This is a genomic window from Leifsonia sp. EB41, from assembly GCF_041262565.1.
Classification (GTDB): domain Bacteria; phylum Actinomycetota; class Actinomycetes; order Actinomycetales; family Microbacteriaceae; genus Leifsonia.
The window spans coordinates 3534752-3592119 of the sequence record NZ_JBGCCJ010000001.1; the positions used below are offsets into that span (position 1 = coordinate 3534752).

The 57368-nt window shown below is 70.6% G+C and carries 54 protein-coding genes, 1 tRNA gene and 1 pseudogene (1 of these 56 cut by a window edge); 37 read left to right on the forward strand and 19 right to left on the reverse strand.

Annotation, left to right across the window (positions count from 1 at the left end; genetic code table 11):
• The 10 genes from ABH923_RS17415 to ABH923_RS17460 all read right to left on the reverse strand — a co-directional run.
• Positions 1–94, reverse strand: the start of a protein-coding gene (locus ABH923_RS17415) for a DUF4176 domain-containing protein (RefSeq protein ID WP_370056652.1). The gene continues 362 nt to the left of window position 1, outside the view; only the first 94 of its 456 coding nucleotides appear in the window; its start codon is at positions 92–94; its stop codon lies beyond the left edge, outside the window.
• Between the two features lie 2 nt (positions 95–96).
• Entirely contained in the window at positions 97–1590 is a 1494-nt protein-coding gene (locus ABH923_RS17420) for an FtsK/SpoIIIE domain-containing protein (protein WP_370057387.1), read from the reverse strand.
• Between the two features lie 25 nt (positions 1591–1615).
• The gene (gene essC / locus ABH923_RS17425; protein ID WP_370056653.1) at positions 1616–4555 is read right to left on the reverse strand and encodes a type VII secretion protein EssC; all 2940 of its coding nucleotides are present in this window, start codon (positions 4553–4555) and stop codon (positions 1616–1618) included.
• Complete coding sequence (essB, locus tag ABH923_RS17430) at positions 4552–5691, reverse strand: type VII secretion protein EssB (protein WP_370056654.1); 1140 nt, start codon at positions 5689–5691, stop codon at positions 4552–4554. Before essB ends, essC begins: the two co-directional genes overlap by 4 nt.
• A 3-nt stretch (positions 5692–5694) precedes the next feature.
• Positions 5695–5934, reverse strand: a complete 240-nt coding sequence (locus ABH923_RS17435) for an EsaB/YukD family protein (RefSeq protein ID WP_370056655.1) — start codon at positions 5932–5934, stop codon at positions 5695–5697.
• Positions 5931–6365 (reverse strand): hypothetical protein, encoded by a 435-nt coding sequence (locus ABH923_RS17440; RefSeq protein WP_370056656.1) that lies wholly within the window; start codon positions 6363–6365, stop codon positions 5931–5933. Before ABH923_RS17440 ends, ABH923_RS17435 begins: the two co-directional genes overlap by 4 nt.
• A gap of 85 nt (positions 6366–6450) precedes the next feature.
• Positions 6451–6741, reverse strand: a complete 291-nt coding sequence (locus tag ABH923_RS17445; RefSeq protein WP_370056657.1) for a WXG100 family type VII secretion target — start codon at positions 6739–6741, stop codon at positions 6451–6453.
• Positions 6742–6875: 134 nt separating this feature from the next.
• Positions 6876–7652: a hypothetical protein gene (locus tag ABH923_RS17450; RefSeq protein WP_370056658.1), complete on the reverse strand. Its 777-nt coding sequence runs from the start codon at positions 7650–7652 to the stop codon at positions 6876–6878.
• A complete protein-coding gene (locus ABH923_RS17455; protein ID WP_370056659.1) occupies positions 7649–8566 on the reverse strand; it encodes an ABC transporter ATP-binding protein in 918 nt (305 codons plus the stop codon). Before ABH923_RS17455 ends, ABH923_RS17450 begins: the two co-directional genes overlap by 4 nt.
• Positions 8563–8925, reverse strand: a complete 363-nt coding sequence (locus tag ABH923_RS17460; RefSeq protein WP_370056660.1) for a GntR family transcriptional regulator — start codon at positions 8923–8925, stop codon at positions 8563–8565. Before ABH923_RS17460 ends, ABH923_RS17455 begins: the two co-directional genes overlap by 4 nt.
• Positions 8926–8969: 44 nt before the next feature.
• On the opposite strand from ABH923_RS17460, the gene ABH923_RS17465 reads away from it, so the two are divergent.
• A complete protein-coding gene (locus ABH923_RS17465) occupies positions 8970–10430 on the forward strand; it encodes an amidase (protein WP_370056661.1) in 1461 nt (486 codons plus the stop codon).
• A 139-nt stretch (positions 10431–10569) separates the two neighbouring features.
• The gene (locus ABH923_RS17470) at positions 10570–11940 is read left to right on the forward strand and encodes an aspartate aminotransferase family protein (protein ID WP_370056662.1); all 1371 of its coding nucleotides are present in this window, start codon (positions 10570–10572) and stop codon (positions 11938–11940) included.
• A gap of 6 nt (positions 11941–11946) precedes the next feature.
• Here the strand turns inward: ABH923_RS17470 and ABH923_RS17475 are convergent, their stop codons facing one another.
• Positions 11947–13743: a gamma-glutamyltransferase family protein gene (locus tag ABH923_RS17475; protein WP_370056663.1), complete on the reverse strand. Its 1797-nt coding sequence runs from the start codon at positions 13741–13743 to the stop codon at positions 11947–11949.
• Positions 13744–13798: 55 nt separating this feature from the next.
• On the opposite strand from ABH923_RS17475, the gene ABH923_RS17480 reads away from it, so the two are divergent.
• A complete protein-coding gene (locus tag ABH923_RS17480; protein WP_370056664.1) occupies positions 13799–14503 on the forward strand; it encodes a YoaK family protein in 705 nt (234 codons plus the stop codon).
• 210 nt (positions 14504–14713) lie between these two features.
• Here the strand turns inward: ABH923_RS17480 and ABH923_RS17485 are convergent, their stop codons facing one another.
• Positions 14714–15046 (reverse strand): hypothetical protein, encoded by a 333-nt coding sequence (locus ABH923_RS17485; RefSeq protein WP_370056665.1) that lies wholly within the window; start codon positions 15044–15046, stop codon positions 14714–14716.
• On the reverse strand, positions 15046–15420 hold the full coding sequence (locus ABH923_RS17490) for a DUF1844 domain-containing protein (RefSeq protein WP_370056666.1): 375 nt from the start codon (positions 15418–15420) through the stop codon (positions 15046–15048). Before ABH923_RS17490 ends, ABH923_RS17485 begins: the two co-directional genes overlap by 1 nt.
• Positions 15421–15685: 265 nt before the next feature.
• On the opposite strand from ABH923_RS17490, the gene infC reads away from it, so the two are divergent.
• The 15 genes from infC (at position 15686) to ABH923_RS17565 (ending at position 30795) form a co-directional block, all read left to right on the forward strand.
• Complete coding sequence (gene infC / locus ABH923_RS17495) at positions 15686–16342, forward strand: translation initiation factor IF-3 (RefSeq protein WP_370057388.1); 657 nt, start codon at positions 15686–15688, stop codon at positions 16340–16342.
• Positions 16342–16536 carry a 50S ribosomal protein L35 gene (gene rpmI / locus ABH923_RS17500; protein WP_370056667.1) on the forward strand — a complete coding sequence of 65 codons (195 nt, stop codon included), beginning with the start codon at positions 16342–16344 and terminating at the stop codon, positions 16534–16536. The genes infC and rpmI overlap by 1 nt, the downstream gene beginning before the upstream one ends.
• A gap of 37 nt (positions 16537–16573) precedes the next feature.
• Positions 16574–16960, forward strand: a complete 387-nt coding sequence (gene rplT / locus ABH923_RS17505) for a 50S ribosomal protein L20 (RefSeq protein WP_345836654.1) — start codon at positions 16574–16576, stop codon at positions 16958–16960.
• Between the two features lie 171 nt (positions 16961–17131).
• Positions 17132–17935 (forward strand): TrmH family RNA methyltransferase, encoded by an 804-nt coding sequence (locus ABH923_RS17510; protein WP_370056668.1) that lies wholly within the window; start codon positions 17132–17134, stop codon positions 17933–17935.
• Between the two features lie 47 nt (positions 17936–17982).
• Entirely contained in the window at positions 17983–18336 is a 354-nt protein-coding gene (locus ABH923_RS17515) for an ArsR/SmtB family transcription factor (protein WP_370056669.1), read from the forward strand.
• Positions 18333–19373 carry an SRPBCC domain-containing protein gene (locus ABH923_RS17520; protein ID WP_370056670.1) on the forward strand — a complete coding sequence of 347 codons (1041 nt, stop codon included), beginning with the start codon at positions 18333–18335 and terminating at the stop codon, positions 19371–19373. The genes ABH923_RS17515 and ABH923_RS17520 overlap by 4 nt, the downstream gene beginning before the upstream one ends.
• 32 nt (positions 19374–19405) lie before the next feature.
• On the forward strand, positions 19406–20446 hold the full coding sequence (pheS, locus tag ABH923_RS17525) for a phenylalanine--tRNA ligase subunit alpha (protein WP_370056671.1): 1041 nt from the start codon (positions 19406–19408) through the stop codon (positions 20444–20446).
• Positions 20446–22989: a phenylalanine--tRNA ligase subunit beta gene (pheT, locus tag ABH923_RS17530; protein ID WP_370056672.1), complete on the forward strand. Its 2544-nt coding sequence runs from the start codon at positions 20446–20448 to the stop codon at positions 22987–22989. Before pheS ends, pheT begins: the two co-directional genes overlap by 1 nt.
• Positions 22990–23254: 265 nt before the next feature.
• A complete protein-coding gene (gene argC, locus ABH923_RS17535) occupies positions 23255–24304 on the forward strand; it encodes an N-acetyl-gamma-glutamyl-phosphate reductase (protein ID WP_370056673.1) in 1050 nt (349 codons plus the stop codon).
• Positions 24301–25455 carry a bifunctional glutamate N-acetyltransferase/amino-acid acetyltransferase ArgJ gene (gene argJ / locus ABH923_RS17540; RefSeq protein WP_370056674.1) on the forward strand — a complete coding sequence of 385 codons (1155 nt, stop codon included), beginning with the start codon at positions 24301–24303 and terminating at the stop codon, positions 25453–25455. Before argC ends, argJ begins: the two co-directional genes overlap by 4 nt.
• Position 25456: 1 nt before the next feature.
• Positions 25457–26377, forward strand: coding sequence for an acetylglutamate kinase (gene argB, locus ABH923_RS17545; RefSeq protein ID WP_370056675.1), 921 nt, complete (start codon positions 25457–25459; stop codon positions 26375–26377).
• A complete protein-coding gene (locus ABH923_RS17550) occupies positions 26374–27603 on the forward strand; it encodes an acetylornithine transaminase (RefSeq protein WP_370056676.1) in 1230 nt (409 codons plus the stop codon). Before argB ends, ABH923_RS17550 begins: the two co-directional genes overlap by 4 nt.
• Before the next feature lie 52 nt (positions 27604–27655).
• Positions 27656–28594 (forward strand): ornithine carbamoyltransferase, encoded by a 939-nt coding sequence (gene argF / locus ABH923_RS17555; RefSeq protein ID WP_370056677.1) that lies wholly within the window; start codon positions 27656–27658, stop codon positions 28592–28594.
• Positions 28591–30048, forward strand: a complete 1458-nt coding sequence (argH, locus tag ABH923_RS17560; protein ID WP_370056678.1) for an argininosuccinate lyase — start codon at positions 28591–28593, stop codon at positions 30046–30048. Before argF ends, argH begins: the two co-directional genes overlap by 4 nt.
• Before the next feature lie 117 nt (positions 30049–30165).
• Positions 30166–30795: a DNA-3-methyladenine glycosylase gene (locus ABH923_RS17565; protein WP_370056679.1), complete on the forward strand. Its 630-nt coding sequence runs from the start codon at positions 30166–30168 to the stop codon at positions 30793–30795.
• Positions 30796–30896: 101 nt separating this feature from the next.
• Here the strand turns inward: ABH923_RS17565 and ABH923_RS17570 are convergent, their stop codons facing one another.
• On the reverse strand, positions 30897–31496 hold the full coding sequence (locus tag ABH923_RS17570) for a hypothetical protein (protein WP_370056680.1): 600 nt from the start codon (positions 31494–31496) through the stop codon (positions 30897–30899).
• On the reverse strand, positions 31493–32119 hold the full coding sequence (locus ABH923_RS17575; protein WP_370056681.1) for a DNA-binding protein: 627 nt from the start codon (positions 32117–32119) through the stop codon (positions 31493–31495). Before ABH923_RS17575 ends, ABH923_RS17570 begins: the two co-directional genes overlap by 4 nt.
• Positions 32120–32285: 166 nt before the next feature.
• On the opposite strand from ABH923_RS17575, the gene tyrS reads away from it, so the two are divergent.
• Positions 32286–33617 carry a tyrosine--tRNA ligase gene (gene tyrS / locus ABH923_RS17580; protein WP_370056682.1) on the forward strand — a complete coding sequence of 444 codons (1332 nt, stop codon included), beginning with the start codon at positions 32286–32288 and terminating at the stop codon, positions 33615–33617.
• Here tyrS and ABH923_RS17585 read toward each other — a convergent pair.
• Both ABH923_RS17585 and ABH923_RS17590 read right to left on the reverse strand, forming a co-directional pair.
• Positions 33595–34671 carry a glycosyltransferase gene (locus ABH923_RS17585; protein ID WP_370056683.1) on the reverse strand — a complete coding sequence of 359 codons (1077 nt, stop codon included), beginning with the start codon at positions 34669–34671 and terminating at the stop codon, positions 33595–33597. The genes tyrS and ABH923_RS17585 overlap by 23 nt on opposite strands.
• Positions 34672–34684: 13 nt before the next feature.
• Entirely contained in the window at positions 34685–35719 is a 1035-nt protein-coding gene (locus ABH923_RS17590; RefSeq protein WP_370056684.1) for a glycosyltransferase family 2 protein, read from the reverse strand.
• Between ABH923_RS17590 and ABH923_RS17595 the strand changes: the two genes are divergently transcribed.
• The 8 genes and pseudogenes from ABH923_RS17595 to xerD all read left to right on the forward strand — a co-directional run bounded on the left by ABH923_RS17595 (position 35703) and on the right by xerD (position 44348).
• A complete protein-coding gene (locus ABH923_RS17595) occupies positions 35703–37181 on the forward strand; it encodes a hypothetical protein (protein ID WP_370056685.1) in 1479 nt (492 codons plus the stop codon). The two genes, ABH923_RS17590 and ABH923_RS17595, sit on opposite strands and share 17 nt — an antisense overlap.
• Positions 37182–37190: 9 nt before the next feature.
• Positions 37191–37358 (forward strand): hypothetical protein, encoded by a 168-nt coding sequence (locus ABH923_RS17600; protein ID WP_370056687.1) that lies wholly within the window; start codon positions 37191–37193, stop codon positions 37356–37358.
• The gene (locus ABH923_RS17605; protein ID WP_370056688.1) at positions 37345–38142 is read left to right on the forward strand and encodes a TlyA family RNA methyltransferase; all 798 of its coding nucleotides are present in this window, start codon (positions 37345–37347) and stop codon (positions 38140–38142) included. Before ABH923_RS17600 ends, ABH923_RS17605 begins: the two co-directional genes overlap by 14 nt.
• Positions 38143–38244: 102 nt before the next feature.
• On the forward strand, positions 38245–39171 hold the full coding sequence (locus ABH923_RS17610) for an NAD kinase (protein ID WP_370056690.1): 927 nt from the start codon (positions 38245–38247) through the stop codon (positions 39169–39171).
• A 73-nt stretch (positions 39172–39244) separates the two neighbouring features.
• Entirely contained in the window at positions 39245–40963 is a 1719-nt protein-coding gene (gene recN / locus ABH923_RS17615) for a DNA repair protein RecN (RefSeq protein WP_370057389.1), read from the forward strand.
• Between the two features lie 52 nt (positions 40964–41015).
• Positions 41016–42776: a CTP synthase gene (locus tag ABH923_RS17620; protein ID WP_370057390.1), complete on the forward strand. Its 1761-nt coding sequence runs from the start codon at positions 41016–41018 to the stop codon at positions 42774–42776.
• The gene (locus ABH923_RS17625) at positions 42776–43444 is read left to right on the forward strand and encodes an NUDIX domain-containing protein (protein WP_370056691.1); all 669 of its coding nucleotides are present in this window, start codon (positions 42776–42778) and stop codon (positions 43442–43444) included. Before ABH923_RS17620 ends, ABH923_RS17625 begins: the two co-directional genes overlap by 1 nt.
• Positions 43441–44348: pseudogene (gene xerD, locus ABH923_RS17630) on the forward strand (site-specific tyrosine recombinase XerD). The gene ABH923_RS17625 and the pseudogene xerD overlap by 4 nt, the downstream one beginning before the upstream one ends.
• Here xerD and ABH923_RS17635 read toward each other — a convergent pair.
• Complete coding sequence (locus tag ABH923_RS17635) at positions 44330–44851, reverse strand: GNAT family N-acetyltransferase (protein WP_370056692.1); 522 nt, start codon at positions 44849–44851, stop codon at positions 44330–44332. The pseudogene xerD and the gene ABH923_RS17635 overlap by 19 nt on opposite strands.
• 136 nt (positions 44852–44987) lie before the next feature.
• Between ABH923_RS17635 and ABH923_RS17640 the strand changes: the two genes are divergently transcribed.
• The 10 genes from ABH923_RS17640 to ABH923_RS17685 all read left to right on the forward strand — a co-directional run bounded on the left by ABH923_RS17640 (position 44988) and on the right by ABH923_RS17685 (position 55792).
• Complete coding sequence (locus ABH923_RS17640) at positions 44988–45887, forward strand: ParA family protein (protein WP_370056693.1); 900 nt, start codon at positions 44988–44990, stop codon at positions 45885–45887.
• A complete protein-coding gene (locus ABH923_RS17645; protein WP_370056694.1) occupies positions 45871–46698 on the forward strand; it encodes a ScpA family protein in 828 nt (275 codons plus the stop codon). The genes ABH923_RS17640 and ABH923_RS17645 overlap by 17 nt, the downstream gene beginning before the upstream one ends.
• Positions 46688–47302: an SMC-Scp complex subunit ScpB gene (locus ABH923_RS17650; protein WP_370056695.1), complete on the forward strand. Its 615-nt coding sequence runs from the start codon at positions 46688–46690 to the stop codon at positions 47300–47302. The genes ABH923_RS17645 and ABH923_RS17650 overlap by 11 nt, the downstream gene beginning before the upstream one ends.
• Positions 47292–48038: a pseudouridine synthase gene (locus ABH923_RS17655; RefSeq protein ID WP_370056696.1), complete on the forward strand. Its 747-nt coding sequence runs from the start codon at positions 47292–47294 to the stop codon at positions 48036–48038. The genes ABH923_RS17650 and ABH923_RS17655 overlap by 11 nt, the downstream gene beginning before the upstream one ends.
• A 30-nt stretch (positions 48039–48068) precedes the next feature.
• Entirely contained in the window at positions 48069–49157 is a 1089-nt protein-coding gene (locus ABH923_RS17660; protein ID WP_370056697.1) for a prephenate dehydrogenase, read from the forward strand.
• The gene (gene cmk / locus ABH923_RS17665) at positions 49154–49831 is read left to right on the forward strand and encodes a (d)CMP kinase (RefSeq protein ID WP_370056698.1); all 678 of its coding nucleotides are present in this window, start codon (positions 49154–49156) and stop codon (positions 49829–49831) included. Before ABH923_RS17660 ends, cmk begins: the two co-directional genes overlap by 4 nt.
• The gene (gene der, locus ABH923_RS17670; protein ID WP_370056699.1) at positions 49824–51329 is read left to right on the forward strand and encodes a ribosome biogenesis GTPase Der; all 1506 of its coding nucleotides are present in this window, start codon (positions 49824–49826) and stop codon (positions 51327–51329) included. Before cmk ends, der begins: the two co-directional genes overlap by 8 nt.
• Positions 51330–51539: 210 nt before the next feature.
• The gene (locus ABH923_RS17675; RefSeq protein WP_370056700.1) at positions 51540–53861 is read left to right on the forward strand and encodes a glycosyltransferase family 2 protein; all 2322 of its coding nucleotides are present in this window, start codon (positions 51540–51542) and stop codon (positions 53859–53861) included.
• On the forward strand, positions 53861–55483 hold the full coding sequence (locus tag ABH923_RS17680; RefSeq protein WP_370056701.1) for a chitinase: 1623 nt from the start codon (positions 53861–53863) through the stop codon (positions 55481–55483). The genes ABH923_RS17675 and ABH923_RS17680 overlap by 1 nt, the downstream gene beginning before the upstream one ends.
• 235 nt (positions 55484–55718) lie before the next feature.
• Positions 55719–55792, forward strand: a tRNA-Pro gene (locus ABH923_RS17685).
• A 98-nt stretch (positions 55793–55890) separates the two neighbouring features.
• Here the strand turns inward: ABH923_RS17685 and ABH923_RS17690 are convergent.
• Positions 55891–56610 (reverse strand): tyrosine-type recombinase/integrase, encoded by a 720-nt coding sequence (locus tag ABH923_RS17690; protein ID WP_370056702.1) that lies wholly within the window; start codon positions 56608–56610, stop codon positions 55891–55893.
• Positions 56611–57368: the final 758 nt, after the last annotated feature.

Below are 57368 nucleotides of genomic sequence, written 5' to 3' on the forward strand. Positions count from 1 at the left end.
GCGCCAGAACGACGAACAAGCCGGAGTGGCTCTCGCTCTCGAGCCGGACGACGGATCCTAAGCCGAGCAACCTGCCGGCGAGTTCGAGCGTCATCGTCACTCTTCGCTTTCTGGGATGGTGGGGACGACGATCTGGACGAGTTCGTCATCCGTGAGGGAGTGCAGCACGTTCTTGCCGTGCGTCTCCCTCCTGACGTCCAGCGGCAGGTTGTCGACGAAGCGCTGCGTGCCCAGGTCGCCGCCGAACATGATCTGCTCGACGTTGTCTTTCAGCGGGCCGACCAGGCCGAAACCGCCGTTCACCCTGGACAGGAGATCCAGAACGATCACCTGGGTGGTGGCGCTCCCGGCGCTGAGGAGTTCCGCGACCCGATCAGTGGGGAGTAGGAGCCGCTCGAACACGTCCGTTATGCCGTTGATCAGGATGCACTGCCTCGACGGCGAGCCGTTCTCGATCAGCTCCGTGAGGGCCGTCTTCACCAGCTCGGCATTGCTCTTCAGCAGGGTCTTCCCGATGTACAGCGACGAAGCAGAGCTGAGGAGCGGCTTGAGCGTGTCATGCGCGTCGATCACGACGAGGTCCTCGTCAGCCACCGCGTCCACGACGCTGGCGATCAGGAAGGGATACAACAAAGCAGCCTGTCTCCCCGTCTCGGGGAAGATCGCGAGGGACTTGGCCCGGTACAGCTCAAAGCCTTCGGGTGTGGCGCTGCTCTTGTTCAAACCCAGCAACAGCGTGTCAGGCGTAGCCTCACGGGACCGGTGGCTTTGCAACGTCTGCGGCGTGAGCTCCCGCGGGACCATGGGGATCTTCTCCGGCCGCGCACCCGTCCAGTTCTCGTTCAGCGTTGCGATCTGCTGTTCGAGCGCTGCGAGCGTCTCGGAGCTGTCCTGACCGCGGGCGGGGAGGTAGAACTGGATCGCGGTGGGTGCGTCGAGGAGCACCTGGCCGCGGCCCGGGAGGTCGGCCTGCAGCAGCCGTTCGCGTCCCATGAGCTGTGCGAGCTCGCTCTCGTCGTTGAGGTAGAGGCACAGCTTCGTCGAGATGTTGCTCAGCATGTTCACGCGGACGCCGCCGACTCGGCTCGAGCTCATCACGAGGGTGATACCGAGCGCTGCGCCTTCGCGCAGCACCTGCAGCAGCAGGGAGTCGATCGTCTCTTTCCGGCGGTCGTTCGGAGTGAGGTTGTCGTACCCGTCGAGCACGTTCACCACCAGCGGCAGGGCGATTCCCGTCTTCGCCTGGTACTGCTCCAGGTTCCCGACGCCGGCCTCTTTGAACACGCTCTTGCGGGTCGCCAGAAGGTCGGCGATCGCCTCCAGCATCTTGCCGAGCTTTTCGGCCTCCTCGAGCGTGACGATGTCCGCGACATGCGGCAGGTCCGTGAGCGGCAGCAGCCCGTTGTTCCCGAAGTCGATGAGCTGCACGTGCACCTGTTCGGGAGTGCTGGTCTTCGCAAGGTTCATCACGAGGGTCTGGAGCACAGTCGATTTGCCGTATCCGGGGCTGCCGAACAGGGCTGTGTGCCCGGCCCGGGCGATGTCGAACCCGTAGTCCTCCTGCGCCTGCCGGGCCGGGAAGTCGAGCACGCCCAAGGGAACGCCCACGCCGCCGTCATCGCCCGGCTCGGGGGTTGCGATGCTCTCCGGCAGATTCGGGAGCCACGGCCGATCGGGGGTGGTCAGCGCGTCGTCGCTGTGGAAGATGTTCGCGATGGTCTCGATGATCGCTTCGAGCTGCGAGGGGAGATCGCTGGTGTCCTTTCCCCTGCTCGACGTCTTCGTCGGGATCATAGAACAGTTCGTACTGGCCGACGTCGTTGATCGTGTAGATGCGCTCATCGACCCGCTCCGACACCACCGCGTCGGGGTCGTAGGACACACCGGCGTAGCCGCTCTGGAAGAGTTCGTAGACCTCGTTCTGCCCGACCTTCAGGTAGCCGCGCCCCGGGTTGGTGATGTGAGCGGCATCGGTGGTCTTCAGCAACTCGTTCGAGTCCTGCTCGCCGGCCATCTTCAACGCGATCTTCGACGTCGAGTTGGCCTCGATCTGGTCGTTGACCACGCCGCTGGGCTTCTGCGTCGCAAGGATCAGGTGAACGCCGAGGCTTCGGCCGATCCGCGCCACCGAGGTGAGCTCGTCGAGGAACTCCGGCACATTCGCTTTGAGCTCCGCGAACTCGTCGGAGACGAGAACCAGGTGGGGCAACGGTTTCGTCGGGTAGGTGACCTCGGGCCTCGGGTCGTGGCGCTGTTTGTACAGGCTCATGTAGGCGTTGATGCTGTTCACGCCGTACACGGCGAACTCGCGCTGTCGCTTCGTGAGCTCCGCCTTGATGCTTGCGAGTGCACGCGCCGTGCCGGCGCCGTCGAGGTTCGTGATCGCGCCCATGAAGTGCGGCAGCCGGTCGAGCGTGTTGGCGATCCCGCCGCCCTTCCAGTCGATGATGAGCATGCCGACGTCTTCGGGGGAGAAGTTGATCGCGAGACCGATCAGGTAGGTGGTCAGGAACTCCGACTTCCCCGAACCCGTCGTGCCGCCCACGAGGGCGTGGGGGCCGTGGGCTCGCTCATGCAGATCCCAGTACACATGGTCGGCTTTGCCCCGCCACCCGATCAGCGAGGCGATGGACTTGTTCGGCTCGGCCCGGGCCCATCGTTCGGCGATCCGCAGGTCGTCGACGGTCGTCACCTCGTACTGTTCGAGCAGGCTCAGGGCCTCCGGCACCGCGTTCCTCTCGACCTCGAGGTGGTTCAGGTTCGACAGTCTCCGAAGCGAATGCTCCAGATCGCTCGGAAGAGGATGCGGAGCGAATGGCGTCGCGACGTAGACGTCGTTGTCCGTGACCAGCTCGCCTCGCACCAGGTGCGGCGCCTGGATGAGTGCTGTCACGGTCTCCGGCAGGAGTTTCGCGTCCTCGGTGCACCAGATCACGGTCACCCCGAGCGCACTCATGTCTTCGGCGAGGAGTTCGTTGATCCCGTGTCCGGCCAGAAAGCGATCATCGGAGATCGTGAACACGTAGTGCGGCGCGAACTGCGGCTTCTGCGTCCCGGCGTCCTTCAGAAGATGCCGGCGCTTCTGGAGGAGCTGATAGAAGCTGTTCAGCACGACGTCTCGAAGCTTCTCCGTATGGATCAGGCCGCGCATGTTGAGCTCGTGCAGTGTGAAGTGGGGCAACAGCCTCCATGAATTCCATGTCGTCGCATACGCTTCGCGGGAGAGCAGGCTTACGAAGTTCACATCGCGATAGGAGTGGAAGAACGCGGTCTGGAAGAGCAGGGACTGCACGTACTCGGTGACGATCTCAGGCGGCCCGACCAGCCCGATCGTCTGCCTCGAGACACTGATCGGGGTCGGTGCATCGCGCTGCGTCTGGAACCCTGCCGCGAGGTCCGACACATGCCGCCCCTGCGCGGTGGCGTCCTTCTCGCTCACATCCGAGGTCACCTTCAGTGCGGATGGGCGATCGGACAGGCCTAGCGAGACAGTCAGAAAGTCTCTGTTGAAACGCTGGCGCTCGTAGATTCTGGGGTCGTATCGCTCGACCATCTCAGCGAGCTGCCGAGGGTTCGGCTGCTGAAAGAACAGCACCCGGCGTTCGTCGTCGTGCGCGCGGGAGACCTCGGCCACCGCTCCGACCAGGTACCGGGCGTAGTCCTCCTCGGCCTGCGACGCCGAGGCTTCGGACTCCTTCTTCTCCGCGATGTACTGCGACACCGTGAACGAGGCGGTCAGCACGCTCGCGAGCCCCATCCCGATCAGCATCAGCGGGTTGTTGCCCATGATCATCGTGGTCGCGCCCATCGCCCCGACCATCGCGAGCGGCGGCGCCAGCATCCGCACGATGCGGTTCTTCGGCTTCGTGCCCGGTTTGTCGGGGCCGCGCAGTGTGAACTCGGCTGCGTCGACGTCGAGATTCATCTTCGGGGAACGCCGATAGTCCGGGAAATCCGGCGGGAACTCGCTCACCGGGTGCTGGGCCAGGGCTTTCGAGTGATCGAACTCGAGGTGGGAGCGAAAGTGCGTGATCTTGAACTGCGTCGGGCGTTTCTCGAGCAGGAAGCCTTCGGTCAGCACCACCGTCCCGTCGGTGAGCTCGAAGACCTGCCTGCCCACGACCGCCGCGTCGTCCACGTACACGAGCCGGTCCTGCGCGTCGACGATCACTGTGCGCTGACGCACGATCAGAAACGGTGAGCCCTCCACCCTGATCCCGGCGTAGGGCACATCGCCGATGACGAACTCCGCACCCTCGTCGATGGTGAAGAACTCGGTGCGGGCCTGTGAAGCGGAGATCACCAGGCAGGTGAGGTCGCCCACGGTGTGCAGGCCATCGCCGAGCCGGTCGCCGTCCGCGTACAGTGCGTCGTTGATCACGCTGAGCTTGTGACCGCCATGGTCGACGAACGGATGCGCGTCGGTGAGGGAGAGCCTGGTGGCTCGCCGGCCGTCGAGCGCATAGACGAGAAAGCGCAGCTGGCCCGCATCGAGCCGTGAATCGAGGGCGACCTGCCGAGCTGCTCCGGTCTGCTCCGTCTCGAACACGCTCATCCCTGCGCGGCCTCGCTGTCCGTACCCGCGAGCTGCGCCGTCAACTCGTCGATCGCTTCGGCGTACTTGTCGAGGAGGCCCTGCTTCTTATCGCCGGCCATCTGGGTGTTGAGCTTGGTCGCCTGGTACAGGTCGGTGTATGCCAGCAGCGTGAGCTGGTCGTCGCCGAGGTTCTGCGCGAAATCGAGCGCCTGCTCGAACTCCCCGCGGCCGATCGCGATCCAGTAGTTCAGAGTGACGTCGTCGGACTTCTCGGAGATATTGTTGAGGATCGCCTGCTTCTGCGTCGTCGTGAGGTCGTTGAGGTTGATGCTCGAAACGGCCAGCACGTACTTCGCGGACGCCGGCAGCGAGGCCGCGCCGAAGTCCTCCAGCTCGCCGAGCGTCCCCGCGTAGTCGGTCGCGAGGAAGCGCGCCTGTGCCGCGACGACGGCGGTCTGGAGGCGATTCCGGCCCTCGGCCTGCCACGCGAACCCCCCGGCGACCAGACCGGCGGTGACGCCCGCGACTCCTGCGATGCGGTACCAGGAATAGCGCCGTTTCGACACGCTCACCCTGGCGGCTGCGACCGCTGACTTCTCGGCCGTGAGCTGCGCGTCGATGAACGCGAAGAGCTGCTCGGTCGTGGTCGTCTGCCACACGGAGGTCGAGAACTGATCCCGAAGAGCCTTCGCCCCGTCGAGGATCTGCTCGATGGCCAGCTTCGGGCGGAAGACGTGCAGCACCATCGCCTGCAGCGACCGGAGGAACAGGTCCTCATCGAACGCCGTCGGGGCGAGCATGCCCTGGAGGCCGCAGTGCACCACCCGCAGCAGCTCGCCGTTGAGGTAGACGTTGTCCGGGTGGATCACCGGCACTCGGAAACCGCCGCGGTAGCCGACGCACGCGACGAGCTTCTGCGCCAGGGACAGCCGGTCAAGCCGGGTCGTCGCCCGGCCGACAGCCTCGCTGAAGCTGATCTCGCCGTCGCCGAGCGCGTACTCGAACGTGAGCCCGGTCTCCGTCTCCTGTGCGTCGACGTACCGGCGGATCACGCCGAGGCACTCCCCGTCATAGCCGTTCTTGGACACGTCGACACGGAGAACGCCACCATGGGCGTCAAGGTCGAGGACGGTGCCGTCTCTCTCAATGCGCATTGCTCAACTCTTCGTCGTAATCTGCAGGCGATCGCCGTTGCCGATACCGAATGACCCGATGACGTCGTACCGGCTCACCGCGAGGTCCTTGCCTTCGAGTGCGAGCGAGAAACCCTCCGGCAACGCCTGGCCTCTCGCGGCGAACGCCTCCCCGATCAATCGCTGCAGTCGGTCGAAGGTGACCTCGCCGGGTACGAGCAGATCGATCTGCTTGTCCAGGAAGGTCAGGGTGATCTCGATCATGGAGAGGCTCCCTTTCTTCTCGCCCGGAGTCTCCCGAGCGATACGCCGGCCATCGCCACGACCGGCATGCCGGCCGTCAGCAACAGGACCGCGAGCAACGGAGACTCTTCGCGGGCCTCGCGAGTCTGCGCGAGCACCTCGGAGGAGTAGCCGTCGAACAGTGCGGCTCGCACCGGCTGATACTCATCGGCGACGGCCGCCTGCGGCTCGAAGGTCAGGTCGCCGACGACATTCAGCCGTTCGGCACGAGCCTCGCGTCGCTCGTGAGCGCGGGCGGAGAGCTCCTCGGAGAAGAGCCTGCCGCGGACGGCGAAGTCGCCGGAGGAACCGGCGCTGACGGACTCGTTGACCAGGACATCGGCGTTCAGCTCCAATTGCCCGGCATCGTCGTCGGTCTTCCCGACGGCGTGCGAGGCTGCGGCGCCGCCCACCGTCAACCCGACAGCGAGCGCGCACGCGATGCGCACGGGGAGACGCGACCGCGCCCGCACATCGTCTGTTTCGGTGGGAAGGGGACTAGAAACCGAAGCTCTGCGCATCCTGCGCGTCACGCTCGGCGATGGTGTCGGCGTACTTGTTGAGCTGCTCGTTGATGTTCACCAGCAGCTCCTCGAACTTCTTCACGCTCCCGTGCAACTGGTTGTACTGCTCGAGGTACGCCTGGAACGCCTGGCCCTTCCACTGCTCGGCGATGGTCGAGTTCATCTGGTTCACCTTCTGGATCGCCTGCTCGATCTCTTCCTTCGAGCGCGTGTAGACCTGAGCCTGCTGCTTCAGTTCTTCCGGTGTGACGCTGATCTGACCCATACAAGCCCCCTTGTGGACGTGACAATACTCTGGCTTACGCGGCAGATGCCATATGGCGATATTGCAGATGCCGCATGCGGTCAAAGATATCGGCGTCGTATGTCTCGGGTCAAGTCGTGGGGGCAGCTCGCCCGTCAGCTCCGCGGAGTCGCTCTTAGGAGCACCGCGAACCCGGCCAGCGCGAACAGCGCTGTCGGGAGGAGCAGCCACGCCGTGACCCCGACCGGCCCGTTGGCGACGAACCACGTCCCGACCGCTGCCCAGCTCCCGGTGAACGTGATCAGAGCGGCCCCGCCGACGAGCACCAGCACCAGGCCGGCGATCACGGCGAGCACCCCGTACAGCCGCCAGCGCATGAACAGCGCGGCCGAGAAGGCCCCGATCGCGAAGAAGAACAGCATCCCGCTGAACACGATGAACAGCCGGCCGGCGAACGACTCGCCCGCGAAGTAGACCGACGTGAACAGGTGGCCGCCGAGTCCCCAGCCGTTCGTCCACTCCTCGACCACCGACAGCACCGCGAAGCCGAGCGCGTATCCGGCCGAGAGCAGCAGGAAGGTCAGTCCCGACCCGAGCGAGAAGTCGCGGCGGGTGACGCTGTAGCCGAGGGCGAACGGGAAGGTCGCGGAGATGACCTGGATGCCCACGACCAGCATGTAGACGAAGATGTAGAACGCTCCGCCGCTCCACTGGGTGCCGTCCATCGCCGTGGCACGGTCGGCCGGGGAGGTGGCGCCCCAGATGATCCACCAGATCAGCCAGTTGACCAGCCAGATGAAAGACATGATCATCACCGGCACGTAGATCGTGGTCCACTTGTTCACCAGGTTGAGCCGGACGACGCGCCAGATGCGGGCGCCGGCGCCGGGGGAGGTGCGCAGCGCTGCTGTGCCGGGGTTCAGGGTGGTCATGCGCTCTGCTCGAATTCTGTCTCACGGACGTTGGTCTTGCGGACGATGAGTTGCTGGAGGGACACCGGCGCGAGCTCGAGTCCCGCGGAGGCGGCCTCGGCGCGTTCGGCGGCGCCGAGCCCGGAGACGGTCACGGAGGCCAGGCCGCCGAGGCCGTCGCGGTGCAGCACCTCGCGGCCGCCGACGAAGGCGTCGACCGCGGTGCGCGGGCCGACGACCGTGGTGGCCGACGTGCGCAGGGCCTCCGCGTCGTCGTCCATCAGGATGCGGCCCTGGTCGATGACGACGACGTGCTCCAGGAGGTTGGCGACCTCGTCGATCAGGTGCGTGGAGAGCACCACCGTCCGCGGGTGCTCGGCGAAGTCCTCCAGCAGCCGGTCGTAGAACAGCTGCCGGGCGACTGCATCCAGGCCCAGATACGGCTCGTCGAAGAAGGTCAGCGGGGCCCGGGAGGCCAGGCCGACGATGACGCCGACGGCCGAGAGCTGGCCGCGGGAGAGCTTCTTGATCCGCCGGTTGAGCGGGAGCCGGAACTCGTCCACGAGCCGGTCGGCGAAGTCCGCGTCCCAGTTCTCGAAGAACCAGGGCGCGCTGCGGAGCACGTGCTTGGGCTGGAAGTCCTCGGGGTACCGCTGGCTCTCCTTGATGAAGCAGATGTTCTGGAGGACGCGCGCGTTCTCGGTCGGCTTCTCGCCGAACACCCGGATGTCGCCGCTGGTGACGAAGTCCTGGCCGGTGATGAGCTGCATCAGCGTGGTCTTGCCTGCGCCGTTGCGCCCGAGGAGGCCGTGGATGCGGCCGGGCTTGATGGTGAGGGACACGTCGTCGATCGCCGTGAACGATCCGAACCGCTTGGTCACTCCCGACACCTGCACCGCCGGGGCGATGGAGGTCGGGGCGGGGGCCGTGCTCATGCGCTGACTCCTTCCTTCTGGATCATCTGGCTGAGCTGGTCGGGGCCGATCCCGAGCTTCGCCGCCTCGGCGAGCAGGGGCCGGAGGTATTCGTCGCGGAAGGCGTCGCGCCGTTTGGCGACGAGCCGTTCGCGCGCGCCGTCGGAGACGAACATGCCGATGCCTCGCTTCTTGTAGAGGACCCCCTCGTCGACGAGGAGGTTGACGCCTTTGCCGGCCGTGGCCGGGTTGATCCGGTAGAAGGCCGCGAACTCGTTCGTGGACGGCACCTGCGTCTCGGGCGGGTAGACGCCCTCGATGATGTCGTTCTCGATCTGCTCGGCGATCTGGACGAAGATCGGCTTGCCTTCTTCGATCATCCGAACCTCATGGGTTCATTAGTCATGTAACTAAGTAAGCAACAATGCACGCATTTTGTCAAGGGAATAGCGTGGTCCCCGTGGAACTCCATGAGATGACGGCGCTGGCGTTGTGGCAGGAACTGCAGGCGGGACGGGTGTCGCCGCGGGAGCTGGCCTCCCACTACCTCGACCGCATTGAGTGGCTGAACCCGCAGCTCGGCGCGTTCGTCACCGTCACCCGCGAGCGCGCGCTGCAGCGGGCCGACGAGGTCGCGGAGCGGGTGCCGAAGACGGCGCCGCTGTGGGGCCTGCCGTCCGGAGACAAAGACCTCTGGATGCGCGCGGGCGTGCCGACGGGCTTCGGATCGCGGGTGATGGCGGGCTTCGTCCCCGATCGCTCCGACGAGATCGTGGAGACCCTGGACGCCGCGGGCGCTGTGAGCCTGGGCAAGACCAACGCGCCTGAGTTCGGCCTCCCCGCCTACACCGAGTCGCTCGCTGCGCCGCCCGCCCGCAACCCGTGGAATCCCGAGCTCGGCGCCGGCGGGTCGAGCGGAGGGGCGGCCGTCGCGGTGGCGAGCGGGATGCTGCCGTTCGCGCCCGGCTCCGACGGCGGAGGGTCGGTGCGCATCCCGGCCGCCGCGTGCGGGCTGGTCGGGCTCAAGCCGTCGCGGGGCCTGGTCCCGGCGGGGAGCGGCATCGACTCGCTCGCCGGGCTCGTCGTGGACGGGCCGCTGGCGCGCACCACGGCGGACGCGGCGCTGCTGCTCGACGGGATGATCGCCAAGGTCGGCGGCCGCATCGACCACCACTACGCGTTGCGGGCGCCCTACGACGACGACGGACCCTTCCTCGGCACGGCGATCCGCGGGGAGGGGCGGTTCCAGCTCGGCGTGATGACGACCTCCGCGTGGGACGACGCCTACGACATCGTGGTCTCGCCGGAGGCCCGGTCGGCGCTCGACACGGCGGTCGACGCGTTCGCGGCGATGGGTCACGGCGTCGAGGAGACCGCGCTGGAGCCCGACCCGACCTACGCCCCTGCGTTCCGGACGATCTGGCAGGCGGGCGCCGCGCGCATCCCCGCCGAGGGGGAGGCGCTCGCCCTGCTGGAGCCGCTGACGGCCTGGCTCGTGCAGCGCGGCCGGAGCATCCTCGCCCGCGAGCTGAGCGAGGCGCTGAGCGCGCTGACCGCGTACGAGCGCTCGTTCATCCGGCAGCTCGCGTCGTTCGACGCCGTGCTGACGCCGGCGCTCGCGCTCACGCCGCGCCCGGTCGGCTGGTACGACCAGGAGGACGGCGAACGCAACTTCGAGCAGCAGGTGCTCTACACGCCGTTCACCTCGATGCTGAATGTGACCGGCCTCCCCGCGATCGTCCTGCCCGTCGCGCAGACGGAGAACGGCCTCCCGATGGGCGTGCAGCTCATCGGCCGCCCAGGGGGAGAGCGCACCCTCCTCTCCCTGGCCGCCCAGCTCGAACGCCGCCTCCACTGGGACACCCGCCGCCCACCCCTCTGGTAACCCCCCCCGCCTCTCGCAGCTAACGGAGGAGATCCGGCCACCCCCACCCCGAATCTCCTCCGCTGACTGTTGTACGCCCACATATCGCACCCGTTCTCCTCCGTTGTCGACGCCGGTTCGGGAGGGCTACCCTGCCCGTGTGGACTATGCGTTCCGCCCGGTGCTCGGCGAAGCCGCCGTGCTCGCGGGGCGATGGCTGGACGGCGTGCGCGACGGGACCATCCCGCCGACCGCCGACGTCGAGGCGGTGAAGGATGCGCTGGGCCGGCGGCTGCCCGAACGCGGCCCGGCGGCCACCGAGGTGCTGCGGCAGCTCGCGGCAGCCGTCGAGCCTGGACTGATCCGGATGCACTCGCCACGCTTCCACGGCTGGGTGATCGGCGGCGCGCAGCCCGTCGCCCTCGGCGCCGACTGGCTGGTCGCGGCGTGGGACCAGAACACCGCCCTGCGCGCCGTCACCCCCGGCGTGATCGCGGCGGAGGAGCTCGCCGCCGAGTGGATGCTCGACCTGCTCGGCCTGCCCTCCGCGGCGGAGGTCGGCTACGTCACCGGGGCGACCGTCGCGAACCTCGTCGGCCTGATCTGCGGCCGCGACGAGACGTTGCGGCGCGCCGGCTGGGACGCGCGAGCGGACGGCCTGGCCGGAGGCCCGCGGGTGCGCCTGCTGGTCGGCGCCGAGCGCCACGGCTCGATCGACAGCGCCGCGATGCTCGCCGGCCTGGGCGCGGGACGCCCCGTCGCCGCCGACGACCAGGGGCGGATCCGTGTCGACGCGCTGCGGGAGGCGCTCGCCGAGGGCGACGGCCCGGCGGTCGTCTGCCTCCAGGCGGGCAACGTCCACTCCGGCGCGTTCGACCCGCTGGCCGACGCCATCGAGGTCGCGCACGAGGCGGGCGCGTGGGTCCACGTCGACGGCGCGTTCGGGCTGTGGGCCGCGGCGGCGCCGGGCCTCCGTCACCTCACCGACGGGATGGCGACCGCCGACTCCTGGGCGACCGACGCGCACAAGACGCTCAACGTCCCGTACGACAGCGGCGTCGCGATCGTCGCTCACCCGGAGGCGCTGCACGCCTCGATGGCCCAGCACGCGGCCTACCTCGCGGCGATGTCCGGCGCGTCCGATCCCGAAGACCGGGTTCCGGAACTCAGCCGCCGGGCACGCGGAGTGCCGGTGTACGCGACGCTGGCCCAGCTCGGCCGGGAGGGTGTCGCCGACCTCGTCCAGGGCCTCGCCGACGCGGCCACGACGATCGCCGAGGGCCTCGCGACCATCCCGGGCGCGCGTGTGCTCAACGACGTCGTCTATACGCAGGTCTGCGCCGCGTTCGGCGACGACGACCGCACCCGCCGGGTGGGGGAAGCGCTGCGGCAGGGCGGCGTCGCGCTCGCGTCGCCGTCCGAGTGGCACGGGAGGGCGGTGCTGCGGTTCTCGGTCAGCAACTGGCTCACCGACCGTGTGGAGGCCGGACGCACGCTGGACGCGGTGCGGGAGGCTGCGGCGAGCGTCTAGAGCCGCCTACCGCCCCGCCGCGTACCCCTGCATCCCGCGCGGGTTCGCCGCCGCGCTCAGCACGCCCGTCTCCGGGTCGCGCCCGACCGACGACAGCCGACCGAGCGTCCACGCGCCGGCCCGTGTCACGACGTGCCCGCGCGCCTCCAGCCCGGCGATGACCTCCTCGCCGAGCCGCGACTCCACGACCGCGCCGGCCGGCACCCAGGTGCGCGGCCAGAACGACTCCGCCAGCGACGTGGTGTGCAGCGCGGGCGCGTCGATCGCCTGCTGGGGCGTGTAGCCGCCGACCAGCGTGCGCAGCAGATACAGCAGCTGCCACTGGTCCTGCTGGTCGCCGCCGGGCGAGCCGAGCGCGGTCACCGGGACGCCGTCGCGCAGCACCAGGGTCGGGGTGAGCGTCGTCCGCGGTCGCTTCCCAGGCTGCAGAGTGGCGGCCGAGCCCTCCTCCAGCCAGGTCATCTGCAGGCGGGTGCCGAGGCAGAAGCCGAGCGCCGGGATGGTCGGCGACGACTGCAGCCAGCCGCCGGACGGCGTCGCCGAGACGATGTTGCCCGAGCGGTCGACGACGTCGATGTGGCAGGTGTCGCCGCGGGTGGTCCCGTCGCGCGCGACGGTCGGCTCGCCGACGCCGGCGATGGCCTCCGCCAGCGGCGGCTCGTACGCGGTGCGCAGCGGCGGGAGGAACGGCTCGGCGCCGGCCACGCGGCCGGGCCGGAATTCGGCGGAGGCCTGATCTCCGATCAGGGCGCGGCGCGCGGCGATGTAGTCGGGCGCCAGCAGCTCCGCCACGGGCACGCGCGCGTCGCCGAAGTAGGCGTCGCGGTCGGCGTAGGCGAGCTTCTGCGCCTCCAGGATCGTGTGCGCGCCCAGCTCCGTGGAGGGGTCGAGGCGCTCGTCGTCGAAGCCGTCGAGGATGGCCAGCGTCTCCAGCAGGGCGGGGCCCTGGCCCCACGCGCCGGTCTTCGCGATCGTGTGGCCGCGGAACTCCAGCGTCGTCGCCGGCTCGTACGCGGCGCGGAACCCGGCGAAGTCGGACTCCGCGATCACGCCCGCGTGGTCGGTGCCGGGGGAGTGCCGGTGCGGGATGCGCGCGAACGCGGACGCCTCCCGCGCGACCAGGCCGGTCGCCCACTCGGTGCGGGCGGCCTCCACCCGCTCCTCGCGGGTCGCGGCGTCGTCGCCGGCCGCGATCAGCCCGCGCAGGACGCGCGCGTACGCCGGGTTGCGGATCAGCTCGCCGGCCTCGGGGACTCGCCCGCCCGGCATCCAGTGCTCGGCCGACGAGGGCCAGTGCTCGGCGAACAGCCCGGACACGGTGCGGATCGTCGTGCACACCCGCTCCAGCACGGGATGGCCGTCCTCGGCGTAGCCGATCGCGAAGGCGAGGACGTCCGCCAGCTCCCAGGTGCCGTGGTCCTTCAGCAGCAGCAGCCAGGCGTCGACCGCGCCGGGAACCGCCGCCGCGAGGGCGCCGGCGCCGGGGACGAGCTCCAGCCCCTCGGCCAGGTAGTGCTCGCGCGTCGCGCCCATCGGCGCGGGACCCTGTCCGGCGAGCACGACCGGGGTCGGGTCCTCCGCCGTGGCGAACAGCGCGACCAGGTCGCCGCCCGGCCCGTTGAGGTGCGGCTCCACGACGTGCAGCACGAACGCGCCGGCGACCGCGGCGTCGAACGCGTTGCCGCCGCGCTCCAGGACGGCCTGTGCGCTCGCCGTCGCCAGCCAGTGCGTCGAGGCGGACATGCCGAACGTGCCGGTCAGGGTCGGGCGGGAGGTGACGGCGGGGGGAGGCGTGAACGTCATGGACTCCATCCTGCACCGCCGCCTGCGCGAACCGTCTCGAATAGGGTGGACCTCCGTGTCCGTCACTCACCGCCTGGGCCGCGCCGACGCCGATCGGCTGCACCTCGCCCTCATGCTCGCCCTCACGTTCTCGACCGGCGTCGTCGACGCCACCGGCTACCTCGGCCTCGACCGGGTCTTCACCGGCAACATGACCGGCAACGTCGTGCTGCTCGGGATGGCGCTGACCGGGACCACGAACCTCCCCATCCTCCGGCCGCTGCTGGCTCTGGGCGCGTTCCTCGCGGGCGCCGTGGTCGGCAGCAGGCTCGTGCGCCGCGACGACGGCTGGTCAGGACGGGTGACGGCGACGCTGTGGGTGATCGCCGGCCTGCTGACCGCCATCGCCGTGCTGCTGGCGTTCGCGCTGCACCTCGACCCGGAGCTCGTGGGCACCATCGCCACCTCGGCGCTGGGCTTCGCGATGGGGATGCAGGCCGCGCTCGCCCGCCGCGTCAAGGTGGCCGACGTCACCACCGTGGTCGTGACCTCCACGCTGACCGGCCTCGCCGCCGACAGCCGCCTCGCCGGCGGGAACGGCTCGCTCTGGGTGCGGCGCGCTCTTGCCGTGCTGTTGATCACCGCGGGGGCGGCTGCGGGCGCGCTCGCTTTGCTCGTGCACGTGTCGCTGGGCGTCCTGCTCTCGGCCGCGATCACGATCGCGGTCGCGTCCCTCGGCCACACCGGCCACCGCGCCCGCACCGCGGCCGACGCAGCCTGAGCAGCCAACGGAGGACTCCAGGCGCACCACGCCGCGCCATGTCGGCCTCCGGAGGACTTCGGCCCGCCTCCGCCCCGAAACTCCTCCGTTGGCAGTGCGCCGGCGGTTGGTAGCGGAGGAGTCGCGGCGGGATGGGGCGGGATGTCCTCCGTTGGCAGGCATTGGCGGCGTTCGGGAGGGGGATCTCCTCCGTTGGCGTCGCGGCGCGCGTCAGTCCAGGAGGCGGCGGAGGGACACCGGGGCCCGGTTGCGCCACGCGTCGGTGACCAGCTCGCGCAGCAGGCCCGGCTCGATGTCGGAGAAGTCGACGTGCGCGGAGGACAGCCGGCCTGCGTACCACTGCTCGGAGCAGTGCTCCGGCCAGGCGGCCGCGGCCTCCCGGATGCCGGCCTCGCCGAGCATCAGGTTGACCGTCAGGGTCTCCGGGTCCAGCATCGTGGCGAACCGCTGGCCGCGGACGCGGAACGCCGGGAGGCCGCCGTGCTCGTACTCCTCGACCTCCGGGAGGCCCAGAGCCAGCGCGTGCACGGCGGCGGCGTCCATCAGTTCACCGGGCCGGTGTACTTCTCGCCGGGCCCCTTCCCGATCTCGTCCGGGAACGGCGACGCCTCGCGGAACGCCAGCTGCAGCGAGCGGAGGCCGTCGCGCAGGCTGCGCGCGTGCTGGTCGCCGAGGTGCGCGGCGCTCGCCGTCACCAGGCCGGCGAGGGCGTCGATCAGCTTGCGGGCCTCGTCCAGGTCGGTCTGGTGCTCCGGGTCGTCCGCCAGCCCGACCTTCACCGCGGCGGCGCTCATCAGGTGCACGGCGGTGGTCGTGATGACCTCCACCGCGGGGACCTCGGCGATGTCGCGCGTGGCGTCGGCGAGGGCCTCGTCCTCGTGCAGATGACCGTCTTGGATGGGGGATGTGTCGCTCACTGCTTTCCTCTGTTAGAATCGTTCGGGCTCCGGGGCATCTGCCTCGGGACGAAAGTGGAGATTCCTCCCACCCGCGCTTGACCGCTTTACAGGTTACCGGGTCGTTGCACTCCGCCGACGTGCGTCAGCACGGAGGTAGCCAGGGTGCTGCACCAGCCCCGCGACGTTGTCGTGGGGCTGCGCTGGTGCGTGGAATCCTCACTTTCTCCGAACCGTCCCCGCGACGGCCGAGCACTCGAAGCATCGCTCATCAGAGGAGACTGACATCAGCGAACCCCGTACGAATGACCGTATCCGCGTCCCCGAAGTTCGACTCGTCGGCCCCAGCGGAGAGCAGGTCGGCGTCGTCAAGATCGAGGTCGCCATCCGACTCGCGCAGGAGGCGGATCTCGACCTGGTCGAGGTCGCGCCCAATTCCAAGCCGCCGGTCGCGAAGATCATGGACTACGGCAAGTTCAAGTACGAGGCTGCGCAGAAGGCCAAGGAGGCCCGGCGCAACCAGGCGAACACCATCCTCAAAGAGGTGCGGTTCCGCCTCAAGATCGACAAGCACGACTACGAGACCAAGCGCAAGCGCGCCGAAGGCTTCCTGAAGGCCGGCGACAAGGTCAAGGCCATGATCCTGTTCCGCGGTCGTGAGCAGTCGCGTCCGGAGCAGGGCGTCCGCCTCCTGCAGCGCTTCGCGGAGGACGTCGCCGAGCTCGGCCAGGTCGAGTCCAACCCGACCATCGACGGCCGCAACATGGTGATGATCATCAGCCCGCTCAAGAACAAGTCCGAGGCCAAGGCCGAGGCCAACGCACAACGTGCCGCTTCCAAGGCGCGCGCCCAGGGGCGCGACCAGGACGCGGTTGCTGAGTCAGCCGACGCTGCTCAGTCCGAAGAGAGTTCGCCCGCCCAGGCGACGAACGAGGAGAAGTAATGCCCAAGCAGAAGTCCCACTCCGGCGCCAAGAAGCGCTTCAAGATCACCGGCAGCGGCAAGGTCATGAAGCAGCAGGCCGGTATGCGCCACAACCTGGAGCTCAAGTCCAGCCGCCGCACCCGCCGGCTGAACCAGGACCAGGTCGTCCCCGTGGTGGATGCCAAGGTCATCCGCCGGATGATCGGCAAGTAGAGCTCCTCCCCGACACGCACGTAAGGAAAATCGACTAATGGCAAGAGTGAAGAGGGCTGTCAACGCCCACAAGAAGCGTCGGGTCATCCTCGAGCGCGCCGAGGGCTACCGCGGTCAGCGGTCGCGCCTCTACCGCAAGGCGAAGGAGCAGGTCACCCACTCGCTCGTCTACGCGTACCGTGACCGCCGCCAGAAGAAGGGCGACTTCCGCCGCCTCTGGATCCAGCGGATCAACGCGGCGAGCCGCGCGAACGGCCTCACCTACAACCGCCTCATCCAGGGCCTGGGCCTGGCGGGCGTCGAGGTCGACCGCCGCATCCTCGCCGAGCTGGCCGTGAACGAGCCCGCGACCTTCGCCGCGCTCGTCGAGACCGCGAAGAAGGCCCTCCCGGCCGACACCTCGGCCCCGAAGGCCGCCGCGTAAGCAGCGCACCCCGTACGAACGGCCCGGCCGACCTCGCGTCGACCGGGCCGTTCTGCGTCCCCGCGAACCCGCGAGGGGCACGTCGTTGTCACTTCTCGGCCCGAAAAGTGACAACAACGTGCCCCTCGGCGGTGACTGCGGTGAGGCGCAGCACGCCGATAGGCTGTGCGCATGCTTGACAACCCGCGCTCTCCGCGCGTCCGCGCCGTTGCGAAGCTGGCGAAGCGTCCCGCCCGTGCCGAGACCGGGCTCTTCCTCCTCGAAGGTCCACAGGCCGTCTCCGAGGCACTCACCTACCGCCCCGAGCTGGTCGTCGAGCTGTACGCGACTCCGACCGCGCTTGAGCGTTACCAGGACATCGCGCAGACCGCGGTGGAGGCCGGCGTCGACGTCGAGTTCGTCACCGAGCACGTCCTCGACACGATGGCCGACACCGTCACTCCGCAAGGCTTCGTCGCCGTGTGCCGGCAGTTCCCGACCTCCGTCCGCGACATCTTCGCCGACGAACCGCGGCTGGTGGCGATCCTGGAGGAGGTGCGCGACCCCGGCAACGCGGGCACGATCATCCGCGCCGCCGACTCCGCCGGCGCCGACGCCGTCGTGCTGACCGGCCGCACCGTCGACCTCTACAACCCCAAGGTGGTCCGCTCCACGACGGGGTCGCTGTTCCACGTCCCTGTCGCGGTCGGCGCCGACCTCGCGGACGTCGTCGGGCGCGCGCACAGCGCCGGCCTGCAGGTCCTCGCCGCGGACATCAAGGGGGAGGACCTCCTCGCCGCTCGCCAGGAGGGCCAGCTCGCCCGGCCGACCGCGTGGGTGTTCGGCAACGAGGCCCACGGGCTCGCCGACGACCTCCTGGGGCTGGTGGACCGGGTGGTGACCGTGCCGATCTACGGCAAGGCCGAGTCGATGAACCTCGCGACGGCGGCGTCGGTGTGCCTCTACGAGTCCGCTTTCGCACAGCGCTCCGAGTGATCGATAAGCCTTGCGTTATATAACGCAAGCTTGATAGATTGTGCCGCATGGACGGTCTGGAGGCGGTGGGCGACCCCGTGCGGCGGCGCTTCGTGGAGCTGCTCGCGCGCGGTGAGCGCACGGCCGGTGAGCTCGCGACGCTCGCCGCCGACGAGTTCGGGATCACGCAGCCGGCGGCCTCTCGTCACCTGCGGGTGCTGCGGGAGTCCGGGGTCGTGGCCTCCCGGGTGGACGGCCAGCGGCGCGTCTATGCCCTGGAGCCGGCCGGACTGGAAGAGGCCGCGGCCTGGTTCGACGTGTTGACAGCTTTCTGGGAGCAGCGCCTGGACGCGCTCGGCACCGAGCTCGTGCGCGGCAGCAGACGCAGCGTCGACCACCACACCGGGAAGGCCGCCTCATGACCCTCTGGGGAGAGCTCGCCCTCGACGGCCCGCGCCGCTCGGTGACGGTCGAACGAGAGTACCCGGCGGCCGCGGCCGAGCTCTGGGCCGCGCTCACCGAGCCCGACCGGCTCGCCCGCTGGATCGGGCGCTACGAGGAGACCGCAGACGGCTTCCGCCTCGCGATGGGCGGTTCCGACGCGGACGCCGTGGTGGACGGCCGCGTGCTGTCCTGCGATCCGGAGCGGCGCCTCCTGGTGGCCTGGCGCTTCAGCGGCGCCGGCCAGGTGGAGGCGTCGACCGAGCTGGAGGCCGTCATCCGGCCAGTGGGGGAGGGCCGCGTCCTCCTCACGCTCACCCACCGGCGCGTGCAGGCGGTCACCGCCTCCGTGTACGGGGCGGGCTGGCAGGACGTCCTCACCCACCTGGCGCGTGAGCTCGGCGCGGAGGCGTCGCCGCAGGAGCAGGACGGCTACCTCGGCGAGGCCGCCGACCCGGCCGCGTTCGACGCCGCGCTGGACGAGTACCGCAGCGAGGAGGCGGCGCTCGTGAGGGCGACGATGACGCGCGAGGGCGACCGTTCGGCGGTCTCGCTGCGACGGCTGCTCGACGCGCCTCTGGACGACGTGTGGGACGCGCTCACCCTGCCCGACCGTGTGGGCCGCTGGCTGTGGCCGGTTGTGGAGTGGCCCGACGATCCGGTGCGTGAGCGCCGCCTGCGCGTCGGCGACGTGATGCGGCTCGGCGACGAGAACATCGAGGGCGCCGTCCAGGAGCTGGAGGTGCTCGACCTCCAGGACCGCGCGCACCTGCGCTTCACCTGGGGCGACGCCGCGGTGAGCATCCGGCTGACGGAGAAAGGCGACGGCACCCTGCTGTCCCTTGAGCAAGACGGAGTAGAGGACATCTTCGGCGCCGGGCGGTTGCGCTCGGCGCCCGACTTCGCGGCGGGCTGGCACCAGCTGATCGACCAGCTGACACTCCTGCTCGCGGGGCTGACCGTCCCGGCTCCCGACCGGCTGTGGGAGGCCGCCTACCTGGTCTACTCGGCGGAGTAACGCTTCATCCCGGCCGACTAGACTTTGTAACCGTGTCCGAAACCACAGAAATCACCGAGGAATCCGTCGACGCGGCCGTCTCCGCGGCGCTCGCCGCGATCGACGCCGCCGGCACCTCGGACGCGCTGAAGGCCGTCCGCCACGACCACACCGCCGAGAGCTCCCCGCTCGCGCGGCTGAACGCCGCCATCCGCTCGCTCCCCGGCGACCAGAAGGCCGCGGCCGGCAAGCTCGTCGGTGGCGCGCGCGCCCGCGTGAACCAGGCGTTCGCTGCGAAGGAGGCCGCGATCGCGGCCGAGGAGGACGCCGCCCGGCTCGCCGCCGAGGCCGTGGACGTCACCGCCCTCCCGACCCGCTGGACGCCGGGCGCCCGGCACCCGCTGAGCCTCCTCCAGGAGCGCATCGCCGACATCTTCATCGGCATGGGCTGGGAGCTCGCGGAGGGCCCGGAGCTGGAGAGCGAGTGGTACAACTTCGACGCCCTCAACTTCGACGCCGACCACCCGGCGCGCGCGATGCAGGACACCTTCTTCGTCGAGCCGACGAACGCGCACCTGGTGCTGCGCACGCACACCTCCCCGGTGCAGCTCCGCGCCCTCCTCGGCAACGAGCTGCCGGTCTACCGCATCGCGCCGGGCCGGGTGTTCCGCACCGACGAGTTCGACGCGACGCACCTCCCGGTCTTCACCCAGACCGAGGGCATCGCCGTCGACAAGGGCCTGACGATGGCGCACCTGCGCGGCACGCTCGACCACTTCGCCAAGACGCTCTTCGGCGAGGGCGCGCGCGTGCGCCTCCGCCCCAACTACTTTCCGTTCACCGAGCCGAGCGCCGAGCTCGATCTCTGGCACCCGACCTTCAAGGGCGGCGCGCGCTGGATCGAGTGGGGCGGCTGCGGCATGGTGAACCCGAACGTGCTGCGCTCGGCGGGCATCGACCCGGAGGTCTACTCCGGGTTCGCGTTCGGGATGGGCGTCGAGCGGGCGCTGATGTTCCGCAACGACGTCAAAGACATGCGCGACATGGCCGAGGGCGATGTCCGGTTCTCCCAGCAGTTCGGAATGGTGGTCTGATGCGCGTCCCCCTGAGTTGGCTCGGCGAGTACGTCGACCTCGAGCCGGGCACCACGGCCGAGGAGGTCCACGCCGCCCTCGTGTCCGTCGGGCTCGAGGAGGAGGACATCCACACCTTCGAGATCAACGGCCCCGTGGTCGTCGGCCAGGTGCTGGACTTCGTGGAGGAGCCGCAGAGCAACGGAAAGACCATCCGCTGGTGCCAGGTGCGTGTCGCGCCGGAAGGCCAGAAGGCCGCCGACGGCGGCGAGGCTGTCCACGGCATCGTCTGCGGCGCCCGCAACTTCTTCGTCGGCGACAAGGTCGTCGTGACGCTGCCGGGCTCCGTGCTGCCCGGCCCGTTCCCGATCGCCGCGCGCAAGACCTACGGCCACGTGTCGGACGGCATGATCGCCTCCGCACGCGAGCTCGGCCTCGGCGACGACCACGAGGGCATCCTCCGGCTGTCGACGCTGGGCCTCGACCCGGCGGTCGGCGCCGACGCGATCTCGCTGCTCGGCCTGGACGACACCGCCGTGGAGGTCAACGTCACCCCCGACCGCGGCTACGCGTTCTCGATCCGGGGCATCGCGCGCGAGTACTCGCACGCCACCGGCGCGGCCTTCCGCGACCCGGCCGATGCGGTGCGCGTTCACTCGACAGGCGCTCACGCGCACGGGTTCAGCGTGACGATCGACGACCGCGCGCCCATCCGCGGGCGCGTCGGAGCGACCGTGTTCGTGACGCGGGTGGTCCGCGACGTCGACGGCAGCCGGCCGACCCCGCCGTGGATGGTGGCGCGCCTGAAGCTCGCCGGCATCCGCTCCATCTCGCTCATCGTGGACATCACCAACTACGTGATGCTCGAGCTCGGCCAGCCCATCCACGGCTACGACCTGGACAAGCTGTCCGGCGGCATCGTGGTGCGTCGCGCGCACCCGGGCGAGACGCTCGTGACGCTCGATGACCAGACCCGCGCCCTCGACGCCGAGGACCTCCTCATCACCGACGAGTCCGGCGCGATCGGCCTGGCCGGCGTGATGGGCGGCGCGTCCACCGAGATCGGCGCGGACACCAGCAACGTGCTCGTGGAGGCCGCCAACTTCGACCCGGTGTCGATCGCCCGCACCGCCCGCCGGCACAAGCTGCCGAGCGAGGCGTCAAAGCGCTTCGAGCGCGGCGTGGACCCGCGGGTCGCCGTCGCGGCTGCCGCGCGCGTCGTGCAGCTCCTGGAGCAGCTCGCCGGCGGCCACGCCGACGAGCTCGGCTCGCTGCTCGACACGGCGGGGGAGGCCGAGCCGATCCGTCTGCCGAGCGACTACATCCCGAACCTGATCGGCGTCGAGTTCACCGACGACGAGGTGCGCGGCGCGCTCGCAGAGATCGGCGGCACCGTCACCGGCGAGGCCTCCGGCCTGCTGGTCGTGCCGCCGAGCTGGCGTCCCGACCTGCGCGACAAGTCCGACCTGGCCGAGGAGGTCGCCCGCATCGTCGGGTTCGACCGCATTCCGTCCGTGCTGCCCGTCGCGCCTCCCGGACGCGGCCTGTCGCGCGCCCAGAAGCTGCGCCGCGCCGTCGCCCAGATGCTCGCCGACAACGGCGCGACCGAGGTGCTCGCCTTCCCGTTCGTCTCGGAGGCGCAGAACGACCTGTTCGGCTCGCCCGAGGCCGGTTCGGTGCCCGCTGTGCGCCTGGCGAACGCGCTCGACGCGACCGCCCCGTACCTGCGCACGTCCCTGCTCCCCGGCCTGATCGACGTGGCCAAGCGCAACCTCGCGCGCGGCCTGGTCGACCTGCGCGTCTACGAGCTCGGTACGGTGTTCCTGCCCGGCGGAGGCGTGCTCGGCAGCGAGGAGCTGCCGCTCGGCGCCGCCCTCCCCGGCGACGACGTGCTGGCCGGCCTGAACGCGGGCATCCCCGCCCAGCCGCGCCACCTGGCCGGTCTGATCGTCGGCAGCCCGGTGGAGAAGCAGCCGGGCCAGACTCCCGTCGCGGCGGGTCTCGCCGACGCGCTCACGGCCATCCAGCAGACCGCGACCGCTGTGGGCGTGCGGGTGGAGCCGGTGCAGAGCCGCCACCAGGCGTTCCACCCCGGACGCACGGCGCAGCTCGTCGCGCACGCCGCGGACGGCGCGCGCGTCGTCGTCGGCTACGCCGGGGAGCTGCTGCCCGCGATCGCGGAGGACCTCGACCTCCCGCGCGTCGTCGCCGTCTACGAGCTCGACCTGGACGCGCTCATCGCCGTGGCGCCCGCCGACATCGTCGCGGGCGTGATCGCCGGGTTCCCCGCCGCGACGCAGGATCTGTCGCTCGTCGTGCGCGACGAGGTCTCGGCCGGCGAGCTGCTGGCCGCCGTCCGGGAGGGCGCGGGCGCGCTCCTGGAGGACATCCGCCTGGTCGACGACTATCGCGGAGCCGGCCTCCCGGCCGCCCACAAGAGCCTCACCTTCGCGCTGCGGTTCCGCGCGGACGACCGCACGCTCACCGCGGCCGAGGCCAGCGAGGCGAAGCTCGCGGGCGCGGCCCGCGCCGACGAGCTCTTCGGCGCCCACATCCGCGAGTAGCCCCTGCACATTCGTCACGAATGTCGCCTTTCGCCCGGCGAGAGTCGACATTCGTGACGAATGTCGCGGTGTGTGACGAGGGCGATTTGGCGACCGACCCGACCAGGGCGGTAGGGTTGCTGCATGCTTACTGTCGGTGCCCCCTCGATGCGCCGACGCCTGCGCGACCGCCGAATCTAGGCGGCGCTCGGGCGACCCTTCGCGGTCGGACAGGGGCGTCGCCGGATCCTCGGCCCCCTGTCGTCCACCCCATCAAGGAACAAGCATGACTTTCTCGGTTGCCGTCGCCGGTGCCTCCGGGTACGCGGGTGGCGAGGTGCTGCGCATCCTCGCCGACCATCCCGACTTCGAGATCCGCACCGTGACCGCGCACAACAACGCCGGTCACCCGCTCGCCGCGCACCAGCCGCACCTGCGCTCGCTCGCCCACCTCACCCTCACGGAGAACACGAAGCAGAACCTCGCCGGTCACGACGTCGTTTTCCTCGCGCTGCCGCACGGCCGCTCGGGGGAGGTGGCCGCCGACCTCCCGGAGGACACCCTCGTGGTCGACGCCGGCGCCGACCACCGGCTGGACGACCCGGCCGACTGGGCGGCGTTCTACGGCGGCGAGTACTACGGCTCCTGGGCGTACGGCGTCCCCGAGCTCATCGTCGGGGCGGACGGCGCCAAGCAGCGCGCGAACCTCGCCGGCGCGACCCGCATCGCCGCACCCGGCTGCAACGCCAGCGCCGTCTCGCTGGCCCTCGCGCCCGGCATCCACGCCGGCGTGATCGACGAGGAGGACCTCGTCAGCGTCCTCGCCGTCGGGCCCTCCGGCGCCGGGAAGTCGCTGAAGACGATGTACCTGGCCAGCGAGATCCTCGGCTCGGCCAACCCGTACGCGGTCGGCGGCACCCACCGGCACATCCCGGAGATCCAGCAGAATCTCCGCAAGGCCGGGGCCGTCAGCCCGACCCTCTCGTTCACCCCGGTGCTCGTGCCGATGTCGCGGGGCATCCTGGCGACCTCCACCGCCCGGGTGAAGCCGGGGGTGACCGCCGCCCACGTGCAGGAGGTCTGGGAGGCCGCCTACGCGGACGAGCCGTTCGTGCACGTCCTCCCCGCGGGAACCGTGCCGCGCACCGCGGACGTGCTGGGCTCGAACACCGTGCTGATCGGGGTCGCCCTCGACCAGGCGGCGGGCCGGGTCGTCACCGTCCTCGCCATCGACAATCTGTACAAGGGAACGGCCGGCGCGGCGATCCAGTCCGCGAACATCGCTCTCGGGCTCCCCGAGACCGCCGGTCTGAGTGTGAACGGAGTCGCGCCATGAGCGTCACCACTGCCAAGGGCTTCTCGGCGGCCGGCGTCGTCGCCGGCCTCAAGTCGAGCGGCAAGCGCGACCTCGCGCTCGTCCAGAACCGTGGACCGCTCACCGCGGCCGCCGCGGTCTTCACCACCAACCGCTGCAAGGCGAACCCCGTCCTCTGGAGCGAGCAGGTCATCGCCGACGGCGTGGTCTCGGCCATCGTCCTCAACTCCGGCGGGGCCAACTGCTACACCGGCTCGCAGGGCTTCCAGACCACCCACGCGACGGCGGAGGCCGTGGGCGCCGCGCTCGGCGTCTCCGCCGGCGACGTGCTGGTCTGCTCGACCGGCCTGATCGGCGACCAGCTCGACCTCGGCAAGCTGATCGCGGGGGTCGCGCAGGCGGCCACCGCGCTCGCGGGCGACTCCGGGCTCGGCGCCGCCGAGGCGATCATGACCACCGACACCCGGCCGAAGCAGGCCGAGCAGGTCTCCCCGGCCGGCTGGGCGGTGGGCGGGATGGCCAAGGGCGCGGGGATGCTCGCGCCGGGCCTCGCGACGATGCTCGTCGTCATCACCACCGACGCCGTGCTCGACTCCACGCAGCTCGGCACCGCCCTCCGCGCCGCGACCAGGGTCACCTTCGACCGCCTGGACTCGGACGGCTGCATGTCGACCAACGACACCGTCGCGCTGCTGGGCTCCGGCGCGAGCGGCGTCGCGCCCGACCCGGCGGAGTTCACGCTCGCGCTCACCGAGGTGTGCCGCAGCCTGGCGAAGCAGCTCCAGGAGGACGCCGAGGGGGCATCCCACGACGTGACGATCGAGGTCGTGAACGCCCGCACGGAGGACGACGCCGTGACGGTCGGCCGTGCGGTGTCGCGGTCCAACCTGTTCAAGGCGGCCATCTTCGGCAACGACCCCAACTGGGGCCGGGTGCTCGCCGCGGTCGGCACCACCGACGCCGCTTTCGACCCGTACGGGATCGATGTCGCGATCAACGGCGTGCAGGTGTGCACGGCGGGGGAGCCGGACCGGCCGCGCGACCTCGTCGACCTGACGCCGCGCGCCGTGCACGTGCTCATCGACCTCCACGCGGGCGACGAGACGGCGGCCATCCTCACCAACGACCTGACCCACGACTACGTCCACGAGAACAGTGCCTACTCGAGCTGAGATGACGACAGAGACCGACGACAACGACACCGCGCTGGCCGCCGAGCGCGCCGCCGCGGCGGACAAGGCCGCGACCCTCATCGAGTCGCTGCCGTGGCTGAAGACCTTCCACGACCGCATCATCGTGGTGAAGTTCGGCGGCAACGCGATGGTGAACGAGGACCTCCAGCGCACCTTCGCCGAGGACATCGTCTACCTGCGCTACGCGGGCCTCCGCCCGGTGGTCGTCCATGGCGGCGGACCGCAGATCTCGGCGATGCTCGACCGGCTCGGCATCGAGAGCGAGTTCCGCGGCGGCTACCGCGTGACGACTCCCGAGGCGATGGACGTCGTGCGCATGGTGCTGACCGGTCAGATCAACCGCGACATCGTGAGCAACATCAACAAGCACGGCCCGCTCGCCGCCGGACTTTCCGGGGAGGACGCCGGGCTCTTCCAGGGCCGCAAGCGCGGAGCCGTGGTCGAGGGCGACAAGGTGGACCTCGGCCTGGTCGGCGACGTCATCGGCGTGAACCCGGAGGGCGTGCTCGCCCAGCTCGACGCAGGCCGCATCCCGGTGGTCTCCTCGATCGCGCCGGACATCGACGACCCGGGCCAGGCGCTCAACGTCAACGCCGACGCCGCGGCGGCCGCGCTCGCGGTGGCGCTCGGCGCGGCCAAGCTCGTCATCCTGACCGACGTCGCCGGTCTCTACAGCGACTGGCCGAACCGCGACTCGCTGCTGTCCAAGATCGCGGCGCCGGAGCTGCGCGAGCTGCTCCCGGCCCTGGAGTCGGGCATGATCCCCAAGATGTCGGCCTGTCTGGACGCGGTGGACGGCGGCGTCCCCAAGGCCGCGATCATCGACGGACGGGTGGCGCACTCGATCCTGCTCGAAGTGTTCACGCAGTCCGGAATCGGAACGGAGGTGGTGCCGGCATGACCGCGCAGCTCCCACACAGCACGGACGCGAACACCCGGGGGCGCTGGAAGCCCCGCTTCGGCGACGCCATGATGCGCACGCTGGCGACGCCCAAGGTCATGCTCGTCCGCGGCGAAGGCTGCCGGGTCTGGGACGTCGACGGCAACGAGTACCTCGACTTCCTGGCCGGGATCGCCGTCAACTCGCTGGGCCACGCGCATCCGGCGCTGGTCGAGGCCGTGAGCAGCCAGGTGGCGACGCTCGCGCACGTCTCCAACTATTTCTCCACGCCGCCGCAGCTGGAGCTCGCCGAGCGCCTGCGCGCGATCACCGGCGCGGGCGACCAGGGCCGCATCCTGTTCGGCAACTCGGGGGCGGAGGCCAACGAGGCCGCGTTCAAGCTGGCGCGGCTCAACAAGGGGCCGCACGGGCGGCGCACGCGCGTGCTCGCCCTCCACAACGCCTTCCACGGCCGCACGATGGGCTCGCTCGCGCTCACCGGCAAGCCGCCGATGCGCGAGGCCTTCGAGCCGCTTCCCGGCGGCGTCGAGCACATCGACTCGACCATCCAGGCGCTGGAGGCCGCGATCGACGACCGTGTCGCCGCGCTCTTCGTTGAGCCGATCAAGGGCGAGGCGGGCGTGCTCGACCTCCCGGAGGGCTTCCTGCAGCGCGCCAGGGAGCTCACCGAGCAGCACGGCGCACTGCTGATCATCGACGAGATCCAGACCGGCATCGGCCGGACGGGTCGCTGGTTCGCCTACCAGCACGCCGACATCCTGCCCGACGCGATCACCGTCGCGAAGGGCATCGCCGGGGGAGTGCCGATCGGCGCACTGATCACCTTCGGCCGGGCGTCCGAGCTGTTCAGCCAGGGCCAGCACGGCTCGACCTTCGGCGGCAACCCGCTCGCGACGGCGGCGGGCAACGCGGTGATCGGCGAGATCGAGCGCGCCGACCTGGTCGGCAACGCCGCCCGGCGCGGGGAGGAGCTGCGCGCCGTCCTGCGCTCGTACGACTCGCCGCTGATCGGCGACATCCGCGGCGCCGGCCTCCTGATCGGCGTCGGCCTCACCGATGGCGAGGGGCACAGGCTCTCCGACGCGGCGCTCGCCAACGGCCTCATCATCAACGCGCCGAACGAGTCGAGCATCCGCCTCGCGCCGCCGCTGATCGTGGGCAACGCCGAGCTGGCGGAGTTCCGCGAGCGGTTCGGCCGCGCACTCGCCGACGTGCACGCCTCCTGACCCTCCCACCTCCTGACGAAGACCCCGCTCCGATGCAGACCAAGGACTCCCGATGACACGTCATTTCCTCCGCGACGACGACCTGAGCCCGGCCGAGCAGGCCGAGGTGCTCGACCTGGCCGACCGCCTCAAGGCCGATCGCTTCTCCGCGAAGCCGCTCGCCGGCCCGCAGACCGTCGCCGTCATCTTCGACAAGACCTCGACCCGCACGCGCGTCTCGTTCGCGGCCGGCATCGCCGACCTCGGCGGCAGCCCGCTGATCATCCAGAGCGGCGAGAGCCAGCTCGGCGGCAAGGAGTCGCTGGCCGACACCGCGCGCGTGCTGGAGCGGATGGTCGCCGCGATCGTCTGGCGCACGTTCGCGCAGGCCGGGCTGGAGGAGCTGGCCGAGGGCACGACCGTGCCGGTCGTCAACGCGCTCTCGGACGAGTTCCACCCCTGCCAGATCCTCGCCGACCTGCAGACGGTCCGCGAGCGCAAGGGCCGCACCGAGGGGCTGACGCTCGCCTTCTTCGGGGACGGCGCCAGCAACATGGCGCACTCCTACCTGCTCGGCGGCGCGACCGCGGGCATGCACGTCCGCGTCGCGGCTCCCGCGGCGTACGCGCCGGACGCCGACGTGGTCGCGGACGCGGCCGCCATCGCCGAGCGCACCGGGGGTTCGGTCGCCGTCCTCACCGACGCCAGGGAGGCCGCGGCCGGGGCCGACGTCGTCATCACCGACACCTGGGTGTCGATGGGCAAGGAGGACGAGAAGGCCGAGCGCATCGCCGTCTTCGGCGACTACACGGTGAACGCCGAGCTGATGGGGCTCGCGGCGGACGACGCGGTGTTCCTGCACTGCCTGCCCGCCTACCGCGGCCTGGAGGTCACGGCCGACGTGATCGACGGGCCGCAGTCGGCCGTCTGGGACGAGGCCGAGAACCGCCTCCACGCCCAGAAGGCGCTGCTGGTGTGGCTGCTTGCCAAGAACGAGGAGGGTGCGGCATGACCGCGGACACCACAGACGGCGTCGGCAAGACCGACGAGGGCAAGCTCTGGGGCGCGCGCTTCGCGGGCGGTCCCTCGCCCGAGCTGGCCGCGCTGAGCAAGTCCACCCACTTCGACTGGGCGCTCGCGTCCTACGACATCGCGGGCTCCCGCGCCCACGCCCGCGCGCTCGCGGCGGCGGGCTATCTGGACGACGTCGAGCTGGCCGGGATGCTCGGCGCCCTCGATGTCCTGGAGGCCGACGTGATCTCCGGGTCCTTCGCCGCCGCCGAGAGCGACGAGGACGTCCACGGCGCCCTGGAGCGCGGCCTGATCGAGCGCGCGGGCGCAGACCTCGGCGGCAAGCTGCGCGCCGGCCGGAGCCGCAACGACCAGATCGCGACGCTCGTCCGGCTCTACCTGCGCGACCACGCCGGCATCATCGCCGAGCGCCTGATCGCGCTCATCGACGCGATCGCCGCGCAGGCGGACGCGCATCCCGCCGCGATCATGCCCGGCCGCACCCACCTCCAGCACGCGCAGCCCGTCCTGCTCGCCCACCACCTGCTCGCGCACTGCTGGCCGCTGGTGCGCGACCTGGAGCGGCTCGCGGACTGGGACCGGCGCGCGAACGTCTCGCCGTACGGCTCCGGCGCGCTCGCCGGCTCCACCCTCGGGCTCGACCCGCTGCTGGTCGCCAGGGAGCTCGGCTTCGCCACCAGCTCGGAGAACTCGATCGACGGAACCGCCGCGCGCGACGTCGTGGCCGAGTTCGCCTTCGTCGCCGCGCAGATCGGCGTGGACGTGTCGCGCTTCGCCGAGGAGATCATCCTCTGGAACACGCGCGAGTTCGGCTTCGTGACACTGGACGACTCCTACTCCACGGGCTCGTCGATCATGCCGCAGAAGAAGAACCCGGACATCGCCGAGCTCGCCCGCGGCAAGGCCGGCCGCCTCATCGGCAACCTGACCGGCCTGCTGACCACGCTCAAGGGCCTCCCGCTGGCGTACAACCGCGACCTCCAGGAGGACAAGGAGCCGGTCTTCGACTCGGTGCAGACGCTGGAGGTCGTCCTCCCCGCGTTCGCCGGGATGGTCGCCACGCTCCGCTTCCACACCGACCGGATGGCGGAGCTCGCGCCGCAGGGCTTCTCGCTCGCGACCGATGTCGCCGAGTGGCTGGTCAAGCAGCACGTCCCGTTCCGGAACGCCCACGAGATCACCGGCAGCCTGGTGAAGTTCGCGGAGGACAACGGCCTGGAGCTGAGCGACCTGACCGACGAGCAGCTCGCGGCCGTCTCGCCGCTGCTCACGCCCGAGGTGCGCTCGGTGCTGACCGTCGACGGCTCGGTGGCGAGCCGTACGGGCGCCGGCGGGACCGCTCCCGACCGGGTGGCCGACCAGCTCGCCGCCCTGACCGAGCGCGTCCGCGCACTGACCCGCGCTCTCGTCGCGACGCGACGGGACCTCGGCTGATGGCCGGCAAGCGGCCGGGCTGGCTCATCCCGCTGGTCGTCGTGGTGGCGGTCGCGGTGATCGTCGTCGGCCTGATCGTCACCGTCGTCGCCGGCGGCCGGATCTTCTGAGCCGGGCGTGACGCTCTACCGGCCCGGGCGCGACGTGTTCACCGCGTCGGCGCTGGAGGTCGCCCCGAAGCTGCTCGGCGCGGTGCTCCGCCACGAGACGGAGGAGGGCGTCGTCGCGATCCGCATCAGCGAGGTGGAGGCCTACGTCGGCGACGGCGTCGACCCCGGCTCGCACTCGTTCCGCGGCCGCACCAAGCGCAACGCGGTGATGTACGGCGGCCCCGGTCACCTGTACACGTACTTCACGTACGGGATGCACGTCTGCGCGAACGTCGTGTGCTCGCCCGAGGGGGAGTCGTCGGCGGTGCTGCTGCGGGCGGGGGAGGTCGTGGAGGGCGCCGACCTGGCTGCGCACCGGCGCGGCGGTCCGACCGGCCGGGCCATCCCGGCGCGCGACCTGGCACGCGGGCCCGCGCGCTTCGTCGTCGCGGCAGGCATCCTGCTGTCCGAGAACGGCTCCGACGTGTTCGCTCCGCCGTTCGACCTCCTGCTGCCCAGTGCGCAGCCGCCGTACGAGACCGGTCCGCGCACGGGCGTCTCGGGCGCCGGAGGCAGCATCACGTTCCCCTGGCGCTACTGGCTCCCCGGCGACCCCACCGTCTCCCCATACAAGCGCCACCCCAAATCCCACGCCTGAGCCCCCACCTCCGCCGCCGAGGGGCACGTCGTTGTCACTTTTCGCGCCCGAAAGTGACAACAACGTGCCCCTCGGCGAGGTGGGAGAGGGTGGGAGAGGGGTCAGGCGACGGCGAAGCGGAAGAGGCCGGCGCAGACACAGGCCCAGATCAGGCTGACGAGGGTGCCGATGATGAACCGCTCGCGCGCCTCCGGAGCCTCCAGCTCCGTGAACCGGCCGACACCCTTGATCGCGATGAGGACGCCGAGCGCCTCCGGGAAGCCCGCCATGATCGAGCCGGTGGTCGCGAAGCGCTCCAGATAGCCGATCGTCGTTCCTCCGCGCAGCACCTCGCGCGTCTCCTCCAGCCCGCTGACCCGGTCGTGCACGACGATGCCGCCGTGGACGCCGGGCACCGACGTGCTCCGCGTCGCCAGTGCGAGGGCGAGCTGCGCCGCCGGTCCGCCGCCGACGACGCTGAGCACGAGCGCGACGACGCCGATGAGCACCCGGAAGATCAGGGGAGCACCGTGCTGGGGGAGCGCGACCAGGAGGAACGCGAGCCCGAGCAGGCCGACGGCGGTGTAGACCAGCGGCCGGCGGGGCGTGCGGAGCGTGGCGATCATGCAGCACACCGCGGCGATGGCGCTGATCAGCGCGAGCGCCCACAGAACGATCGGCAGGATGGTGGCGAGGAGCTGCGGCACGGGCAGGGACGTCATCCGGCCTCCGGTCGTTCGGCCGACTGCTGGGCTGCGTCGGCGGTCCCCAACAGCCTAACCAGGGCCGGCTGGGCCGCGAGGTCGGCGCGCAGGCCGGCGGCGCGGGCGCGGTCGTTCGCCGACTGCGGGGTGATGCCGAGCCGCGCGCCGGCCTCCGCCTGGGTCAGCCCGGCGGCGACGAGGTCGTAGAGCTCCCAGCCGGCGTCGCTGCGGGCCGCCCGCAGGGTCAGGAGGAGGCCGACGAGCGCCTCGACGTCGGACGCGGCCTCCGGTGCGGCGACCCCCTCCGCGGCGAAGCGCAGCGGCGTGCGCTTGGCGCGGGTGACCGCGGCGCGCGCGGCGACGAACGCGTCGCCGCTGGCCTCGCGCGTGGCGGCGGGGAGTGGAGAACGCACGTCGCCGATGCCGAGGCCGACGCTCCAGACGTCGCCCCGGGCGAGCGTCAGGACGATGTCGAGGGCGGTGGCGGCGTCGGCGGTGAGCGCCTGGAGCTCGTCGCCGGCGTTCCGGTCGGCGGGGAGCGCGAGCCGGTCGCCGTGGCGCTCGTTCAGCCCGGCGAGCGCGGGCGCGACGATGTCGGGCCGGCTGCGGCTGTCGACCTGGTCTGCGGTGACGACGAACACGGGACCTCCTCGGGCTGCGCTCCGGAACGGTGCGGCGGGGCGCGACATCAGGGCTGTGAGCCTGATCTGCACTCTATCAGGTTCTGAGACCTGATTCAAGCCTCATCAGGCCTGTAGGCCTGATCGAAAGACCGGGCGGAAGGACCGCCGCTGCTACTCTGTGGGAGTGCCAGAAACCGCCGCAACAGCAGACCGGAGCAGCGCAGAGCAGAGGCTCGCAGCGCAGACCAACGACACCACGTTCGACGACGTCTGGGACGAGCTGAAGTGGCGCGGACTCGTCCACGTCTCCACCGACGAGGCCGCGCTCAAGCAGCTCCTCTCCGGCGACCCGATCACGTACTACTGCGGCTTCGACCCGACCGCGCCGAGCCTCCACCTCGGCAACCTCGTGCAGCTCCTGACCATGCGCCGCCTCCAGCTCGCCGGCCACCGGCCGCTCGGCCTCGTCGGCGGCTCCACGGGCCTCATCGGCGACCCGCGGCCCACCGCCGAGCGCACGCTGAACACCAAGGAGACCGTCTCCGAGTGGGTCGGCTACCTCCAGCAGCAGGTCACGCGCTTCCTGTCGTCGGAGGGAGACAACGCCGTCCGGCTGGTCAACAACCTGGACTGGACGGCCCCGCTCTCGGCGATCGACTTCCTGCGCGAGATCGGCAAGCACTTCCGCGTCGGCACGATGCTCAAGAAGGACGCCGTCGCCGCCCGCCTCAACTCCGACGAGGGCATCTCGTACACCGAGTTCAGCTACCAGATCCTGCAGGGCATGGACTTCCTGGAGCTCTACCGCCAGTACGGCTGCGTCCTCCAGACCGGCGGCAGCGATCAGTGGGGCAACCTGACCAGCGGCACCGACCTGATCCGCAAGGTGGAGGGCGTCCACGGCCACGCCATCGGCACGCCGCTGATCACGAACAGCGACGGCACGAAGTTCGGCAAGAGCGAGGGCAACGCGATCTGGCTGGACGCGAGCTTCACGAGCCCCTACGCGATCTACCAGTTCTGGCTCAACGCCGACGACGCCGACGTGATCGACCGCCTCAAGGTCTTCACCTTCCTCCACCGCACCGAGATCGAGCGCCTGGAGCGAGCGGTCGCCGAGGAGCCCTTCCGCCGCGAGGCCCAGCGCACGCTGGCCTTCGAGGTGACGGCACTCATCCACGGCGCGGAGGCGACCGAGGCCGTCATCGCGGCATCCGAGGCCCTCTTCGGCCAGGGTGACCTGGCCGGCCAGGACCGCGGCATCCTCGAGTCGGCGCTGCGCGAGCTCCCCAACACCACGACAGCGTCTTCCACGACCATCGCCCAGGCCCTGGTCGACACCGAGCTCACCAAGAGCCTCGGCGAGGCCCGACGCGCGGTCGCCCAGGGCGGCGTGTACGTGAACAACGCGAAGGTGGAGGACGCGGAAGCGGCGGTCGGGGACCACCTGCTGCCGGGCGGGATGGTCGTGCTGCGGCGGGGGAAGAAGACGCTCAGCGGCGTGTTCGTGGAGTAGTGCGGGAGCGCCGCTCGGCGATCACCGCGAGGAACTCGTCGAACCGCCTGCGCACGTAGTCCTCCAGCCGGTCCGCGATCTCGGGGTCGTAGGGAAGCCGGTTCCGGTGTGCGTGGAGATCATCGAGCGTCCGGGCGAGCGCGGCCTCGTCATCGATCGCGATGAGGAGTTCGCCAGCGACGCCGACGATCTCCTCCAGCGCAGGACTCGACCGCGTCACGACGGTCCGGCCGGCGGCGAGCCCCTGCCAAAGCTTGTTGGCGAGAACGCTCCTCGCCTTCGGGGAGTCGCCGAAGACGCCGAGAACCACGTCGTGCCGGTGGACCGTGCGGATCAGCTCCTCGTGCGTCAGCCACGAGACGAAGTGGCAGCGCCCAGCCAGGCCGAGGGTGTCGATGGACGAATGGAGCTCGGCCATCCGCTCCGGCGCGGCCGCGATCACGAGGGTGAGCGTGATCGACGGATCGGTGCGAGCGAGGGCCTTCATGACGAACGGGACGCCGTGCAGCGGCAGCATTCCGCCCGAGTAGAGCACCCGAAGCCCGTCGCCCGACGGCGGCGGAGGTTCGGGGAGGACCCACTGCGGCGAGCCGACGGGAAGTGTCATCACCTGCGTTCCCGGCACACGGTCCCTGATCGCCTGCGCGCGCTGGTCCGTGTCGATGAGGAACACGTCGGAGAGGGTCCGGGCCACCCGATCCACGACCCGGCAGCCGAGCGCGGTGATCGAGCGCGGGGAGGCCCTCGCCCAGTCCTCGATGACCGTCTCGTATTTGCCCACGAACCCGTCGACCACGAGCAGCGCCCGGTTCAGGCGTGCGACCACCCAGGCCGCCGGGACGAACGGCAGGGAGAACTCCGGGACGATGACCGCATCGCTGCCGCGTCCGGCCGTGAAGCTGCGCCACAGGTCACGGAGCAGCCGCACCGGTTTCGGCCCGTCGGTCACACGATCCACGACGCGGACCTCGTGACCGGCGGCGAGCAGAGCCGCCCGGACACGCTCGTTCCGCGGGTAGGCGCGATCCTCGACACGCAGGTAGGTGATCTTCACTGTGATTCGTCCTTCATGTGCGGGCCAAGCGTGACCGCAGGGAGCGGAGTGCGTCGAGTGTCCCGAGTGCGGTGCGGAGGGCGACGGGGAGCAGCGGCGGAGCGACCCTCAGGAGGACCATTGCCGCTGCCAGGGGCCGGGACCTGCCGGCGACCGCGCGGAGGTCGAGGGGACGCGCCCAGCCGGAAGCGGCGCGGACGGTCTCGCCCATGACGGGGCGGGGGACTCCCCAGCGGACCGCGGTGTTGACGGACGCGAGGCAGAGGAATCGCGCGGTGAACGTGTCGCGTTCCGCGGCCGTCGCGAAGGACCCGAGCAGGCTGAGCACGGAGTCGTGCGCGCTCGCGAGCGCGTGGATGTCGGGCGTGCGGGACCGCGTGATCGACCCCGGTTGGCGACGGTAGACATACACGACATCCGGAATGACGCGGATCGCCTTCGCCCCCTCGACCGCGCGTGCGACCCCGACGATGTCGCTCTGGGAGACCTGGAGGGGAAAGGGATCGACGCCGAGAACGTCCCGGCGGAACAGCTTGGACCAGAGGAAGCCGTGGATCGTCCCGTCGACGATCATCCGGGCGCCCGCCTCCCGCGAGATGGTCCGGGGCTCCGCTTCGGCGATGCCGTCCACGAGGCGACGGTCGCCCGCTCCGGGCCCCCACGCGAAGTCGGCGCGGGCGAACACGACATCCGCCTCACCCGCGCTGGCGAGCAGGGTGGCCAGCCCTGCGCCGGACCACTCGTCGTCGTGATCGACGAACCAGATCAACTCGCCCCGGGCCAGGCGGAGCGCTTCGTTCCGGCGGGCGGCGATCCCCGCCGACTCGGCATGGCGGACGAGGGTGATCGACGGGGAGCCGTCGAAGGCGGCGGCGAGCGCCCCGCCGGTGCCGTCGGTCGACCCGTCGTCGATCACGACGGCGTCGATGCCGGGAGGGCTGACGGCGTCGAGGAGCCGTTCCGCCATGACGGGGACACCGTCTCCGGCGTTCCGCACGCCGATGATGATGGTCGCGGTGAGCGAGGGAGGGATGTCGCGGGTGGTCACTGTGCGTCCTTGCGGGCTGGAGGCCATGTCGAACGATACGATATGCTACACGGCAAATCTGACCGGAAGATTTCTCCGATCAGCTCGCCTCGACGAATCGACCGCCGTGAAGTCTCGTTCCGCACGCACCAGACCTGTTACCGGGTTACGGGTCCGCTTCGTGGCGAGCGCGTTCCTGAGCTACCTGGCTGTGCCGCTTTTGAACGCGGTGTCCCCGCTGCTCGCGCTGCCGGCGATCACCGCCTCCTTCGGCGGATCGGCCTGGGCGGCGGTCGCTGTCGGCCAATCGCTGGGAGGGACGGCGGGCGTGATCGTCGAGCTCGGTTGGGGGCTTTCCGGGAGCCAACGGGCCGCGCGCATGTCGGCGCGCAATCGCGCGAACGCGTTCGGTGTATCCCTCGTGGCGAAGACGATCGTCGGCGTTCCCGTGATCGGCGCCGCCGTCGCGCTGGCGGTCCTCCTCGCCCCTGGCGGCTATGCCCTGGTGACGGCCGGCGTCACAGCCGCAGCGGCGATCGCGATGTTCTCCGGGGCCTGGATCTTCATCGGGATCCTCAAGCCGCGCCTCTTCCTGTACACGGAGGTCCTGCCCCGGTCGGCGTTGATCGCGGTCTCTGCCGTTGCGATCGACGCGGGGGGACCGTTGTGGGCGTACCCCGCGGCTCTCCTGCTTGCGGCGGTGTCAGCGCCGTTGGCCGGCGCTCTCGTGCTCGGGCTTCGGTTCCGGGACTTCACGACGCTGAGCCCTCGTCGGCTCGTCCGTGTCATCGGATTCCAGCGCACGGCGTTGAGCTCGAGTGTGTTCTCCAGCGTCTACATCTCGCTCGGGACGACGATCGCCACCCTGGGATCGGTGAATGCCACCCTGCTTTTCGCCTCCGTGGACCGCCTGCAGCGCATGCTCCAGCAGTTCATGCGCACCCAGAGCTTCTTATTCAAGGGGTGGGTCGGTCGCGAAGTGGAACCGGGTCTGAGAGTCCATCGGGCCGTGCGTGCGTCGATTGCGAGCGCGGCTGTCGGCGTCGTGTGCGGCCTCCTCTTCGCAATGACCGCCCCGTGGATCGCCGACCTCGTCTTCTCCGGAACGGTGCGCGTCCCGACACTCGCTGCTGTGATCGCCGGCATCAGCATCGCGACCATCTGCACGACCATGTCGACGGGTCCTGTGCTCCTGGTCTCGCTCGGCCGGGTGAGGGCGATCGCCACGTCGGCGGCGGTGGGCGCGGTCGTCGGTCTGCCCGGCATCTTCTTCGGAGCGATGCTGTTCGGCGGGACGGGGGCTCTCGCGGGGCAGCTGGTCGCGGAGGCCTCGGTGCTGATCGTGCAGCTCGCCGCCGCACGGCGACGGCTTCGGGAGCTCCGCGGACACGGGCGCCGGCCTCTTTCGCGGCCGGACGGGGCGGACCCGGCCGACGCGGGCGGGCCGCTGCCCCTCCCCGGCGACGCGGCGAATCCGGTGTAGCGTGTTCGCATGCCGGAGAACACCGCCGGCGTCGCGTCGGACGATGGCGACGCCCTCGTCGAACGCCTGGAACTGATCGAGGGCCAGCCGCTCGCGGAGCGCGCCGAGGCGTACGCGCACCTGCACGAGTCCCTGCAGGCCCGGCTGGAAGGCAGCGATCGGCGTGGCGGGAACTGAGCGTCTCGACGTCGCCCTGGTCACCCGTGGTCTCGCCTCGTCGCGCACGCGCGCCGCATCGCTGATCGCCGACGGCCTGGTGACCGTCGACGGGAGGCCCGTGGTGCGTGCGTCCGCCAAGGTGGGCGACGGGCAGGAGCTCGTCGTCGCCGGCGCCGACCACTACGTGAGCCGGGGCGCCCACAAGCTGATCGCGGCGCTCGACGCCTTCGAGGTCCCCGTCGCCGGGCGGGTCGCCCTCGACGCCGGCGCCTCCACGGGCGGGTTCAGCCAGGTGCTGCTGGAACGTGGAGCGCGGCTGGTGGTCGCGGTGGACGTCGGGCACGGGCAGCTCGACCCGCGGTTGGAGGGCGCCGAACGGCTGCGGTCGTTCGAGGGCGTGAACGTACGCTCCCTCGACGCGGCGTCATTCGCCGCGCTTGTGGGCGACGGGGTCGAGCCTCAGCTCGTCGTCGCCGATCTGTCGTTCATCTCGCTGACCCACGTCCTCCCGGCGCTGCGGTCGGTCGCATCCGGCGATGCCGACTTCGTTCTGCTGATCAAGCCGCAGTTCGAGGTGGGCAGGCAGGGGGTGCGCGAGGGTATCGTCACCGACCCTGGGCTGCGGCTCGATGCCGTCGAGCGCGTGCTCTGGGCCGCGCATGACGTGGGCCTCGGCACGGCCGGTGTGATGGCCTCTCCGATCGCCGGCACCCACGGCAACCACGAGTTCCTCGCCTGGTTCCGCGCCGACGCGCCCGATCCGTCCGCGTCGCGCGAGGTTCTCCTCCACCTCTCGCCCTGAGTGAACGTTCTCCACAATCTCCCCGTCTCCAGCACATCCCCGCCCGAAAACCGACAGAATAGTGGGACGGCCCGGAACCGGGCGGACGCAGAGGGAGGCGACGTGGCGGCATCGGGTGACGCGCAGCGATACATTCTCGTCGTCGCGCACACCGGCCGTCAGGACTCCCTCGACGCCGGCGTGCAGGTGTGCAGGCAGCTCATCACCGCGGGCGTCGTGCCGGTGCTCAGCGAGGACGAGCGGCGCGACCTGCTCGCCGCGGAGCCCGACCTCGACGCTGTCGCCGTGCTCGGCGACGAGGTGCAGGCGAGCGACCTGGAGCTGGTGATCGTGCTCGGCGGCGACGGCACCATCCTGCGCGCGGCCGAGCTCGTCCGAGGCTGCACGGCGCCGCTGCTCGGCGTCAACCTCGGGCACGTGGGCTTCCTCGCCGAGAGCGAGCGCGACGATCTCGAGATCGCCGTCGCGCGCGGCCTCGCGAAGGACTACGAGGTGGAGGAGCGCATGACGCTCTCCGCCCGCGTCAAGGTCGGCAAGGAGGTCGTCTACGAGAGCTGGGCGCTCAACGAGGCGACCGTCGAGAAGGCCAGCAGGGAGCGGATGCTGGAGGTCGTCATCGAGGTCGACGGGCGGCCGATGTCGAGCTTCGGCTGCGACGGTGTCGTGATGTCGACGCCGACCGGGTCCACCGCCTACTCGTTCTCGGCCGGCGGACCGGTGGTCTGGCCCGGCGTCGCCGCACTGCTGCTCGTGCCGCTCAGCGCGCACGCCCTGTTCTCGCGGCCGCTCGTGGTCGACGCCGACTCGTCGCTCGCCATCGAGCTGCTCGACCGCGCGGGCGGGGAGGGCATCCTCTGGTGCGACGGCCGCCGCCAGTTCGACCTGCCGCGCGGCTCGCGCGTCGTCGTGCGGCGCTCGCCCATCCCGGTGCGGCTGGCGCGTCTGCACCCTGGGCCGTTCACCGACCGGCTCGTGCACAAGTTCGACCTCCCGGTGACGGGATGGCGGGGGCCGGCCGGACGTGACTGAGCGCTCAACCACCCGCGCCGTCGCGGGTCGCACGAAGAAATCCAGCACAGCGGCACCCGCACCACGCGGCGGCATCGACGAGATCTCCATCCGCGACCTCGGCGTCATCGCGGAGGCCGCGCTGCCGCTCGGGCCCGGGTTCACGGCGATCACCGGCGAGACCGGCGCGGGCAAGACGATGGTCGTGTCGGCGCTCGGCCTCCTGCTGGGCGAGCGCGCCGACACCGGCGCGGTCCGGCTCGGCAGCGCACAGGCCTGGGTCGAGGGCCGCTGGCGCGTCGAGGAGCCGGGGGAGGTCGTGGAGCGCGTCCGTGACGCCGGCGGCGACGTCGACCCGCTCGGCGACGGCGCGGCGGAGCTCGTGCTGAGCCGGTCGGTGTCGGCGGAGGGCCGGTCGCGGGCGGTGGTCGGCGGACGGAGCGCGCCGGTGAGCGTGCTGACCGAGCTCGGTGAGCAGCTCGTCGTGGTGCACGGCCAGTCCGACCAGCTCCGGCTGCGGTCGGCCGTGGCCCAGCGCGAGGCGCTCGACCGCTTCGCTGGGCCCGACCTCGCGAGCGCGCTCGACGGCTACGTACAGGTGTTCCACCGCTGGCGCGACAACGAGACCGAGCTGGACGAGCTCCTCGCCGACCGGGACCGGCGCGCACGGGAGGCCGACGACCTCCGGGTCGCGATGGCCGAGATCGAGGCCGTGGCGCCGCAGCCGGGCGAGGACGCCGAGCTCGGTGAGCGCGCCGAACGGCTCACGAACCTCGAGGAGCTGCGGCTCGCCGCCTCCGGTGCGCGCGAGCTGCTCTCGGCCGAGGAGTCCGACGAGCCCGACGTGGTCGGCCTCCTGGAGGCCGCGCGCCGCCAGGTCGAGCGCGTCGCGCCGCACGACGCCGAACTCGCCCCGACCGTGGAGGCCGTCGCCAACCTCAGCTACCTGGCCTCCGACATCGCCGCGCAGCTCTCCACCTACCTCGCGACACTCGACACCGACGGCTCGCGCGAGCTGGAGGCCGTCCAGGAGCGCCGGGCGGAGCTGTCCACGCTCGTCCGCAAGTACGGGCCGACCCTGGACGACGTGATCAGCACGCTGGAGACCGGGAGTCTGCGGCTGCTGGAGCTCGACGGCGACGCCGACCGCATCGAAGAGCTCACGGACGAGGTGGCGGCCGACAAGGCACTCGTGGTGGAGCTCGCCGCCGGGCTGAGCGAACGTCGCAGGGTCGCAGCGGAGCGGCTCTCCGCCGCGGTCTCCGACGAGCTGTCCGCCCTCGCCATGCCGGACGCCCGCGTGGTCGTGGAGGTCACCCAGCGCGACGAGGCCGACCCGCAGAGCTACACGGCGAGCGGCCGCGACCAGGTCGCCATCCTGCTGCGCCCGCACCCGGGCGCCGAGCCGCGACCGCTCGGCAAGGGCGCGTCCGGGGGCGAGCTCTCGCGCGTCATGCTCGCCATCGAGGTCGTCATCGCGGCGACCGACCCGGTGCCGACCTTCATCTTCGACGAGGTGGACGCCGGCGTCGGCGGCGCGTCGGCGATCGAGATCGGCCGCCGTCTCGCACGCCTGGCCGAGAGCGCGCAGGTGATCGTCGTGACCCACCTCGCGCAGGTGGCGGCGTTCGCGAACAACCACCTCACGGTCGTCAAGGGCAACGACGGGGCGGTCACGGCCTCCAGCGTCCGCCGGCTCGACGGGGAGGAGCGGATCGCGGAGATGGCGCGGCTGCTGTCCGGCCTGCCCGACTCCGAGAGCGGGCTCACGCACGCGCGCGAACTCGTGGACATGGCGGCGTCCGCACGCTGAGCCGCGACACGCGCGGGACTCCCCGTTGCAGGTGATAAGCTGCAAGCCCGTGGTGGATAATTCAGACGCGGCTCAGACCAACAGCAAAAACGGCACTACCAAGCACATCTTCGTGACAGGTGGTGTCGTTTCTTCGTTGGGGAAGGGCCTCACGGCCGCCTCCCTCGGAAATCTCCTGACAGCCCGCGGTCTCCGCGTGGTCATGCAGAAGCTCGACCCGTACCTCAACGTGGACCCGGGGACGATGAACCCGTTCCAGCACGGCGAGGTCTTCGTCACGGACGACGGGGCGGAGACCGACCTCGACATCGGCCACTACGAGCGCTTCCTCGACATCAACCTCTCCCAGTCGGCGAACGTCACCACCGGCCAGATCTACTCGAACGTGATCGCCAAGGAGCGCCGCGGCGAGTACCTGGGCGACACCGTCCAGGTCATCCCGCACATCACCGACGAGATCAAGCGCCGGATGCGCCTCCAGGCCCAGCCGGGACCGGACGGCGAGCCGGCGCCGGACGTCATCATCACCGAGATCGGCGGCACGGTCGGCGACATCGAGTCGCAGCCGTTCATCGAGTCCGCCCGCCAGGTGCGCCACGAGCTCGGCCGCAAGAACTGCTTCTTCGTGCACGTCTCGCTCGTACCGTTCATGAACGCCTCCGGCGAGCAGAAGACCAAGCCCACCCAGCACTCCGTGGCGGCGCTGCGCTCCATCGGCATCCAGCCGGACGCGCTCGTGCTGCGCAGCGACCGGCCGGTGTCCGAGTCGAACAAGCGCAAGATCGCGCTGATGTGCGACGTGGACGAGCAGGCCGTCGTCAACGCGGTGGACGTGCCCAGCATCTACGACATCCCGACCATGCTGCATGAGCAGGGCCTAGACGCCTACATCATCGACCAGCTCGGCCTGGACAAGGCCGCAGATGTCGACTGGCACGGCTGGGCCCGCCTCCTGGAGGCCGTGCACGACCCCAAGCACGAGGTCACGATCGGTCTGGTCGGCAAGTACATCGACCTCCCGGACGCCTACCTGTCGGTCACCGAGGCGCTGCGCGCGGGCGGCTTCGCCCACCGCACCAAGGTGAAGCTCAAGTGGATCCCGTCCGACGAGTGCCAGACGCCGGAGGGCGCGGCCGCCCAGCTCGGCGACGTCGACGCGATCTGCGTGCCGGGCGGCTTCGGCGTGCGCGGCATCGAGGGCAAGGTGGGCGCGCTGAAGTTCGCCCGCGAGAACGGCATCCCGGCGCTCGGCCTGTGCCTCGGCCTGCAGTGCATGGTCATCGAGTACGCGCGCCACGAGGCGGGCCTCGCCGGCGCGTCGTCGTCGGAGTTCGACCCGGAGACCGAGTTCCCGGTGATCGCCACGATGGCCGAGCAGGTCGAGATCATCGCGGGCGGCGACCTGGGCGGCACCATGCGTCTGGGCCTCTACCCGGCGGTCCTCGCCGACGGCTCTCTCGCGGCCGACCTGTACGGCGCTCCGGAGGCCAGCGAGCGTCACCGCCACCGCTACGAGGTCAACAACAACTACCGCGAGCAGATCGCCGACGCCGGCCTCTGGTTCTCCGGCACCTCGCCGGACGGCCACCTGGTCGAGTACGTGGAGCTGCCGCGTGACGTGCACCCGTTCTACATCGGCACCCAGGCCCACCCGGAGCTGCGGTCGCGCCCGAACCACGCGCACCCGCTGTTCGCCGGGCTCGTCGGCGCCGCGCTCGACCGGCAGAAGGCCAGCCTCCTGTTCGAGGTCGCCGCGGACGACGAGGTCGGCGCCGCGGTCGAGGGCGCGGTCGAAGTCGGCGCGGACGCCTGATGGCGGACGGCGGCGCGTTCCGCGACGAGCCGTTCCGTCCGCAGGTCGTCTCGTCGGAGGTCCCCTTCGACGGCAAGATCTGGGACGTGCGGCGCGACACCTTCCGCTACAACGGCGAGGACATCACCCGCGAGTACGTCGACCACACGGGCGCCGTCGCGGTGCTCGCGCTGGACGACCAGGACCGGGTGCTGCTGATCAAGCAGTACCGGCATCCCGTGCGGTACCGCGACTGGGAGGTCCCGGCCGGGCTCCTCGACATCACCGGTGAGGACCCGCTGATCGCGGCGCAGCGCGAGCTGGCGGAGGAGGCCGACCTCCAGGCCGATCGCTGGAACGTGCTGACCGACGTCTTCACGAGCCCCGGCGGCAACGACGAAGCCATCCGCGTCTACCTGGCGCGCGGGGTGCGGGCCACCGCCGAGGCATTCGAGCGCGAGGCGGAGGAGGCCGACATCGAGGTGGCGTGGGTGCCGCTGGAAGACGCCGTCGATGCGGTGCTCGAGCGGCGCGTCCACAACGCGGTGCTGATCATCGCGGTGCTCGCCGCGCGGGTCGCCCGCGAGAAGGGCTGGGCGAGCCTCGGTGCCGCCGACGCGCCGTGGCCGAGCCATCCGAAGCTGGCCGCGGTCGAGGCCGAGACCGCCGGGCAGAGCGCCGCGGGATGACCGTCGCGGCGGACGCGGACGCCTTCCTGAGGCACGTCGCCATCGAGCGCGGCCTCTCGGCGAACACCGTCGCCGCGTACCGGCGCGACCTCACGGTCTACACGGTCTGGCTCGACGGCGAGGGCGTCGCCGATATCCGGGAGGTCCAGCCGGTGACGGTCTCGACCTACCTCGCCCACCTCGGCTCACGCGAGGAGTCGCCGCTGACCGCGACCTCCCTCGCCCGGATGCTGTCGACCGTCAGAGGCTTCCACCGGTTCCTGCTGGAGGAGGGCCGTGTGGAGGTGGACGCGGCCCGGGACATCCGCCCGCCCAAGCTGCCAAGCACCCTCCCGAAGGCGATCACCGTCGACCAGGTCGCCGCCCTGTTGGCGGCCACCGACGGCGACGAGCTGGACCACCTCCGCGACAAGGCGCTGCTGGAGCTGATGTACGCGACCGGCGCGCGCGTAAGCGAAGCGGTCGGCCTCAACGTGGACGACGTGATCGACACCGACGTGGTGCGCCTCACCGGCAAGGGTGCCAAGCAGCGGATCGTGCCGCTCGGCAGCTTCGCGCAGACCGCGGTCGCCGCCTACCTGGTGCGGGCGCGTCCTGTGCTGTCGGCGCGGGGGAGGGCGACGCCCGCGCTGTTCCTCGGGATGCGCGGGGCGCGGCTGTCGCGCCAGAACGTCTGGCTGATCATCCGGGCCGCCGCCGAGCGCGCCCAGCTCGGCGTCGAGGTCTCGCCGCACACCCTCCGGCACTCGTTCGCCACCCACCTGCTGGCGGGCGGCGCGGACGTGCGCGTGGTGCAGGAGCTGCTCGGCCACTCCTCGGTCGCGCGACGACGCAGATCTACACGCTGGTGACGGCGGACGCGCTGCGGGATGTGTACGTGACGGCTCACCCGCGGGCGCGGTGACGCCCCCGCGGCGCCTTCCGGTACAGCCAGACCAGGACCTTCCCGCCCTCGCCCGTCACGCGCGACGGCCGGAAGCCGAGCTTGTCGAGGATGCGGAAGGACGGCGCGTTCCAGCTCCCCACCACCGCCCACAGCACAGGGAACCCGGCGTCGAACGCCGCGTCGGCCACCGCCGCGGCCGCCTCGGTCGCGTAGCCGCTGCCGACGTGCCGGCGGAGCAGCTCGTACGCGAGCTCCGGCTGCGCGGCGCTCGCTCGCTTCGTGACCAGACCGCAGTAACCGATCGCCTCGCCGGTGTCGGCGAGCTCGACCGCGTACAGCCCGAAGCCGGCCTCATCGGCAGCGCTGCGCTGCGCGTCCAGCCGGTCGCGCTCCTCCTCGACCGTCCGGGTCTCCTGGGAGGGGTCCTCGGCGATCAGCGCCAGGTTCCACTCCGCGTCGCGCCCGTCGCGGAGACGGAGGCGCAGGCGCTCGGTGGCGAGCTCGGCTGGCATCGTCGGCATCCGCACAGCGTACGCCTACGACCGGCACCGTGACCCGCCGCCGTCGCGGCCCGCGGAGGGGGGAGTGCGCGGATAGGATGGAGCCCGTGAACAGGCCGTGAACGGCCGACGATCGAGAGGGACGAGGATCAGCCAGGTGACGCGCAACGACGAGGTCAGGACGGAGCTTCCCGGCATGGACACCGCATCCATCGCCGCACCGCTCGGACCAACCGGACGCCCGCTGCGCACATTCCCCGCACCCGCCGAGCTCGCCCAGCACGGGCCCGCCAAGGTCGTGGCGCTGTGCAACCAGAAGGGCGGGGTCGGCAAGACCACGACCTCCATCAACCTGGGCGCGACGCTCGCCGAGTACGGCCGCAAGGTGCTCGCGATCGACTTCGACCCGCAGGGTGCGCTCTCGGCCGGGCTCGGCGCGCAGACCCACGACGTGACGACGATCTACGACCTGCTGCTGAACCGCAACGCGGACGTGCGGGAGGCCATCCAGTCCACCGGAGTCGCGGGGCTGGACATCATCCCGGCGAACATCGACCTCTCGGCCGCAGAGGTGCACCTGGTCAACGAGGTGGCGCGCGAGCAGATCCTCGCCGGCGTGCTGCGCAAGGTGTCGGCCGACTACGACGTCATCCTCATCGACTGCCAGCCGTCGCTCGGCATCCTCACCGTCAACGCGCTGACCGCGAGCCACGGCGTGCTCATCCCGCTGGAGTGCGAGTACTTCGCCCTGCGCGGCGTCGCCCTGCTCATCGAGACCATCGACAAGGTGCGCGAGCGGCTGAACCCGGCGATCGAGCTCGACGGCATCCTCGCGACCATGTACGACTCCCGCACGCTGCACTCGCGCGAGGTGCTGGAGCGCGTCGTCGACGCGTTCGGCGACCGCGTGCTCGAGACGGTCATCTCGCGCACCGTGAAGTTCCCGGACGCCTCGGTCGCGGCCACGCCGATCACGCAGTTCGCGCCCGAGCACCAGGCGGCGGAGGCCTACCGCCAGCTCGCGAGGGAACTGATCTTCCGTGGCGCCGTCGCCTGAGGCGCCGCAGGATCAGGACACCGCCGGGGAGGGCGGCTTCCGCGTCGCGGTCGGCCAGTTCGAGGGGCCGTTCGACCTCCTGCTGTCCCTCATCTCCAAGCACGAGCTGGACATCACCGAGATCTCGCTGAGCCGGGTCACGGACGAGTTCATCGCCTACCTGCGCCGGCTCGACGCCGACGAGAGCCTGGACGAGGCGAGCGAGTTCCTGCTCGTCGCGGCGACCCTTCTCGACCTCAAGATCGCCGGCCTCCTGCCGCAGGGCGAGCTGGTCGACGCGGAGGACGTCGCTCTACTGGAGGCGCGCGACCTGCTGTTCGCGCGGCTGCTGCAGTACCGCGCGTTCAAGGAGGCGTCGACGTGGTTCGCCGCGCACCTGGACGCGGAGAGTTCCCGGCACGCACGCACAGTGCGGCTGGAGGACAAGTACCGGCAGCGCACGCCCGAGCTGGTCTGGACGCTGACCGCAGACGACTTCGCGGCCCTCGCCACCCTGGCGATGACGCCGCGCGAGATCCCGGTCGTCGGCCTCGACCACCTGCACGCACCTTTGGTCAGCATCCGCGAGCAGGCCGCCGTGGTCGTCGGGATGCTGCGCGCCGGTGAGCCGCTGTCGTTCCGGCAGCTCGTGGCCGGGGCGGAGCAGAAGGGCGTCGTGATCGCGCGGTTCCTGGCCGTGCTCGAGCTGTACCGGCACGCGGCGATCGCGTTCGAGCAGGTCGAGCCGCTCGGAGAGCTGACCCTCCGCTGGACGGCTGAGCACTGGTCGGAGGAGAACCTGTCGAACTTGGGAGCGGACTATGACGGTTGACGGAACCGAGCTGGAGACGGAGCCGGCCAGGGTCGAGGACGCTCAGATCGAGCGCGCGCTGGAGGCCATCCTCATGGTCGCCGACGAGCCGATGAGCCTGGTGACGCTCGCCACGGCCGTGGGGGCGCCGGTCAAACGCGTCCGCGCGGCGGTCGACGCACTGGTGGCCGACTTCGACGGCGAGAGCGGCCCCGACGGCGTGCCTGGCGTCCGGCGCGGCTTCGAGCTGCGGGAGGTCGGCGGCGGCTGGCGCGTCTACGTGCGGCCGGAGTTCGATGCCGTCGTCTCGGGCTACGTCCTCCAGCAGAACCCCACCCGGCTGTCGCAGGCGGCGCTGGAGACGCTCGCGGTGATCGCGTACAAGCAGCCGATCAGCCGCGGCGCCATCGCCTCCATCCGCGCGGTCAACGTGGACTCGGTGGTGCGCACGCTGGCCGGTCGCGGCCTGATCACGGAGCTCTTCACCGACAGCGAGACCGGCGCGATCAACTACGGCACCACCGACCTGCTGCTCACCCAGCTCGGCATCAACTCGATCGAGGAGCTGCCGAAGATCTCCCCGCTGCTCTCCGACGGCGCGGAAGGGTTCGACGATGTCCGCTGAGGCAGCGCAGGGCGAGCGCCTGCAGAAAGTCATGGCCGCAGCAGGAGTGGCCTCCCGCCGGGTGTCGGAGGACCTGATCGTCGCCGGCCGGGTCACGGTGAACGGCCAGGTGGTCACCGAGCTCGGCCGCCGCGTCGACCCCGCGACCGACCGCGTGGCCGTCGACGGCACCGCCGTGCAACTCGACACGTCGCGGCGCTACGTGATGCTCAACAAGCCTGTCGGCGTGGTGAGCTCGATGCGCGACGAGCAGGGCCGCCCCGACCTGTCGCGGTTCACGGCGGACTACCCGGAGCGGCTGTTCAACGTCGGCCGCCTGGACGCCGAGACCTCCGGGCTCCTCATCCTCACCAATGACGGTGAGCTCGCCCACGTGCTCGCGCATCCCAGCTTCGGGGTGACCAAGACCTACATCGCGCGCGTGCGTGGCACCGTCGCCCCGCAGACGATCGCGCGCCTGACCAAGGGCGTCGAGCTGGAGGACGGCCCGATCGCCGCCGACAAGGCGCGCCTGCTGCAGTCCCGGTCGGGCGGGGGCGACAGCCTCGTGGAGATCACCCTTCACTCGGGCCGCAACCGCATCGTGCGCCGGATGATGGCGGAGGTCGGCCACCCCGTGATCGAGCTCGTCCGCCGCCAGTTCGGGCCGCTGCACCTCGGCACCCTGAAGGTCGGCGCGATGCGCGACCTGACGAAGGAGGAGCTGGGCGCGCTGCTGACGATCTCGCGGCAGTAGCGCGGTTTCGGCCCCGACTAAGGTTGATCCGTGACTGATTCCGCCTCCCGCCTCGCCGGACCCGTCCGCGTGGTCGGCACGGGACTGCTCGGAGCGTCCGTCGGCCTCGGCCTGCGCGCCCGAGGCGTGGACGTCCTCCTCGCCGACGCGTCTCCCGCCCATCTGCGACTCGCCGCCGACTACGGCGCAGGCCGCCCGGACGACGGGGGAGCGGAGCCCGCACTGATCGTGGTGGCGGTGCCGCCGGACCTCGTCTCGCGCGTCGTGGCCGAAGAACTCGCCGCGCATCCCGCGGCCGTCGTCACCGACGTCGCCAGCGTGAAGGGCCAGCCGCTCGCCGAGCTGGTCGCGACCGGCGTCGACCTCTCCCGCTACGTCGGATCGCATCCCCTCGCCGGGCGCGAGCGCGGCGGCCCCAGCGCCGCTCGCGCCGACCTGTTCATCGGCCGCCCGTGGGTGGTCGCCGCCCGGCCCGAGAACGCGCGCGCCTCCGTCAACGTCGTGGAGGCGCTCATCCTCGACCTCGGCGCGACGCCCGTCGAGATGGCCGCGGCCGACCACGACGCCGCCGTCGCGCTCGTCTCCCACACGCCCCAGATCGTCTCGTCGCTGATGGCGAAGCGGCTCGCGGACTCCACCGCCGCCGCGCTCGGCCTCGCCGGTCAGGGCGTGCGCGACGTGACGCGCATCGCCGGCAGCGAGCCGGAACTGTGGGTGCAGATCCTCGGCGCCAACGCACCCGCGATCGTGGCGATCCTGCGCGCCTACCGCGACGACCTGGACCGGGTGCTGGCGGCCTTGGACGACGTGGACGCTGCCGGCTCGCGCCGCACCATCGCGGAGGAGATCGCGGGCGGCAACCTCGGCGTCTCCCGGCTTCCGGGCAAGCACGGCCAGGACAAGCGCTTCTCCAGCCTCGTCGTCATGGTGGACGACCGGCCGGGCGAGCTCGCGCGCCTCCTCGCCGAGCTGGGCGAGCTCGACGTCAACCTGGAGGACCTGCGCCTGGAGCACTCGCCGGGCGCGGCCTTCGGCCTGGCGGAGATCGCCGTGCTCCCCGAAGTGTGGCAGCGCACCGTGACCGACCTGACCGACCGCGGCTGGAGGATCGCCGGATGACCGACACCAACCCCATCGTCGTCGCCGTCGACGGACCGGCCGGGAGCGGCAAGTCGTCCGTCTCCAAGGCGACCGCGCGCACGCTCGGCTGGGCGTACCTCGACACCGGCGCTGCGTACCGGGCGCTGAGCTGGTTCGTCGTGCAGCGCCGGCTCGACCTGACCGACTCCGCGGCGGTGATCGACGCCCTCCCGGACTTCGACTACCGCATCGGAACGGACCCCGACACGTACCACGTGTTCGTCGGCGACCACGACGTCACCGAGGCCATCCGTCAGCCGGACGTCACGGCCGCGGTCAGCGCGATCGCGCGCGTCCAGGAGGTGCGGGACTTCCTCACCGGGCTGTTCCGCTCCATCGTCGCCCGCACGGAGAAACGCGGCATCGTGGTGGAGGGACGCGACATCACCACCATCGTCTGCCCGGACGCCCAGGTGCGGATCCTGCTCACCGCCGACGAAGAGGTTAGAATTGCCAGGCGTTCCGCTGAGCTGGCCGATCATTCCGCCTCTCACGTCGGTGAGGCCCTCCGCAGGCGCGACGCAGCCGATTCCCGAGTTGTGGACTTCATGAACGCCGCAGACGGCGTGACCACCGTCGACTCCACCGACCTCGACTTCGACCAGACCGTCGACGCGGTCATCGCGGTCGTACAGAAAGAGACCCATGTCTGACATCGACAACGAGCCAACGGGCGCCGACGACCTCGTCGAGCGCCTCGCGGACCTGGACGAGAACCTCGCGGTGCAGCGCGCCGCCGCCCTCCGCACCGGACTGGAGGAGTACGAGCTCGACGACACCGACCTCGATCTCCTCGGCGCCGTCACCGAGGACCCCGACGCGATCACCTACCTGCCCGCGCTGCCGGTGCTGGCCATCGTCGGTCGCCCGAACGTGGGCAAGTCGGCGCTGGTCAACCGCATCCTCGGCCGTCGCGAGGCCGTCGTGGAGGACACCCCCGGTGTCACGCGCGACCGCGTCTCCTACCAGGCGGAGTGGAACGGCCGGCGCTTCACGTTGGTCGACACCGGCGGCTGGGAGCCCGACGCCCGCGGCATCGACGCATCCGTGGCCGCTCAGGCCGAGGTCGCGATCGACCTCGCCGACGCCGTGCTCTTCGTCGTGGACGCGACCGTCGGCGCGACCTCCACGGACGAGCACGTCGTCCGGCTGCTCCGCAAGACGGACAAACCCGTGTTCCTCGCCGCCAACAAGGTGGACGACGCCCGCCAGGAGCCGTACGCGACCGAGCTGTGGTCGCTCGGGCTCGGCGAGCCGTGGCCGGTCTCGGCCCTGCACGGCCGCGGTGTCGCCGACCTGCTGGACCAGCTCCTGAAGGCGCTGCCGGAGGTCTCCAAGGTCGCCAAGCGCGAGGTCGGCGGACCGCGCCGCGTCGCGATCGTCGGCCGCCCGAACGTCGGCAAGTCCTCCCTGCTCAACAAGGCGGCGGGGGAGGAGCGCGTGGTCGTCAACGAGCTGGCCGGCACCACCCGCGACCCTGTGGACGAGCAGGTCGAGCTGGGCGGCAAGGTATGGCGCTTCGTGGACACCGCCGGCATCCGGCGCCGTGTGCACCTGCAGCAGGGCGCCGATTTCTACGCGTCGCTGCGCACCTCCACCGCGCTGGAGAAGGCGGAGGTCGCCGTCGTCGTGCTCGACGTGTCCCAGCCGATCAGCGAGCAGGACGTCCGCATCATCGACCTCGTGCTGGAGTCGGGCCGCGCGCTCGTACTGGCGTTCAACAAGTGGGACCTCCTGGACGACGAGCGCCGCCGCTACCTGGAGCGGGAGATCGAGCAGGACCTCGCGCACGTCTCGTGGGCGCCGCGCGTGAACATCTCCGCCCGCACCGGACGCCACCTGGAGAAGCTGGTGCCGGCCCTGGAGCTGGCGCTGGAGTCGTGGGACACCCGCATCCCGACCGGCAAGTTCAACGCCTTCCTCGCCGAGCTCACCGCGGCGCACCCGCACCCCGTCCGCGGCGGAAAGCAGCCGCGCATCCTGTTCGGCACCCAGGCGACCAGCCGGCCGCCGACATTCGTGGCGTTCACCACCGGGTTCCTCGACCCCGGTTACCGGCGCTACATCATCCGCCGCCTCCGCGAGGTGTACGGCTTCGAGGGCAGCCCGATCGTCCTCAACATGCGTGTCCGCGAAAAGCGCAAGCGGTAGCCCCACTCCATCTCTTCCGGAGTTGTGCACGCTCGGCACCGGCGTGTCGCGTGCATAACTCCGGAAGCGATTGCAGCCCGGGGAGGGGCGTGCCTCGGTTGGGGGGGTTTGTACCCCGGTTTGTCCTCAGTAGTGTGGACAACTGAGAGAGCTACCCGACTGCGCTACCCGAAGGCGCAGGCTCTCGTCATCGAGGACGCATACCCGAAAATGAGTTCTACAAGTTCATACACGCACGCCCGAAAACGGCAATGGGGCGCCGAGCGCCGCACCGAACCACTGCCCACGGTCCACCCGAAGCCCTCGGACCGGAAAGTCACCTGGAGCCGCGTCGCCATCGTCGCGACGATCATCTTCTGGGCGATCTACGTCGTCACCACGATCATCCGTCAGTTCCTCGTGCTCGGCACGCAGGACTTCCGTTTCACGATGGAGGCGATCGGCTACACGGTCGTCGTCACCTTCCTCACCTTCTCCGCGCTGATGTACCTGGTCGCCCGGCAGGGCGCACTGCAGCGTTTCCAGAAGCACGTCCGCGTTCCGCGCGCCGAGCTCGACCGGCACTTCGCCCAGCATCAGCCGTCCATCACGGTGCTCGTGCCCTCCTACGCGGAGGAGCCGGAGGTCGTCCGGATGACGCTGCTCTCGGCCGCGCTGCAGGAGTTCCCCTCCATGCGCGTCGTGCTGCTGGTCGACGACAACCCGAACCCCACCGAAACGGCCGTGGCCGAGCGGCTGAACGCCACCCGCGCCCTCGCCGACAGCATCACCGGCCAGCTCGCGGAGCCGCGGTTCCGGTTCAGCGACGCCCTGATGCGCTACGAGCTGGCGGATGAGCGCGCGTTCGTCTCCGACGAGACCGCGCTCGAGCTGGCCGACCACTACCGGTGGGCCGCCGAGTGGCTCTACGCCCAGGCCGACGCGCACGGCATCGAGGACCACGTCGACGTCTTCTTCGCCGACCAGGTCCTCCGCGCGCTGGGCGACGAGCTCGCCCTGACCGCGGAGGCCGTGACCGCGGCGATCGGGGAGGGCGCCGCGCTCTCCTCCGACCGCGTGGCCCAGCTCTACCGCCGCCTGGCGTGGACATTCGACGCCGAGCTGATGATCTTCGAGCGCAAGAAGTGGGCGTCGCTGTCCCACGAGGCCAACAAGGCGATGAACCTCAACGCCTACATCGGCCTGATGGGCGGCACCTACCGCGTCGAGGAGACGCCGGACGGCCCGATCCTGAACGCCGTGCCCGCAGGCGCCCGCCGGCCCGGCGACATCGAGATCCCGGACAGCGACTTCCTGCTGACCCTGGACGCCGACTCCATCCTGCTGCGCGAGTACTGCCTGCGGCTGACCTATTTCCTGCAGCAGCCGGACAACGCCCGCGTCGCCGTGACGCAGACCCCGTACTCGTCGTTCCGCGGCGCCGGCACGCGCATCGAGCGCCTGGCCGGTGCGACGACCGACATCCAGCACATCCTCCACCAGGGCAAGAGCTTCTACGGCGCGACGTTCTGGGTCGGCGCGAACGCGGTGATCCGCAAGCGCGCGCTGGAGGACATCGTCGAGACCGAGTGGGTCGGCGGCTTCGAGGTGCGCCGGTACATCCAGGACCGCACCGTCATCGAGGACACCGAGTCGAGCATCGACCTCGGCACCCACGGCTGGACGCTCGTCAACTACCCGGAGCGGCTCAGCTACTCGGCCACCCCGCCCGACTTCGGCTCGCTGATCGTTCAGCGCCGTCGCTGGGCGAACGGCGGCCTGCTCATCCTGCCGAAGCTGTGGAGGCAGGTCCGGGAGCGCAAGCGCCGCGGCGAGAGCGTCTCGCGCATCGAGCTGCTGCTGCGCGTGAACTACATGGCCTCCATCTGCTGGGCGAGCTTCGGCCTGGTGTTCCTGCTGGCGTACCCGTACGACGGCCGGCTGCTCAGCCCGATGGTGCTGCTGGCCGCGCTCCCGTACTTCATCAGCCAGGCGAGCGACCTCCGTTACGCGGGCTACAAGGCCACCGACATCTTCCGGATCTACGGCTTCAACCTGATCCTGCTGCCGGTGAACCTGGCCGGCGTGCTCAAGTCGATCCAGCAGTCGCTGACCGGCAAGAAGATCCCGTTCGCCCGCACCCCGAAGGTGAAGAACCGCACCGCGTCGCCGCTGCTGTACGTCATCGCGCCGCTCGCGATCATCGGCTTCTCGCTGTTCACCCTGTGGCGGGACTGGAACGCGCACAACTGGGGCAACGCCGCGTTCGCGGCGTTCAACGCCTCGCTGGCGATCTGGGCGCTCGTCGCCTACATCGGCATCGGCAACACGATCGTGGACATCTGGCTCGGCCTGACCAAGCCGCTGTACGTCGAGAAGAAGCGCAAGCGCTCCGCCCCGGCCTCCGCCCCCGCGACCGAGTCGATCGACTGGCGTTCGGTGCTCTACCACGGCCACGCCGGTGGGGACGTGCCGCACCTCGAGCGCACCGCGGTGCGGGATGACGCGCCGCTCGACGCTCCGTCGGTCGACGGCGAGCGGCAGGCCGCCTGATGTCGCGCAAGGACAGGAAGGCCGCCTCCGTCGGCGGCTCGGAGACCGACCGTCTCCAGGCCCCGGAGTCCGATTCCGGCCGCCGCCTCTCGCCGCTGCGCGTGATCGGCGCCGCCCTCGTCGCGGTGGTCGTCGTCTCGGCCGGCGTGGTCGGCTTCCAGTGGTGGAGCGCGCGGGCGTCGGTGGACTCGAAGCCGTGGTTCGCCTCCTATGTGGACGTGACCGCGACCCCGAAGTACGCGTTCGAGAGCCTGGGCGCGACGTCCACCAAGGACGCAGTGCTCTCGTTCATCGTGTCCGACCTGACGAAGCCGTGCACACCCTCCTGGGGCGGCGCCTACACGATGGACGAGGCGCACGGCTCGCTCGACCTGGACCGCCGGATCGCCCGCCTGCAGCAGCAGGGCGGCACCGTCGCGGTGTCGTTCGGCGGCCAGCGGAACGAGGAGCTCGCGGTCGGCTGCACCGACCCGTCGGCCCTGAAGAACGCCTACGCCTCGGTCGTCGACCGCTACAAGATCGGCACCGTCGACCTCGACCTGGAGGGCGACGGCCTCGTGAACGCGGACGCCTCCGCACGCCGGGCCACGGCTATCCATGACCTCCAGCAGGAGCGCCGCGCCGCAGGCAAGAGCCTCGCCGTCTGGCTGACCCTCCCCGTGTCGCCGACCGGCCTGACCGTGGACGGCACCAACGCGGTGTCCGCGATGTTGAAGGCGAAGGTGGACATCGCGGGCGTCAACCTGATGACGATGGACTTCGGCGCCGCGAAGGAGGCCGGGAAGTCGATGGCCGCGACCTCCGAGGCCGCGCTCACCGCCGCCCAGCGCCAGCTCGGCGTGCTCTACGACCGGGCCGGGACGCACCAATCCGACCCGAGCCTGTGGGCGAAGATCGGCGCGACCCCGATGATCGGCCAGAACGACGACCAGGGCCAGGTGTTCGGCCTCGCCGACGCCAGGACGCTGAACGCGTGGGCGATCTCCACGGGCATCGGCCGGATGTCGATGTGGTCGGCGAACCGCGACAAGACCTGCGGCTCCAACTACGTCGACACGAGCGCGGTGTCGGACGCGTGCAGCGGGGTGGACCAGGGCAAGGCGACCTTCGCCGGCCTCCTCTCGAAGGGCTTCGACGGCCGCATCGTGCTGGGGGAGGGCGCGGTCACCACGGCCGAGCCGACCTCCGCCGCCGCGACGGACGACCCGGCCCACTCGCCGTACCCGATCTGGTCCGGGAGCAACTCGTACCTGAAGGGCACCAAGGTCACCTGGCACCACAACGTGTACCAGGCCAAGTGGTGGACGAAGGGCGACATCCCGGACAACCCCGTGCTGAACCAGTGGGAGACCCCGTGGGACCTGGTCGGGCCCGTGCTGCCCGGCGAGACGCCGATCCCGCAGCCGACCCTCCCGCCCGGCACCTACGCGGTGTGGAGCGGCGAGACGCCATACGACAAGGGCGCCCGCATCCTGTTCGACGGCGTGCCGTTCGAGGCGAAGTGGTGGACGAAGGGCGACAGCCCGGAGGCCGCCAGCGCGAACCCCGACTCGTCCCCCTGGGCCCCGCTCACCCAGGACGAGATCGACACGATCCTGGGTGGTGGTACCACCCAGAAGTGACTCGACGGCGGGATGCTCCCCCTGCGCGCATCCCGCCGTCGACCCAGCCTGGACGCACCGCTGCGGGGCGGGAGGTCCGGGCGTCGCGTCGCGCCTCCCTCGTCGGGAGGAAGGCCGCGCGGCGCTGTGTCGGCGGGGCCTGTGGCTTTCGGGTTGGTCACGACCGGCCCCGCCGACACGCTAAGATAGACGAGTTGTCCTGCTTGGCGCTCTCACGGCCTGGGCGGGACAGCAACGGGCTGTGGCGCAGCTTGGTAGCGCACTTGACTGGGGGTCAAGGGGTCGCAGGTTCAAATCCTGTCAGCCCGACGCAGAAAAACACCTGGTAAAGGGCCGTTTTGGAGCAATCCAAGGCGGCCCTTTTCATGTGCCTGGAGGGCCTACCACTACCATTGCCACTACCATTCTCACGCGAAGGCGGTGCTCAGGTAGTCCATCGCCGTCGCTGAAACCTCGGGGGAGACGTGCCCGTAGATGTCGCCGGTGATCGCAACCGACGAATGTCCCAGAATCTCGGATACCACCTTCAACGGGACGCCACCGGCAAGCATCGTTGACGCTGCGGAGTGACGCAGGGTGTGCAGCCCCACCGTGGTAGGCAGCCCCGCCTTCTTCGCTGCCAGCTTCAGCGAGCGGAGGAGGTTGCGCGGGTCACGCGGCGTGCCCACCTCCGTGGTGAACACGAATCCGGTCTGCACCCAGGCCGAACCAAGCCGCAGCCGCCCCTCCGACTGCTCCAGTCGCGCAGCGCGCAGAACGCGCTCGGACGCATCGGTCATGTACACCGTGCGTCGCGACTTCTCCGTCTTCGGCTCCGTCACCAGCAGCTCGGACCCTACGCGCGCGAGGGTGCCGCGAACGCGGATGGTGCGGGCGGTGAAGTCGATGTCCTCCCATCGCAGCGCCAGCGCTTCACCACGGCGAAGCCCGGTGTGCAGCAGCAGCTCGAACACGGGTCGCGCCGGGCTCCCCGTCGCTGCATCGAGGAGGTGCCGCACCTCATTAGGGTTCAGGTAGGCGGCTTCGTGGTGCTCCACTTTCGGGCGGCGAAGGGCTGCTGCAGGGTTCTTGCCCAGAAGTTCATCGCGCACCGCAGAGTCGAGGATGCCGCGAAGGATCGTGTACACCGTGCGTATGGAACCGGAGGCGAGCCCCCGGCCTCGAAGCTCAACGACCCATGCCTCGATGTGGCTGGGGAGCAGCTTGTCCAGGACACCAGCGTGGTCGCGGTCAAGAGTGCAGTGAGCGACCGTGCGTCCACCGACACGCTCGCCCTTCGGCTCCGCATCCTCAGCGTTGTCACATAGGGAAGACTCGACCTGAGCAAGTCAATGGTCCAAGGGGGCTATGCTCGCTGTCTCACGGTCTCGAGGGTGCCGCTCACTCTTCGGATGCCGCGATTCTCCAGTGAGTACGAGGATTCGCTTGCACGTCCACAGAGTACCTAGTCCCCTCAGGAATGCCGAAGAACGTGGCGAGGGTGGTCTCCGACCCGTCGATCGTCTTTGCCGAGGTCGGGACGCACGGAGCGGCGGCACTAACGCCCGCTCCGTGCAAGGTCACCGTGATTGTTCCCTTGCCGACGCAAATCACGTTGACGTGCACGGCTCCTCCGCCAGCCGTGAACTTGCCAAGCGATGCGTTGCTACTGCCGGAAACCGGAGCGACAACGGTTGAGCCCGGAGGAGACGAGACTGTGAGCGGTCCGTCTACGGATGGTGCCGAAGGAGAACATCCGGCCAGCGACGCTAAGAGGGCGAAACCCCCTGCCACAACGGCTGCCCGTGGGGTCCCCCTATCCATATCGAGAGGTTACCGACTCGACGGTGGGCGAACCTGCAATCCGGCCACCCCATTTCGGGAGCGAGCTTAGCTCTGGTTCCCA

Excerpts from the sequence above, each read along its gene's own strand:
- essC (WP_370056653.1), bottom strand. The coding sequence starts at position 4,555 with ATGAGCGTGTTCGAGACGGAGCAGACCGGAGCAGCTCGGCAGGTCGCC.
- essB (WP_370056654.1), bottom strand. The coding sequence starts at position 5,691 with ATGCGCATTGAGAGAGACGGCACCGTCCTCGACCTTGACGCCCATGGT.
- ABH923_RS17435 (WP_370056655.1), bottom strand. The coding sequence starts at position 5,934 with ATGATCGAGATCACCCTGACCTTCCTGGACAAGCAGATCGATCTGCTC.
- ABH923_RS17445 (WP_370056657.1), bottom strand. The coding sequence starts at position 6,741 with ATGGGTCAGATCAGCGTCACACCGGAAGAACTGAAGCAGCAGGCTCAG.
- ABH923_RS17450 (WP_370056658.1), bottom strand. The coding sequence starts at position 7,652 with ATGACCACCCTGAACCCCGGCACAGCAGCGCTGCGCACCTCCCCCGGC.
- ABH923_RS17455 (WP_370056659.1), bottom strand. The coding sequence starts at position 8,566 with ATGAGCACGGCCCCCGCCCCGACCTCCATCGCCCCGGCGGTGCAGGTG.
- ABH923_RS17460 (WP_370056660.1), bottom strand. The coding sequence starts at position 8,925 with ATGATCGAAGAAGGCAAGCCGATCTTCGTCCAGATCGCCGAGCAGATC.
- ABH923_RS17465 (WP_370056661.1), top strand. The coding sequence starts at position 8,970 with ATGCACGCATTTTGTCAAGGGAATAGCGTGGTCCCCGTGGAACTCCAT.
- ABH923_RS17475 (WP_370056663.1), bottom strand. The coding sequence starts at position 13,743 with ATGACGTTCACGCCTCCCCCCGCCGTCACCTCCCGCCCGACCCTGACC.
- ABH923_RS17485 (WP_370056665.1), bottom strand. The coding sequence starts at position 15,046 with ATGGACGCCGCCGCCGTGCACGCGCTGGCTCTGGGCCTCCCGGAGGTC.
- rpmI (WP_370056667.1), top strand. The coding sequence starts at position 16,342 with ATGCCCAAGCAGAAGTCCCACTCCGGCGCCAAGAAGCGCTTCAAGATC.
- rplT (WP_345836654.1), top strand. The coding sequence starts at position 16,574 with ATGGCAAGAGTGAAGAGGGCTGTCAACGCCCACAAGAAGCGTCGGGTC.
- ABH923_RS17510 (WP_370056668.1), top strand. The coding sequence starts at position 17,132 with ATGCTTGACAACCCGCGCTCTCCGCGCGTCCGCGCCGTTGCGAAGCTG.
- ABH923_RS17515 (WP_370056669.1), top strand. The coding sequence starts at position 17,983 with ATGGACGGTCTGGAGGCGGTGGGCGACCCCGTGCGGCGGCGCTTCGTG.
- ABH923_RS17520 (WP_370056670.1), top strand. The coding sequence starts at position 18,333 with ATGACCCTCTGGGGAGAGCTCGCCCTCGACGGCCCGCGCCGCTCGGTG.
- pheT (WP_370056672.1), top strand. The coding sequence starts at position 20,446 with ATGCGCGTCCCCCTGAGTTGGCTCGGCGAGTACGTCGACCTCGAGCCG.
- argC (WP_370056673.1), top strand. The coding sequence starts at position 23,255 with ATGACTTTCTCGGTTGCCGTCGCCGGTGCCTCCGGGTACGCGGGTGGC.
- argJ (WP_370056674.1), top strand. The coding sequence starts at position 24,301 with ATGAGCGTCACCACTGCCAAGGGCTTCTCGGCGGCCGGCGTCGTCGCC.
- argB (WP_370056675.1), top strand. The coding sequence starts at position 25,457 with ATGACGACAGAGACCGACGACAACGACACCGCGCTGGCCGCCGAGCGC.
- ABH923_RS17550 (WP_370056676.1), top strand. The coding sequence starts at position 26,374 with ATGACCGCGCAGCTCCCACACAGCACGGACGCGAACACCCGGGGGCGC.
- argF (WP_370056677.1), top strand. The coding sequence starts at position 27,656 with ATGACACGTCATTTCCTCCGCGACGACGACCTGAGCCCGGCCGAGCAG.
- argH (WP_370056678.1), top strand. The coding sequence starts at position 28,591 with ATGACCGCGGACACCACAGACGGCGTCGGCAAGACCGACGAGGGCAAG.
- ABH923_RS17570 (WP_370056680.1), bottom strand. The coding sequence starts at position 31,496 with ATGACGTCCCTGCCCGTGCCGCAGCTCCTCGCCACCATCCTGCCGATC.
- ABH923_RS17595 (WP_370056685.1), top strand. The coding sequence starts at position 35,703 with ATGTCGCGGGTGGTCACTGTGCGTCCTTGCGGGCTGGAGGCCATGTCG.
- ABH923_RS17600 (WP_370056687.1), top strand. The coding sequence starts at position 37,191 with ATGCCGGAGAACACCGCCGGCGTCGCGTCGGACGATGGCGACGCCCTC.
- ABH923_RS17625 (WP_370056691.1), top strand. The coding sequence starts at position 42,776 with ATGGCGGACGGCGGCGCGTTCCGCGACGAGCCGTTCCGTCCGCAGGTC.
- ABH923_RS17635 (WP_370056692.1), bottom strand. The coding sequence starts at position 44,851 with ATGCCGACGATGCCAGCCGAGCTCGCCACCGAGCGCCTGCGCCTCCGT.
- ABH923_RS17650 (WP_370056695.1), top strand. The coding sequence starts at position 46,688 with ATGACGGTTGACGGAACCGAGCTGGAGACGGAGCCGGCCAGGGTCGAG.
- ABH923_RS17655 (WP_370056696.1), top strand. The coding sequence starts at position 47,292 with ATGTCCGCTGAGGCAGCGCAGGGCGAGCGCCTGCAGAAAGTCATGGCC.
- cmk (WP_370056698.1), top strand. The coding sequence starts at position 49,154 with ATGACCGACACCAACCCCATCGTCGTCGCCGTCGACGGACCGGCCGGG.
- der (WP_370056699.1), top strand. The coding sequence starts at position 49,824 with ATGTCTGACATCGACAACGAGCCAACGGGCGCCGACGACCTCGTCGAG.
- ABH923_RS17675 (WP_370056700.1), top strand. The coding sequence starts at position 51,540 with ATGAGTTCTACAAGTTCATACACGCACGCCCGAAAACGGCAATGGGGC.
- ABH923_RS17680 (WP_370056701.1), top strand. The coding sequence starts at position 53,861 with ATGTCGCGCAAGGACAGGAAGGCCGCCTCCGTCGGCGGCTCGGAGACC.